Raw genomic sequence first — 57671 nt, forward strand, 5'->3', positions numbered from 1 at the left:
AAACGGGGCGCGCGTACGCGCGTAGCGTGCAATCAGTTCCCCCAGCGGATCAGCGCTGGGCGTGCGGAAGGCCTCCGGCACATCGGCGGGCAAGACACTGCCCAACGCATCGCGCAGCTTCCCTGCATCTTCCACTGCGGCCCAGTACGCCGTGCCCGCGATGCGTACCGGCAGCGCGCGGCGCTCGTCATGCAGCAGTTGTATGAAGGCTTCGGCGCTGCCATCGCCATCCTGCAGGCGCGCACCGATCTCTTCCGTGGTCAGCGGACCCAGCTCACGCAGCAGATCGGCGACGCCCTCCTTGCCCTTGGCCAGGCGATCGGCAGCGAGCCGTTGCAGTTCATCGCCGACGCGCTGCACGACGGCGGTGTCCAGCAGTTCGCCGACATCCACCTGGCCCAGCAGGTCGCCCAGCAGCCCACTGTCCAGCGACAGGATGGACGCGCGGCGCTCCGCCAGTGGCACATCGGTGCCGTACATGAACTCGGCTACGTAGCCGAACAGCAGGTTGGCCGCGAACGGCGACGGCACCTCGGTGGTGACCTCGGCGATCTGTACTGCGCCGTCCACCAGGCGCTGCATGAGCGCACCAAGCGCCTGCAGATCATAGACATCCTGCAGACACTCGCGGGCGGTTTCGATCAGGATCGGGAAATCCGGATAGGCACGCGCCACGTCCAGGAGCTGCCCCGCACGGAGGCGTTGCTGCCACAGGGGTGAACGCCGACCGGGGGTCCGCCGCGGGAGCAGCAAGGCACGCGATGCACACTCGCGGAACCGCGCGGCAAACAGGGCCGAGCCACCCACTGCCGCCGTGACGCTGCGCTGCAGGGCATCGGGATCGAACAGGAACAGCTCCGCCCCCGGCACACGCCCCGTACTGTCCGGGATACGCGCCATGATGCCGTCTTCGCTCGCCACCACCGACGGATCCACGTGCCAGCGCTCACGGATACGTTCGGCAATGGCCAATGCCCACGGATCGTGCACGCGGCGTCCATAGGGCGAGTGCAGCATCACCCGCCAATCGCCCAGCTCATCGCGGCAGCGCTCCACCACCAGCTGCCGGTCGGTTGGCAGCACGCCGGTCGCCTCGCGCTGTTCTTTCAGCAGGCTGAGCATGTTCTTGATCGCACGCGCATCCAGACCGCATGCCTGCAGCCGCGAGGCGAGCGCTTCCGGCAACGCGCCGTCGGCACGTGCAGCCGGTTCGAGCGCTGCGAAAAAGGCACCGATGGCCAGGCCGAGCTCGGCCGGCCGTCCCGCGTTCTCGCCGCGCCAGAAAGGCAGGCGTGCAGAGCGGCCTGGGGCCGGGGTCACGATCACCTGGTCGTGGGTGATCTGCTCCACCCGCCACGAGGTGGCGCCGAGCGTGATCACATCGTTGACCCGCGACTCGTGCACCATTTCCTCGTCAAGCTCACCCACACGGCGCGAGCCCGCGCGCTCCTCGCCTTCCGGGAGCACCACGCTGAACATGCCGCGATCCGGAATCGTGCCGCCGCTGGTGATCGCCAGTTGCTTCGCACCGGGCCGCGCGGTCAGCTGGCCGCTGTCCCGGTTCCACACCACCTTCGGACGAAACCCGGCGAAGTCGTCCGACGGATAGCGGCCTGCCAGCATGTCCAGCACCGCATCAAAGGCACTGCGTGGCAGTTCGCGATACGGCGCTGCGCGACGCACGCAGGCATACCACGCATCCACATCGAGCGGATCCATCGCGACTGCGGCCACCGTCTGCTGGGCCAGCACATCCAACGGATTGCGCGGCGGATCCACTGCCTCGATGCGACCGGCCAGCATGCTGTCCACGATCACCGCCGCATCGATCAGATCGCGACGTGTGCGTGGGTAGACGAAGCCGGTGGACACGCCCCCGACCTGATGACCGGCACGGCCCACCCGCTGCAAGGCGCTGGCCACCGACGGCGGCGCGGCCACCTGGATCACCAGGTCCACCAGCCCCATGTCGATACCCAGTTCCAGACTGGACGTCGCCACCACGCAGCGCAGTTCACCGGACTTGAGCGCGACCTCGATCTCACGACGCTGTTCTTTGCTCACCGACCCGTGGTGGGAACGCGCGATCAACGGCTCCGCACCGTCCGAACGCCCGGACGTGCCGCCATTGAAGGAACCGTAGGCTGTAGCCTGCAGGCCGCGTGCCGGTTGTTCACCTGCGGCCTGCGCAAGGCGCTCCGCGTACAGGGCGTTGAGGCGCGCCGTGAGCTTTTCCGCCACACCGCGCGAGTTGGCGAAGACGATCGTCGAGCGCCAGCGCAGCACCTCATCCAGGATGCTGGCCTCCACGTGCGGCCAGATCGAGCCCACCCGTGACGACTGCTCGCGGCCACCCGCCGCGGGCCCGTGCGTGGGCAGGTCGGCCATGTCGTCCACCGGCACCACGATGCGCATCGCCAGATGCCGCGGAGACGGTGGCTGCACGACGCGTACCGGCCGGTCGCCGCCGAGGAAGCGTGCGACTTCGTCGACAGGGCGAACCGTTGCCGACAGGCCGATACGCTGCGCAGGTGACGGCAGCAGCGCCTCCAGCCGCTCCAGGCTCAGCGCGAGATGTGTACCGCGCTTGGTGCCGGCGACCGCATGGATCTCGTCGATGATGACCGTATGCACATTGCGCAAGGTGTCCCGTGCCTTCGACGTGAGCATCAGGAACAGCGATTCGGGCGTGGTGATCAGGATGTCCGGGGGGCGGCGCAGCAGGCGGGCGCGCTCGGCCGGGGTAGTGTCGCCACTTCGGATCGCGACGCTGAGGTCCACTTCCGGATCACCGCGGCGTGCACGCTCGGCACGCACGCCCTGCAGCGGGATCTGCAGGTTCCGCTGCACGTCCGAGCCCAATGCCTTGATCGGCGAGATGTACAGCACGCGGGTAGCGGCGCGGTCAGGGGCGGGCACGGTTTCGGCCGAACGTGCCTGCTGGTCGCGCTCGGTGAACAGCTGGTCGATGGCGTGCAGGAAGGCGGCCAGTGTCTTGCCCGATCCCGTCGGCGCGATCACCAACGTGTGCTGGCCCTCGCTGATGGCTTGCCACGCCTGTACCTGTGCGGGGGTGGCGGCCGGAAAGGCGTGAGCAAACCACGCGCGCGTGGCGGGACCAAAGACTTCAGGAAGTGCGTCGAGGGGGCTGGACATGTCCCCATTATGCGAGCGGCCGCGTGCAGGCCGGCATGACGGGGCTGCTGCGTCGGGTGCCGGTGGACCCGACCGCTGCTCGCGTTACCTTGGACACTGGGGCGGCGGTTATATAGCAACTAGGCTGCGCTGCATGCACCGCCCGGTGCCTTGCGGACGCCCTGCCATGACGATTGCCTGGAAACTGACTTCGCTGCTGCTCGCAGCCGCACCGCTTGATGCATTCGCCGCCGAGCAATGGATCATCGGCACCGACCTGTGGGGCAACACGAGCTACCAGACACTGCAGTTGGACACCCACGGGGAACGCCTGCAGGGCACGCTGGATGGTGACGCGGTGGCAGGGTCGCGCACAGACGGCGGCTTTTCCTTCACTGTCACGGACAAGGAGGGTCAGGTCAGCCACTACCGCGGTCGCATCGACGACGCGCGGATGCGTGGGGAGAGCGATCAGCCGGACACCAATGATCGCGCAGCTCGCGCCGCCCACGCGTTCACCGGTTGGCGTGTCCCGGATCGCACGCAGTCCGCGCCGCAGGTGCATCGGTTCACGCCAACGGATTATTCCAATACCTTCAGTGCGGATCGTCCGCCGGTACTGGTCATCCATCCCGGCGATTCCGTGCAGACCCGCACGCTGGATTCGGGTGGCGTAGACGAGCGGGGCATCACCCGGGCGCTGTACGGCAATCCCCAGGTCGGCCCGTTCTTTGTTGTCGGCGCAGAAGCCGGCGACACCCTGGCAATCACCTTGGTGTCGTTGAAGCTCAACCGCGATTACGCCGACAGCCTAGACGGCCTCGTCGACCGTCTGAAGACTGCTCGCGTAGCCGGTGAAGCTTCTGCGCTGGGCAAGCCGGTACGCTGGCAGTTGGACCGTGCGCGTGGCATCGCCCGTCCACAGGGGGCCTCCGGCGCACTCAAGGCTTTCGAGGTGCCGGTGAAGCCGATGCTGGGTGGGCTGGCACTGGCCCCGGGGTTCGGCTATCCCCCGATCTCCACGGGCGACACCCATGTGTTCGGCGGCAACATGGACTTCAATGCGGTTGTCGAAGGCAACACGGTGTTCCTGCCCGTGCAGCAGCCCGGCGCCTTGTTGTACCTGGGCGATGGGCATGCGTTGCAGGGTGATGGCGAGACCACGCAGTGGGCGCTGGAGACCTCGCTGGATGTCATCGTGAAGGTGGACCTGGTGAAGCGACAGTCCATCGCGACCCCGCGCGTTGAATCCCCGACCCAGCTGATGGCGCTGGGGCAAGGCGGCTCCAGCGACGACGCCCTGCGTCTTGCTACGGCCGGCATGCTGCAATGGCTCCGACAGTCCTATGGATTGACGCTGTCTGAGGCGACGCAGGTGCTTGGCGTGGCCGTGCAGTACAACGTGGCCAACCTGGCCGGACGGAGCGTGGGCGTGGCCGCGAAGATCGACAAGACAGTGCTGCGGACACTGACGCCCGTGACTGCTCCGGCGAAGTAACGCATGGCCGTGCTCGGCGGCTTTCCGGTCCGGTGCAAGGGTGCCTGACCCAGGCCGCTGCGCTCGCCGAGCGTGGCTCGGCGCTACCACCGCGCTCCGCCGACACCTGGTAGCGCCGAGCCGTGCTCGGCGGCTTTCCGGTCCGGTGCACGGGTGCCTGACGCAGGCCGCTGCGCTCGCCGAGCGTGGCTCGGCGCTACCACCCAGCTCCGCCGTCACTTCGTAACGCCTGGCCGTGCGCGGCGGCTTTCCGGTCCGGTGCACGCACGCCTGATGCAGGCCGCTGCGCTCGCCGAGCGTGGCTCGGCGCTACCACCCCGCTCCGCCGCCACCTGGTAGCGCCGAGCCGTGCTCGGCGGCTTGCCGGTCCGGTGCACGGGCGCCTGATGCAGGCCGCTGCGCTCGCCGAGCGTGGCTCGGCGCTACCACCCCGCTCCGCCGTCACTTCGTAGCGCCGAGCCGTGCTCGGCGGCTTTCCGGTCCGGTGCACGCACGCCTGATACAGGCCGCTGCGCTCGCCGAGCGTGGCTCGGCGCTAACACCCCGCTCCGCCGCCACTTCGTAGCGCCGAGCCGTGCTCGGCGGCTTTCCGGTCCGGTGCACGGGCGCCTGACGCAGGCCGCTGCGCTCGCCGAGCGTGGCTCGGCGCTACCACCCCGCTCCGCCGTCACTTCGTAGCGCCGAGCCGTGCTCGGCGGCTTGCCGGTCCGGTGCGCGGGCGCCTGATGCAGGCCGCTGCGCTCGCCGAGCGTGGCTCGGCGCTACCACCCCGCTCCGCCGTCACTTCGTAGCGCCGAGCCGTGCTCGGCGGCTTTCCGGTCCGGTGCACGGGTGCCTGACGCAGGCCGCTGCGCTCGCCGAGCGTGGCTCGGCGCTACCCCCCCAACCGCCAGACTCAGCACACATTCGTTGCAGTACGGTTTAAGTTCTGTTAACTATTGCTGCAGCGCACCAGAACCTCTGGCACGCAAGGAGAACCAAGGAATGAAGACCTGACCTGACCCGAAATCCCACAATCCGACTGCAAGGTGCATGCATGAACTACCGCATTGGCAAGTGTGTTCACGCTCCGAAAGCCTTTTCGCCATTGGCATCTGCAGTACACGTGGCGCTGGCCACCGCCCTGTTGACCACCAGCTCCATCGCGGTGGCGCAGGACCGAAACACCTCACCTACCGCCGAAGCCGCCACCCTGGACACCGTGTCCGTGCTGGGCAGCCGTACCAAACCGCGCACCGTCTCATCGTCTGCCGTGCCGATCGACATCATCAGCGGTGACGAGTTCCGCAACCAGGGTGCCACCGACGCACTGGACCAGCTCAAGGTGCTGGTGCCGTCCTTCAACGTCAGCACGATCCCCATCGACGATGCCGCCAGCCTGGTGCGCCCGGCCAACCTGCGCGGCCTGCCGCCGGACAACACGCTGCTGCTGATCAACGGCAAACGCTTCCACCGCGCTGCGGTGATCACGTTCCTGGGGCATGGCTTGTCCGACGGTGCACAGGGTCCGGACCTGTCGGCGTTCCCGTCGCTGGCGCTGGAGCAGGTGGAGGTGCTGCGCGATGGTGCAGCGGCCCAGTACGGGTCGGATGCGATCGCGGGGGTGATCAACTTCGGCCTGAAGAAACTGCGCGAAGGCGGCAGCGCCGAGGTGTTCACCGGCAAGTACTACGAGGGCGATGGCCTGACCACGCAGTATTCGGCGCAGATCGGACTGCCACTGAGCGAGCGCGGCTTTGCCACGCTGACCGCTGAGTGGCGCAAGGCGGACGACACCTCGCGCAGTGTGCAGCGGGACGATGCCGGCGCCGCGGCGGCGGCCGGATACCCGGGCGTAGACGATCCCGCGCAGGTGTGGGGTTCACCGAAGGTCGACGATGACCTGAAGCTGGTCTACAACCTCGGTCTGTCCACCGATACGGTGGATTTCTATCTGTTCGGCAACTACGCCAAGCGCGATGTCGACGGTGGGTTCTACTACCGTGATCCAACGGCGCGCTCCGGGGTGTACTCCAACGATGGCGGCGATACCCTGCTGGTCGGCAACCTGACCGGTGCAGGCGCGTGCCCGACCATTGCACTGCGCGACGGTGCCGGCAACCTGCTGCCGTACAGCGGGGTCAGCGGCGCGGTCGCCGCCTTGCCCGCCAACTGCTACACCTTCCTGTCCAGCCTGCCTGGTGGCTTTACGCCGCGCTTCGGCGGCTCGCTGGAAGATACCTCGGTGGTTGCCGGGGCAAAGGGCACCTGGGACGAGTGGTACTGGGACGTCAGCGGGTCGTGGGGCCGCAACGACATCGACTTCGTCATCTACAACACGGTCAATGCATCGCTGGGCCCGAACCAGCCGGCCGGTCTCTCTTTCCGCCCCGGCGGCAATACCCAGACAGAAAAGAACCTCAACGTCGATGTCAGCCGCGATATTGCCACGACCTTCAGCAGCCAGCCGCTGCGGTTGGCCATGGGCGCGGAATGGCGCGAAGAAAGCTTCACGATCAGCCCGGGCGACGGACCGTCGACGGCCATCGGTCCACTGACCGACCAAGGCTTCGCCTTGGGTTCCAACGGCTTCAACGGGTTCAGTGCGCGAACGGCCGGCACCTTCGACCGACGCAACTGGGCGGCCTACGCCGATCTGGAAGCGCAGCTCACCGAACGCTTCCTGCTGGCCGGCGCACTGCGTTACGAGGACTACGATTCCTTCGGCAGTACCACCATCGGCAAGCTCACCGCGCGCTTCGACTTCACCCCGACGTTTGCCCTGCGTGGTGCAGTCAACACCGGCTTCCGTGCACCGACGCCAGGCCAGGCCAACATCAGCCAGATCAGCACGGTGTTCGGGGGGACGGCCCTGGAAGACATCGCCACGCTGCCGCCGACCGATCCGATCGCGCAGCTCAAAGGTGCACGACCGCTCACGCCGGAGGAGTCAACGAACATCTCGCTGGGCGCGGTGTGGACCGAGGGCGACTGGCTGGTCACCGTGGATGGTTACCAGATCAAGGTGGAGGACCGCATCGCCCTGAGCACCAGCTTCGCGGTAACGCCGGAAGAACGCGCAGCGCTGGTGGCCGGCGGCAACCCGGAAGCCGCGTCGATCTCGCAGGTGACCTACTTCGGCAACGCATTCGACACCACCACCACCGGCGTGGATCTGGTCACCAGCTATCGCAGCGACCATTTCGGTGGCACCACCACGTACTCGCTCGCCGCCAATTGGAACCGCACCGAGGTCGACCGCTACGACACCGACTTCATCGATGCGGCGCGCGTCTACAAGCTGGAGGAATCCCTGCCGAAGACAAAGGGCTACTTCAGCATCAACCACCAGCGTCAGATCTTCCATGCCAACCTGCGCTTGAACTATTACGGGTCGTGGTACGAAGACCATCTGGACAGTGGCGTGATCTCCGCAGCGGACGGCGGCCTGCCCATCCATGCCGGCAGCGCGCTGCTGGTGGATGCAGACGTGGGCTGGAACTTCGACTCTGGACTTTACTTCAGCGTCGGCGCGCAGAACCTGTTCGACCGCGTGCCCTCAAAGAATCCCTGGGCGGGCGTTGCCGGCGCCGAGTACCCGGTCCATTCACCGTATGGCTTCAACGGCGGGTTCTATTACGCGCGGGTGGGCTGGAAGTTCTAGGCCGTTCTTCCGGGAGGCAGGCGGCGGGCCAGGGAAGTGCCTGCCGCCTGTCTTATCCGCACGCCGCTCATCCGCATAGAGCCTGACTGGCAAGACGGCCGCACATGCCTCCTGCGTCCACCAAGCGCGATATCGAGCGAACGGCATGTCGCGGGCTGCACTCCGCCACCGTCTTTCACAGATTTCCTGATGGACGCGGGAGTGTGGGCTTACGCACGATGATGACGCTGGCGCCATCACGACGTCGGCCGGGATTGGCATCCTGTTTGTGCAACACGATTTGGCTCTGTTCTGCCCTCGGGGCACGGCGGAGAATGCACTGCATCGTCTTCCGGTCATACGGCGGGCGGTGTGTGGGGATCCCTGATCCGCCGGCCCTTTTTCGTGTTGTACACCGGTATGCCAACCCGCATCGCCCGCCACCCCGTGCTTCTGCGCGGGTGGCTTCAACGCACTGTGAGGTCGCTTGCATGAGCTCTTCCGATCTTCCCCCTACCCCGCCGCTGCGCCTGATCGCGTCGGCGGAAAACGCCGATCGTTCTACAGACGGCGTCAGCTCAGACCTGCAGCGGACCGGGCGCGTCGTTGTGTCCGTTCGCGTGCTGCGCGCCCTGGATGCCACCTTGGAAATTCTGCAGGCCGAGCATATCGCCCGATGCGATGGCGATATCGCTTCGCTATTGGGTGAGCATCTGACCGATGGCTTGCTGGTGGCCGCCCGCGAGCTGGTCAGGGCGTCGGCGAGTCCGCATCTGGATCGGCCGTGACGTTGTTCCCCAGCTGCCTGGACCGAAGCCCACCCGGCGGTCCAGCACGACCCTGCCGACCGCCGTCATCGGCTCTGCTCGTCCCTGACGCGGGCAAGTGCACCGTGATCGGAATCCCGTACACCGCGTGGACAACGCCGGGCCAATAGCCCACCAGCGGCAGCAGCGCCGCATCCCATGGAGGGCGCTGGGAGCGGGTGTCGCCCCATCGGACGCCCACGCAGGCCAACGCGGTGAACAGAAGCGCAAGGACGATACAGATCCCTCGCCGCCACTGAAGCCGCTGTGCCATCAGCGTGCCCATTGCCATTGTCGCCACGGGCACGGCGGCCCATAACAGCGTCACGCCCGCCTGGTGGGCCAATGGCTGCGCGTCGCCCCGTATCGCCGCCAACGCTGCAGCAAACAATGCACTCACGCACAACTGGAGGTAGAGCTCCAGCAATGGCCACCCGATGACACGGGGCGTCGCCCGCAGCCACAGCCGCTGCCCGACCAACCCTGCGACCATGCCCGCCATGTAGAACATTCCACCGTTGGGCGAGCGGGTGGTCATCAGTGCCAGGCAGGCGGTGCTGATCGCGAATGCGACGTACGTGCTTATCCGATAGCCCGGCAGTGACATGACGTTACCTTCCTTGGAGTACCTACCGCCGGGCTGGGCGCGCTGAAGCGGCGGCATCCAGCATCTGCAACCTGGTGGTTCTTGCTCTCAGCCTACCTGCCGAGTGCCGCATTGCTCAACGTCTGTACCGTCGCGCAGTTCTCGCATTTGACGACCAGTCCACCAAACAGCTGTTGGATGTCCCGCTCCTCGATGCACGTGATATGGCCACAGCGCTTGCATTCGGCATGGATGGTCTGCACAAACGCAATGGCGCCATCCGGTCCCTTTGCGGCTTGGAAATCTCTGATTCGGAATACGCCGGTGTCAATCATCAGGTCAGTCTCGAATGATCTGACCGCCAACGTAGCCAACCGCGCGTAAGGGGAGTTCCATGCCAGCGTGATCCCGGCATCAAGACGCGCCCGCCCTTCGACCGGGCAGAGATAAATCATTCAGGTTATTTCTATCGGTTATGAACGCGTTAAGTGTTAGCGTTCCCAGTCCAGAGTGTGTTGCGTCATGAGGTGCCGGTAATGCCTGTAAGGGCGTTGGTGTATGTAAGTAAGGTTTCTCCAAAGATCAGCCCTCCTGAGCTGGAAGTGCTTGTAAACAATGCGCAGACGTTCAACCGCACGGCGGGAGTGAGCGGTGTCCTGCTGTTCGACGGTGCGCGCTATCTGCAGTACCTGGAGGGGCCAGAGGATGGCGTAACTGCCGTCTATGGTCGGATCCATCAGGCGACGCGGCACACGCAGATCGAGGTCATTGCCCAGGGGCATGCCGGATCGCGCTATTTCCCGTATTGGCCCATGAAGAAGTTCGACGTGGACCCGGAGACGTTCGATGCGGTCGCGCAGGCCAGCTGGGCAGGTTTCGCCCCCAGCGCGGCGGAAGGTAGCGCCACCGCAGTGGGCCGCCTGATCGACGTCGTGGGCGTACATCCAGTCCGCGACTGACCCGTCACATCGGTAGCGCCGAGCCACGCTCGGCGGAATCTGTCAGCGACTGATGCCCTCATGCCGCTGCGCTCGCCGCACCCCGGCTTGGCTCAGCGTTACGTTGATCGCAGCCGCATGCCCGCATTTGCTATCTTGCCCCGGCCCTTCCACTGCCTCACCGGAATCCCATGCCGCGCGTGTCCCCAGGCGTTCGATCCGCCTCCACTGCAAAAGCCGCACTTGAACAGGAAATCGCACGCTCAGGCCTGAACGACCAGGCGCTGCTGCGTGCCGCCACCAAGGAAGCCTTCGAGCGGGTGAACCTGCTGCTCAAGGCGTACTACGCCGATTTCAGCCCGAAACAACAGGCGCTTATCCTGGCGACCATTGGTGCCAAGGCGACCTCGAGCGTGGCGTCCCGCGAGAAGCCTGCCAAGGCAGCGCGCCCGGCCAAGCGGCCGACAGAGGAGCTTCCGCCGCGTTTCTGGCTGCCGTTCAGTGGCGAGACGTGGTCAGGCCGTGGCCGCCCGCCCAACGCATTCCTCGCCTGGGAAGGCACGGTGGCGCACACCGAATGGAAGAAGCGCCACCCTGATGAGCGGTTTCCGCTTTATCCGGGTTGATGCGGGGAGATTATCGAGAGCAGGCGACTGAGGGCTGCCGATCGACGGCAGCCGACTGAAGTCGGCTCTACCCGGCGTAGGCGACCCACCCGCGGAAGGAAAGCGCCGCGTAGAACAGGCGGGGTTCAACGAACCCGGCCTCTTCCAGCAGCGCCACTTCGCGCTCGGGTGAAAGCGTAGGCAACCTGCTCGCCAGCGCCTCGGCGCGGGCGGCGAGGTCGTCGTCGGTACCTCCGCGCGCCATGGCGAATGCGGCCCAGCGCTGCAGCCATACCCTTTTTTCGGTGGGTTCGTCAGGCACGCTGTGATGGGCAATGACCAGGGGAGCACCCGGTTTGAGCCGACGTTTCAGCTCGCGAAGCGTATGCAACCGCTCGTCCGGCGACAGAAAGTGCAGCGTCAGCAGGCACGTCGCGCCATCGAAGAGCACGTCAGGTGCATCGTCGATATAGCCCTGGATCAACTCGCCGTGCAGCGACAGGTCGCCAAGCGTGTGGTGCGCAAGCGCCAGCATTTCGGCCGACGGGTCAACGCCCACCAAGCGCCACGTCGGGCTCGCCTCGGCAAATGCCCGCATTTCGACCCCACCCCCGGCACCGAGCACGAGCACCTGCCCGTGCGCAGGCACCCGCTCGGCCAGCAGCACCTGCGCCATCTGATGCAGGGCATGCACACCTGGCACGTTGCGCACCAGGTTATCGATGTACTGCGATACCGCAGCGGGATCAGAAAACGACATGGCGGCCATCTCTTCGAGGTTGACCGCAAATGTAACACTTACGATTACATTAAGCCTCAGGGCTGCCTGCGCATGCGCGTCAGCGACTGCACGGTGCCGTCGTCGTTGGCCATGCAGAGATAACGGCCGTCCGGATAATCGATGATCAGCTCGGTCACTTGTTCATTGACCGGTACGCGGGTGACCACGCGGCCCTCCGCATTGGCCCGGTCGTCGCACGCGGCGGACGCCCCTCGCCCATCAGCCCGCGATTCGGTGGGTCGCCCCCGCGAGGACGTATTGCGGAATACCGCGCGGCACCCGTCCTTGACCCAGATCGAGTGGCGGTTGAGGTCCCAGTTCTCACCCTTTACGCAGCGCGTGCTGCTCAGCTGACGAACGACCCGTACGTCGCCGCGGGTGTCCATGTCGCACTCGGTCTGCTTGCGGTCACGCGATTCGCAGGTCACCTCAGCCGGCAACGCCCCCTCGCCACGGTCGGTGGCAGGACGATCATGACGCGGCCGTTCGCCGTCACCCGACTGACCCGCGCTGCCCACCTGGCAGACCCCGTTGGCGCCGCCCCTGCCGGTATAGCTCATCTGCACGCCGCCATCGGGCGAACGGTTGATGGACAAGGTAACGCCGCTGCTCGCGTCACGCGCCTCATAGTAATTGTCGTTGAAGCGTTTCAACTGCGTCTGGCGGCCGTTGATGTAGACCGGGCCGCCCTCATCGGCATGCACCTCGATGGCGCCCGGGCAGGTGCCGTTGAAGAGCGGGATGGCCGCGTTGGCCGCGGGAGAAACGCCCGCCAAGGGGGTCAGCAGAACGACTGCGGCAAGGTGCGAGAACCTGAACATGGTGAGCATCCGTGAGACCTGTCGAGGAAAGCGGACGATAGCAGTCGCACGTGGCAGTCGGTGTGCACGGACTAAAGGGCGCGCTGGTCACGTTGCAATGAGATAGGCATACCGGAGGGCGTCGCTGCGCTGAATCAGTCTGCACTTATTGCCCCGCTCGGAAGCGGGGCAAGCGGCACCCGGACCGGCACGTTATCCTGCGATGCCGGACGTGATTCCGATGCGCGAGGTGTACCCCGTGCTGGCCAGCTCACTGCGATGCAAACGATCCTGGTGCGAAATGAATGACGTGATGAAACTACTTTTCATAAGCGCACTGAGTGTCGACCCAGGCATTGCGTTTGCCTCCCCTCCCAGCTCCGCCATACCGACCGAGCCCGCATCACGCGCAGATCAACTGAGCGCATTGATGCGGCTGCGGATGCTCGCCTCTGAGGTTACACACGAGCGCAGCACGCTGCTCGCAGCGCACGGCCAACGTGCAGGAACGACAAGCGCGGAAACAGAATTCAACCTCGAGGGTCGCGTCGACCTGAGCACAGAAACTGTCGGCCGTCTTTCAATAGCCACATCTGTCGATCCCGGCCTGACGAGCAATGCAGACCTGGTCATGAGGGTATCGGGAGGCTGTATTGAACGGCAGATCGCAAAGGACCACTTCGCGCCGACGAAAATGTACTGGGCGTCGCCGGCCGGCTCTCCGCAACCCCTCATCGGATTCAAGCATGTGGCCGCCGACCATGATGTGATCCTCTTCTTCGACGCATTCGGACGCGGCTGTCTCAACGCCGTCCGCTCCGAGGCACATAGGCGGAAGTGACGGTGCCTAGGGAGTATGGGGCCGACGTCCTGACGGCCCTCCAGGCATGACAAGGGCAATGCAAAGGCACTGGTCCCGCAGCAGCAACTGAGCCCCTCGCTGCGCGACGCCCACCGCGCCCGGGGCGAACCGGGTTTCTGGCTGCCGTTGTTGTGCAATCAGCCCCCCGCGGCTGCCTCACGCACGAACGCTTCATAGGTGCGCAACGGGTGCCCCAGGATCGCCTGCAGCCGTTCGACAGATCCCTCTGCGGCGCGCATGCCGTGCAGTTGGATGCCCCCCAACATCAGGCGCATGTCATAGGCCAGCCAGGACGGCGCATAGGAGGCCATCTGCGCTTCGAACGCCGCCACGTCATCACCGGCGTAAGCCACCTCACGGCCCAGGGCGGTGCCCCACGCGGCCGCCACCGATGCGCCCGTCATGGCCTGCGGGCCCACCAGTTCCAGGGTGAGCGCCTCCAGCGCCGCCGGTGCACGGTCACGTCGCAGCAGCTCCGCCACAGCGATCTCTGCGATGTCGCGCGCATCGATCATGCACACGCCGGCCGAGCCGATCGGCATCGGGTACACGCCATGGTCCTGGATGGTCTGCTGGACCATCAGCTCGTTCTGCATGAAGTACGCCGGACGCAGCACGGTGGCCGCAATGCCGAGGCTCTCGATCATGCGCTCGACCGTGTGCTTGCCGGTGAAGTGCGGCACGTTGGTGAAGGTGTCCGCATGGATCACGGACAGATAAACGATGCGTTCGACGCCCGCTTCCTGCGCAAGGTTCAACGTGATCAGCGCCTGCGTTACCTCGTCGGGGGTGACCGCGTTCAACAGGAACAAGGTGCGGACCGAAGACAGCGCGGCGCGGATCGACGGGACGTCGGTCAGGTCGCCCACCACTTCGGTGACGCCGGCAGGAAAGGCGCGCTTGCCGCGTGTGCGGACCAGCGCCTTGACGTCGGCACCGGCACCGGCCAGGCCCTCGACAACCAATGCACCGACAGTGCCCGTGGCACCAGTAACGAGAATGCTCATGTGAAACTCCTTCAGCGGATGGATGGGGATCGGACGAGCAAACGATAGTCCGTTGCACTATCAAAACGCAGACCACATTATGTAGACCCGCCGTCTCATCTATGAAACACCATGGACCTCAATGATCTGGGCGACTTCCTGCTGGTCGCGGCCAGCGGCGGATTGGGCAAGGCCAGTCGGGCCAGCGGCAGATCCAAGGCGACACTGTCCCGCCGGATCTCGGATCTGGAGGACCAGCTGGGCGTGCGGCTGGTGGAGCGCAGCGCGCGCGGCCTGATCCTGACCGAGGCCGGCCAGATGCTGGTCAATCGCATCGAATCCCCACTGGGAGAGGTGGCCGAGGCCATGGCTGCCGCGCGGGATGGCGTTTCCTCTCCACGAGGCGTGCTGCGCATCGCCGCCCCCGTACTGTTTTCGCAGCTGGCCATGGGGCGCATCGGTGCAGACTTCTGCGCCGCCTATCCGGAGGTGACCGTCGAGGTCGTGGCCGAGGACCGCATGGTCGACCTCATTGAAGAACACTTCGATGTGGTGATCCGGACCAATCCGCGGCCAGACAGCGCTCTGGTCGGCCGCTGTTTCGCCAAGGACCGGCTGGTGGTGGTTGCCGCGCCCGGCGTGGCGATGCCAGAGCGCGGCAGCGTCCGCGCGGTGCCTGCGATTGTCGCCGCCACCTTCCAGCCCGGGCACTGGAATCTCGACGACGGACGCCTGATTCTGGAGCCCATTCCGCGGCTGCGATTCTCCTCGTTCCTGATGATCCGCGATGCCGCGCTGGCCGGTGGCGGCGCCGCACTGATTCCCGCGTCCATCGCGCAGCAGCACATCGCCAGTGGCGCGCTCATCCAGTGGGGCGTGATCACCGGTGCCGAGCCCGCGCTATGGGTATTGCACACCTCGCGCCGGTTGGCCACGCCGAAGGTGCGCGCCTTCGTGGACTTCATCTGTGCGCGCTACCCGGATATGGCCCTGACATTGCAGGGATAGGGAATGATCGACGGTAGCCGCTGGTTGCCAGCGCACCGCGCAACCAAGCGATCACCTTGCCGCATCGTAGACTTGGCGCGTCCGTGTCACGGCCATTCGGGCCGGCGCCATTCGAGACACTGCAATGCAACCCGGAGTGACCTGTGATGACCCTGACGCAATGGATGGCGTGTGTGCGTGGCGTTCCCATGAAAAGCCTGGCACCCCTGCTTGTTGGCGTACTGGCGGCCCCGGCAGCGCATGCGCTGGACACCGCGCAGTGGCAGGCCGTCGCGCCGACGCTTCAAGCGGCGCTGGAATGCCGCACGAAACCTGACACCACCGGTGCAGCGTGGATGTCACTGCCCCGCGATGCGGAGGGCGGAACCGCCGCCATCAAGCCGCCGGTGCCGTTCCTGGTGTTCGGCCTGCCGGTACGCGAGGTGGCCATCTTCATCGACGCCAGTGGCGAACTGGGCGAAAGCTACACAGCCGACCTGGGTGCGAGCCTGGCCGCTGTCCGCAAGGCGGCGAAACTCAACGCCGAGGACGGGCGCACCACCCCGATGGGCGAGCTGACGCTGGGCGGAGACACCTCGCCGAAGCTGACATGCACGGTGGCAGGCGCGTACGACGAAAGCGATTATCAGGAAAACTGATTTGGTTCTTGCTGGTGCAGGGTATCGGACCCATGGAGCCAAGGCTGTCTTCCACAGCCTTGGCTGACCAACGGCGCGCTCATGATTGGCGCGGAGTCGATGGGGCTTACCAAATTCCTGTAACCATTGGGTGTCCGCTTTCGGCCAGAAGCGGACGTTTTCGGTCAAGCCAAGGTTCGAGCGCGCGGCCTCGACGTTGCCTTTCGATGCGTAGCCTGCGCCGTTCCTCTCGCAATCACACAAACAATCTGGACCAGCGGTCTCCGAACAGAGAGATGGCGAGACCCGTCACCATGACCAGCGCACCTCCAAGCTTGATGATGGAAACAGGACGATGGGCAGAACCCAGCAAGGCAAAGTGATCGATGGCGAGTGAGGACAGCAGCTGTCCAGCGATGACCAGCCCCACCAGGGCGGCCATGCCAATGCGGGGTACCAGGATTACGTTGCTGAGCAGCGCGAAGGCGCCCATCACGCCTCCCAGCAGCACGCATGCGGGCTGCGCGGGGATGCCCGCGAGCAGGCTCAAGGTGTTACCCCGCACGAGACCAATGATGGTGAGCGACAATAGCCCGACCATGAAGGAGAAGATGGCGGCTGCAACAGGATCACCGCCCAGGCCCTTTGCCAACTGACCATTGAACTTGGTCTGCAACGTGACGGCGATTCCCGCAACCATTGCCAACGGAAAGGCCCAGGCACCGAAGCTGTTCATTTTTTTCCTGAGTGATTGGCCAGAGCGGGGAAGGACGTGGCGAACACGTCCGGCGTGTAGCCGGCTGCCGAGAACAGGTGCTCGCAGGATTCGTCCACCGCAGCGCGCAACTTGGGCAGATCCAGGCCGCACATTTCACCGCCCCGCTTCAGCACCCGGCCACCGACCATCACGGTGTCGATGTTGCTGCGTTCTGCCGCATGCACGACCGTTCCGAACGCATTGTTGGACGGGTATAGGTTGATGTCGCCGGTGCGGAAGAGCACGATGTCGGCCTGCTTGCCCGGCGTCAGGCTGCCAATCTTGTCCTGCAGCCCTGCGCACGCCGCGCCGTCAAGCGTGGCAGCCTCAAGCAGACGGTGGGAATTGAGCGGATCTTGCTTGGTGCCGGCACTAAGTGGTGGACGTGCATTGACGCGCAGCACGCGCTCCAGATAATAAGCCACGCGCATCTCCATGAACATGTCGCCGCTGTACGACGTCTCGTTGTCGACGCTGAAGCCGGGGCGCAGCCCGTGCCGGATCGCCGCATCCCAGGCGAACATGCCATCTTCGATGCCATAGTGGGCGTCGGAGCGCGGGCAGACATTGATGTGCACCCCGGCATCGCGAAGAATCTCCCAGCCCTCATCCTTCAGGCAGGTGCAGTGGTTGAAGATGTTGTCCGGGCCCAGCAGTCCCCTCGCATGCAACTGAGGGAGCTGGGCGCCCATCTGTTCACCGAAGAACTCGGTGACGATCGGGATGCCCAGGCGACGTGCCTCGGCCCAGAGCTCCGGCTCGAGATCGGCCATGGTGGCCAGCGTGACTAGGTCGTTGGCGGGGTCCTTGAAGTACTTTTCCTGCAGGCGGGCGAGGTTTCCCGGCCAGTGCGCGCGGTCCCAGTTGCCGGACACCGGGGCGCCCGATGCATGCAGCGCACGGATACCGGCATCGAGCAGGGCTTCAACCGATGCATCGGAGTGCGCGGCTGTGCGGCTGTTGTGGGAGTTGTCGATGACAGTGGTGATACCTGCATCAATCGCGCCCAGCGCGGACAGCAGGGTGCCGACATACATGTCCTGCGGCCGGTAATGCTTGGCAAACGACAAATGCGTGGCGTTGGAGTAGTGCTCCAAGGTTTCGGCGTTGGAGTTGATCCGACGCAGCTGACCCTCCCAGGCGTGGCGGTGGGAGTCCACCATGCCCGGGATGGCGATCATGTCGTTGGCATCGATGACGATCGCGTCTTCGTCGCTCAGGTTCTCGCCGACGGCAGTGATGGCGCGCCCCGTGACCAGGATGTCGCCCTTCACGAGGTTGCCCACAGCCGGGTCCATGCTGATGATGGTTGCTCCGCGGATGAGCGTCTTTTCGACAGCGGCGGCCGTGGGTTGCTGAAGAATGTCTCGCGGGAGGGTGCTCATTGGGGCAAGCTCGGTTTCTGGGATGGAATGCACTCTATGCCTCGCGAACCCTGCGAAAAAGTCGCACTCCTCGTTTTTATTATTCGTAAGATGCGAATAATTATTGAGCGAACTGTGACCATAGGGTGGAAGCGAAATGGATCGGATCCTTGCGATGCAGGTGTACGTGCACGTGGTAGAAGCCAAGAGCTTCGTGCGTGCCGCCGAGGCCCTCTCCATGCCCCCGTCCACCGTCACCGGCTTGATCAAGGGCTTGGAGAAGCACTTGCGCGTCCGCCTGCTCAATCGGACTACGCGCAGCGTCAGCCCCACCTCGGACGGCGAGCGCTACTACGTACAGTGCCGCGAGATTCTCAACCAGATTGAACAGGCGGAAAGCGGCCTGAAGTCGTCGCCACAGGACTTGCGGGGGCGGTTGAGGATCGACATGCCAGGCGGCCTCGCGCACTCGATACTCCTCCCGAACCTGGACAGCTTCCGCCGCCAGTATCCCGGGGTCCATCTGATGATCGGCGTGGGTGACCGGCCGGTCGACCTCGTCCAGGAGGGTGTGGACTGCGTGATCCGGACCGGGCCGCTGGAAGACTCCACCCTCGTAGCCCGGCCGCTGGGCAACTTCCGCTGGATCACCTGCGCCGCGCCAAGCTATCTGGAGGTATATGGCGTCCCGGAATCACTTGAAGACCTCGTCGGGCACCGCGCGGTCCACCATTTTTCCTCTGGTTTGAGGGGCGGTGCCAGCCTGCTCTTCTCGGTCGATGGGAAGAGACAGGTAGTACCTATGGAGGGCTCGGTCGCCGTCAATGAGACCGAGCTCTACATCAAGCTGTGCATGAAGGGATACGGCCTGGCACAGTTGCAAGGCGTACTGGTCGAGAAGCAGTTGCAGGATGGCAGCCTGCTTGAGGTGCTTCAGCAGTGGCGTCCGCCGTCGGTGCCGGTTTCGATCCTGTATCCGCACCACCGTTATGGATCGCCCATCGTCCAAGCATTCATAGCTTGGGCTACAGAGCTTTTCTCCGCGAAGAGCGAGAAGGCATAGATCGCGAAGTCAGCCGTGGCGTCCAGAGATTCCGAGGCGGTGTCGAGCATCTATCTCTCGTGTGGACTGCTAGAGATAGCGTATCCCTCAGACAGATGCCTCCCGAAAGCCGCCGCCGGGCAAGGTGTCCGCTTTCGGCCAGGAGCAGTCGTCGCGAAGCGTAAGCCGAAGGTGGGCCTAGTCGAGCTTTGTCGAGGAAGCCAGATCACCCTTTGTTGACACTTCAGTAAAGGCAGTCTCGGCTCCAGCCGGTAATGGCACTCGCATCCCGAACCTAAGTTGCCTCTAGTTCGCTAAATATCTGGAGCGGAATCCGCACCAGTAGCAAATTGCAAAGCGAGCACCCGCTGCTTCCGGATGAGCTTGCACGTACGCCCTGCGCGCCGCCGAAATCTCGGGGGCGGCGCGCGATGAGTGGAGCGATCTGGCGCGTCCGCGGCAGACGCAAGGCCCTCTCGATTAGCGAGGGCCCGGCCTCGGGTCGATCGATACCGAGAAGCCCCGTAACGGAGCGTCGAGCGGCCCACCGAGCGCTAGCAGACGCTCCATTGCTTGGTCGTCGCCGGTACGGCGTGAACCGGCATCCGATCGTCAAGGGCGCGGACGGGGCGATGCCGCCCGCGCAATGGCGTTACCTGCTGGTCGGCGAGAAGTTCTGAGCTCCGCGCGTCTTTCGCCACTGGATCCACGCGATCGCGGCGACGAAGAAGACGCTGCACAGGTAACTGCCTTCCGGCCCTTGGGCGCCACCGGTCAGGGTGTCGAGGCCTTGCGGGCGCAGCGCCACCAGCAGCGCCGGCAAGTGCGCATCGATGCCGGTGACGGGCAGTTCGAAGCCGGTCGCGAGCAACCAGTTCCATCCCGCGTGCCAGCCCATCACGCCCCAGATATTGCCGGTCCGCAGCGCCCAGGCGCAGGCGAACAGCGAGAGCAGGAACGTGCCGAGCATGACCCGAGGCGGCTGGTGCGGACTGAAATGCAGGAAGCAGAAAACGAGCGACACCAGCAGCACTGCCACCGCGACATTGGTCTTGCGCGCCACCACCGACAGCATCCAGCCGCGGAAGATGACTTCCTCCACGCTCGCCTGGAACATGAAACTCAATAGGAGCAGACCGATGTGCAGCAGACTGACGGGCGACCGCCAGGCCTGCCCCAAGCCCGCCGCCTGCATGCTGCCAGCCATCCAGATCGCGACTACGACCAGCGCGGTCGTGCCGATTCCAAAGGCCAGTCCGCGCAGGAACGTTTTCAGCGGCGCCGGACCGGTCAGCCCGATACTCGCCAGCGAGCGCCCTTCGACGAAGCGTACCCAGGCGAGCACGGCCGCCAGCGTCGGCGCGACGCCGATCCACAGCAGCGCATACAAGCCAGCGAGGCCGATCGGATCGCCGCGCGGCGTCGACCAATGCTGCGACTGCATCCACCCGTCCAGCGCGATCACCGGTACCGCGTTGAACAGGATCATCAGGATCGGCGTCAGCCAGGCCCAGGGCAGCCAGCCGCGCGCCGGATCGGGCGAATACAGGGCAACGGGGGTCATGCGGGGCTCCATGTCGAGGTGATCGCCGCTGCAAGTTGCCGTCCGCACGGGGGCGTAGCAACCCGTTTGCGACCAAGCCACAGAAGCCGCCGATGAATCACCCGGATCGCCGACGAAATGACGCTGAGTCGTCGCCCGTGGTGTCCGCTTTGGGTGGCGGTTTCATATGTTCGATGAAACACAGACAGCTGCCCAAGCAACAGGAGTGTTGCGAATGAAGCGAACGACAAGGATTCAGTACACCGACAGCCACAAAGCCCTGATGTGGGACCGCTGGCGGCAGGGCGAGTCGTTGCACCAGATTGCGAGGCTGTTCGATCGGCATCACTCATCCGTGCTACGGGTTCTCGCCGAGACTGGCGGGATCCGGCCGCCGGTCCGTCGACGATCCCCGCGGGCGCTTAGTCTGGTTGAGCGCGAAGACGTATCCCGGGCGCTGGTTGCCGGCCATACGATCCGCTCGATCGCATCCCTGTTCCAACTGACTGACGGCGAGCGCCACCGTGGACGTAGCGATGGCGCGCTGGCGCGCGACAGCGGAGAAGCTGCCGGCATCAGGGACATCCAGCAGCAGGTGCAGCGCGTCGATCCTGTCAAGGTCTGTCCTCTCAAGGCCTTCATGGCCCGCCACGCCCAGGTGGGCGGCTGCGCGCAGCGTGTCATCGGTGATCCCCCGTTACTGCGGGCCCTGCTCTGCCGCCGGGCGCAGTAGACGCACAACACTACGAGTGTGCGGCTCAGCATGAGAATCGAGCGCATCGCCCTGCGTGTACAAACTCACTTGGAATGAGTCACTGGCGCGAATGGCCTCTGCAGGAAAGTTGGCGCCCGCTTCAGTCCTCAATCGTTACGCCTTCCAACACACCGAATCTACCCGAATCAATAGGATCCACGCGGGAGTTTCGAACCCCGTCCTCTATTCGATAAAAGAAGCCGGTGACCCGAACAAATCTAGCACTCCCAGACAAACCCGAGAGCGAACGATCCTCAGACCGCACATTCTTCTCCGGGTAGATGACCATCGAGCTAGCCGTATCCCTCAAACCCATCGCATCCTCCGACGGGAAGACAAGTACAACATCGTTTATCTGGTCCACCCACGCTCCAAACGATACCTTCATCCCTTCATATCGCTCTGGCGCCGCAAGAACGCTTGAAATTGAAGTCATGCAGGTTGGAGGCGCATCGCCGTTGCCGCGCATCTTGCAGGCTCCAGGCACTCGACCCTGCGCCTGAGATTCCGAGGGGCGCTCACAGCCGGAAAGCACCGACAGGGCCAACGCCACTACCACCGTGATTGCACCCAAATGAGCATTCATCATTTCAGCTCGAGAAAATAGTTCTCAGCGGGTAGGTATGCACTTTCATCCGAACCCGCGGCTCTCACCGCCTTGCTCATCCCATTGAAGTCAAACCCCATGACAGAACCACTCGGCGTGGCCACGTAGCTGTTTACACCCGCAGATTTCGCCAGCTCAAGGTCGCCTCGGTAAAGGCTACCCTCCCATCGCTTCCCACCGTAGCAGTATCCCCGCTGATCCAGCGCAGGACGCGAGACCTCAAGGGGGTCCAACTGTTGCTGTGGGCATGCGGAGCTAGAAAGCACCGTGCGTACCTAGGCATCAAGGCAGAGGGTGCTCTAGGGAAGGCCTGAGCAGATCACCCGCACTGCTGGATTCATGAGCCGAGTGACCTCCGCCCCCTGTCTGAGCAGCGGATATTGTTTAAAAAAAACGGGGTTTTGAAGGTACCGTCGGGCGTCCCCAGACGCAATTATCCTGTCGCCGGCAGAAACTGCCGGCGTGTCATCCACAGATGGGACAGCGCAAACAGGGTCAACACCTGTGCGCTGTTCTTGGCCAGGCCTCGGTAGCGCACCTTGGTGTAGCCAAACAGGCGCTTGATGACGCGGAAGGGATGTGATCCAGCCCCTGTTTCATGGACACCCGGTTAAGTGATTTGATATCACAACTTGAAGGTGCCCAGATGATCAAGAAGACGACCAAGAAGAGTGCTCAGAAGCCCGCGCCGCCGACGACCCGTAAACGCTATGGCGAGGAGTTCAAGGTGCAGGCGCTGGAGCGTGCTCGGCGCGATGGTGTAGCCCAGGCTGCGCAGGACCTCGGCCTGCAGGCTCAGCAGCTCTACACGTGGCGAGCCCGCGCACAGGAGAGGGATTCGCTCAGCGAGGAGCAACGCACGGCCCAGGCGGACCTGGCCAAGCTCAAGCGCGAAGTGGCGCGGTTGTCCGAAGAGAACGACTTCCTAAAAAAAGTGGCGGCGCACTTCGCCAAGGGTTCCAAGTGAAGTGCGCCGTGATCGCTGAGCACGTTGGTGAGCACACGGTATCTCTGATGTGTCGTGTGCTTGCGATTTCCCGAACCGGCTTCCACGCATGGCATCGCCGCAAGCCCTCGGCCAGAGCACAGCGGCAGTCAGAACTGGATGTCCAAGTGCAGGGTGCATTCGTGACAGCCAGACGCCGCGAAGGCGCGCAGCGGTTGAGTCGAAGGCTCCGCCGCGGGCGCCGTCAGGTCGCCGAAAGTCTGCACCGGCAAGGTCTGCGCGCCAAGGCAGCACGTCGATACAAGGCAACGACCAACTCTCGGCACAATCTTCCGGTGGCTGAAAACCTGCTCAATCAGAACTTCCGCACCGAGCGGCCAAACCAGGCCTGGGTCAGCGACATCACCTATATTCAGACCGAGGAGGGCTGGATGTACTTGGCTGTGGTGCTGGACCTTTACTCCCGCAAAGTCGTAGGTTGGGCGATGGACAGTCGCATGACCGCGACGCTGGTGTGCGACGCCCTGCTGATGGCTCTTTTCCGGCGCAAGTTCCCACGTGGTGTGATCGTACATAGCGACCGCGGCTCGCAGTACTGCTCAAAAGAGCATCGGAGCTTGCTGGAGAACTACGGGTTGGTGCCCAGCATGAGCGCCAAGGGAAATTGCTATGACAACGCCGCGATGGAGAGTTGGAACCACAGCCTGAAAGTGGAGGCCATCCACGGCGAGCGCTTCGCCACACGCGAGCAAGCCAAAGCCGAGGTGTTTGACTACATCGAGGTCTACTACAATCGATCACGCCTGCACTCGACCTTGGGCTACGTCAGCCCGGATCAGTTCGAGCTTGAAAATATAGCTTAACCCCGTGTCCATGATTCGGGGGCTAGATCAATGCTCCACCTTCGCCCGCATGCTGGCCTTGCAACGCTCCCAGCGCTCGTGCTGTTGGCGATCGCGCGCGTCCTTGATCCCCTTCACCTTGCCGCGCTTCTTCGCAATCAGGAAGGCTTCCTTGGAGTCCTGAAGCTCGGGCCGCGACTCCGCCCCGGTATAGCCACTATCGCCCAGCACGCAGCCCTCCTTCCCGTGCAGAAGCTCGTGCGTGACCGTGACGTCGCCGACATTGGCAGCCGTGCATGTCACATGGTGCACAAGGCCTAGGCTCGCTCAGCGCCAGCAGACGCTTCGAGGGCACTACGTGATCCATTTCATTGAGGAACAACTCGCGGCGCGTCTTCTTGCGCTGGCCCGCCCATCACCTGCTTGGCGGCTGCATGAACTCGATTGTGATGTGATCGGGGCCGGAGACGTAGGCCGCTAGTGTCCCCTTGCGTGGACCGCCTGGAATGGGTTGTGGACTGCCCTTCGCCTTCCATCCCGCAGCCTCTACACGGGCGATGGCGGAGTGAATATCCTCCACGGTCAAAGCCAGGTGTGCAGCTCCGATCGCACCGGCACTCTCCGGCGCGGCTCCATGCTGGCGACCTCCAGAGTACTGCAGCAGCTCAACCATGAAACCATTCGGCGCCAAGACGATTGCCGTGCGCACGTTCGGATCATCAACGCCTGTAACCTGATACAGGAAATCGCCTCCCATCTCCGATTGGCGTTGCAGCTCGAAACCCAGCGCCTGGGTCCAAAAGTGGATGGATTCGTCCAAGGAGGAAACCGTAAAGCCGGCGTGATCAACGCCAACGCGGTGCGTCGTCTTAGTCATGGCTGCATGATCATAGGGGCCGACTCGGCATGTAGGCCGTCTTTGGGGATAGTGGTTTCATCAGGAAATCTAGGTGGCGCGGCTTGTTCGGTCAAGCGAATGCGCAATGGCGGCCTCGGCACCTTCTCCATCATCACCGGCGACAGCAGCGGCGTGTCAGCCGATATCCACGACCGGATGCCGGTTTGGCTGCAGCCTGGCCAGGTCGACGACTGGATGGCCGCCGAGCCCGACGGCGCCATGGCGATGCTGCTGGTCAGTAAGCGTTCAGCAAACTCACATTGAATTGGATGTGATTTCGAGCATTTCAGCCCCACTCACCTTAAAATCTTCCACAGTCCGTAAGAAAACTTCGAGAGATCGAGAAATAAATTTTTCGCGGTGATGCACGATGTGGAGCTGTCGCTTATGAGGCGGCAGATCATGGTTCAACAACCTCAGCTTACCTTCCGCGATTGCATCGCTCACTACCCAGTAAGACAAACAGCTGATTCCGATTCCGGAAACGACCATTCGCTTGATGGCTTCGGAGCTACCGATCCGGCGAGCGTCGCTCCAGTCGCCAAGGTAGGGAAGTAGCCATTGAAGCACCTCATCAGCAGTTCCTGAGCCGTCCTCGCGAATCAGCCAAGTAGCGGCATTGAGATCGCCTGAAGTCAGCTTTTCCTGAGCGGCAAGGGGATGATTTGAGGCTGCGATGATCACCAGTTCGTCCTCAAACCATGGACGAATCGTCAGATCGGGTTGGCGGCACGGCCCCTCAATCAGGCCGATATCAATCGAAAGCTGTGCGGCTTGCTTGGCGATATCTGCACTGTTGCCCATGATGACATCGACTTGAATGCCCGGCGCTCGCGCAGCCAAACGTTCGATCAGCAGGGGCATGATGTAATTGCCAATTGTAGTGCTGCAACCGATCCTCATCCGAGCCGTCGTGTCCGTTTGAAAACCTTCTTCAATTTGAGCCGCCGCTTCAAGCAGCCGGATGGCCTGAGGTAGAAGCGTTTGACCATTGTCATTCAGCACGAGGCGTCTGCCGACCCGATCAAATAACTGGATGCACAGTGCGCCTTCCAATTCCTGGAGGGCTGCGCTCGTAGCTGACTGGGACAAAGCCAGTGACAGACTCGCCCGGGTCGTCGAGCCGAGTTGAGCGATGCTTCGAAAAATGTCGAGCTGGCGGAGAGTCAGCTTCACGAACTTACCTATTAAGTGGGTATGACATAGAGAAATTACCCGTTTTCCTAGATGAATTCACCCCGCTATTCTGTAGGCACTGCTCCGATGAAGTACGCCGTGGAGGCACCATGCGAGACATCAGCTTGTCAAAAGTTATGCAAGGAGGGCAGCCGCTGTCGGCGCTCTCAAATCCAAGGGAAGCTATCCGGCAGTTCACCCCGAACTGGTTCGCCGCCACGATGGGTACGGGCATCCTGGCCCTGGCGTTAGGACAGCTTCCAGGAGATATCGCGCTGCTGTCATACGCGGGAAAAGCTCTTTGGCTGTTCAACATTGTGCTTTTCAGTGCCTTTACGCTTATGTACGCGGCACGTTGGGTTTTCTTTTTCAACGAAGCCAAGCAAATCTTCGGTCATTCAACCGTCTCTATGTTTTTCGGCACGATCCCGATGGGGCTGGCAACCATCATCAACGGCTTGATGCAGTATGGCGTACCGACCTGGGGTGATGCCCTAATACCATTAGCCCATGGCCTGTGGTGGTTAGATGTCGCCATGGCACTGGCTTGCGGTGTTCTCATTCCATTCATGATGTTCACGCGGCAAGAGCACAGCATCGACCAGATGACTGCTGTGTGGTTACTTCCCGTTGTCGCTGCGGAAGTCGCTGCCGCCAGTGGTGGGGTGATCGCTCCACATTTGGCCGACGCGAGCGCGCAGTTCAATATGCTGATTACCAGCTACGTGCTGTGGGCCTACTCCGTCCCTGTAGCCTTGAGCATTCTGGTAATCCTGGTGCTACGCCTGGCGCTTCATAAACTGCCTCACAAGAGCATGGCTGCATCATCGTGGTTATCGCTAGGGCCTATTGGAACCGGAGCGCTGGGCATGCTGGTCATCGGCGGCGACGCCCCTGCCATCTTTGCCGCTCACGGCATGGCTAATGTTGGAGCCGTGGCAGCAGGGATTGGCCTAATCGCGGGCATTTTGTTCTGGGGCCTTGGCTTGTGGTGGATGCTCTTGGCACTGCTTATCACTGCTCGATATGCGAAAGGTGGTATTCCATTCAACCTAGGCTGGTGGGGCTTCACATTCCCTTTAGGCGTCTACGCCGTGACCACCTTGAAATTGGGCGTGATCGTGGACTTGGCATTTTTCGACGTTCTGGGTGTGATTTTAGTGCTGGTGTTGGCGGTAATGTGGTTGGTGGTGGCGGCGAAGACCACCATAGGTGCTTACCGAGGGAATCTGTTCGTATCCCCCTGCATCGCTTCTCTCAAGGCAAAGCAGGCCCAGCGTTAAGTAAAATCATGTAGCCGCCTCGATGCCCGCGACAGCGTCGCAACGATAGCCTTGGCTGCGTTGGGATTTGTACACACTGAAAGCGAGCTCGGGTATGGCATTTCGAGCAGGCTCAGGTGACCGCCTGTTACTTCATGAATCGGGATCTGACTTGCTCAATTTGGTTCGTCCTCCTCGACTTTTTTCGGGGCGCTCACGGCATTGCGCTGAGAGTGGAATTTATTGATGTCCGAAAGACGGATATCAGTCGGTAGGGCATGGCGGTGCTTGCTGTGGCCCACGCGCTGGGCGTGATAGATCCCGGTATGGCCGGACACCAGATAACTGGCGATACAGGCAATCGCGGCAAGTGGGGCAATCTCTGGGCCGAACAGCTCCATGGCCATGACGATGGTCGCCAGTGGTGTGTTGGCGGCACCGGCGAAGACTGCGACGAAGCCGATACCGGCGAGCATCGAGAATGGGAGGTGTAGCAGCGGCGCAAGCGCGTTGCCCAGCGTCGCGCCGATGTAGAACAGCGGCGTGACCTCGCCACCTTTGAAGCCTGTGCCGAGTGATGCGACGGTAAACGCGAGTTTGCCGAACCAGTCCCATGGCGCAACGGGGGCTGCAAGGGACTGGACGATGTTCGGAATACCTAGGCCGACGTACTGATAGGCATCCAGTGCCCACACCGCCGTGGCCACCACTATCCCACCAAGAACAGGGCGCAAAGGCGAATAGGGAATCAGCTTTTTTATCCACGCCCCGAGGGTATGGGTGGCGGTAGCGAACAGCAGCCCCGCGAGTCCGAACACGATGCCTGCTACAACCATTGCCACTACTGTCCAGAACTGCACGGGCGCGATCTCGCCGATGACGTAGTGGGTGTGCACGACGCCCCAGAGCAGCCCGACTTGATCGGCGACGATGGCGGCGACCATGCATGGGAACAACGCGTCGTAGCGCATGCGGCCAATGGCGAGCACTTCAAGGCCGAACAATGCTCCCGCCAGCGGGGTGCCGAAGACCGAAGCGAAGCCTGCGCTGATGCCTGCCATGAGCATGATTCGGCGATCTTCGGGGTGCAGTCGGAACAGGTGGGTTATCTGATCGGCCAGAGCACCGCCCATTTGCACGGCAGTGCCTTCGCGTCCGACCGATGCGCCAAACAGATGCGAGATTAGCGTACCCGCAAGCACCAGTGGCACCATGCGCAGCGGTACGGTTTGCTTCGGGTCGTGAATCTCGTCGATCAGCAGGTTGTTGCCCGCGTCTACCGGCTTGCCAATCAGGTGGTAAACCAGCCCTACAGCAAAGCCTGCCAGCGGCAGCAGCCAGATGGCCCAGCGGTGGGTCTCGCGCCATTGAGTGGCGTGATCGAGGGAGAACAGAAATAGCGCGGATGCCGATCCCGCCAAAAGTGCCACGGCGCTGGCAAGTACCAGCCATTTCCCGATGTAGGGAAGCAGGACGAGTTGTTCAGGTTTTCTGAGTTTTGACATGGGGTCGGCCACACAAAGGAAAGTGAGCCTGACCAAGAAGGGATTTTTCGCGCGAACGCCTACAGTCCTGTCTTGATCAGGTATCTGTAGGCATCATCAGCTGCTACGGGCGCAGCGGTTGGTAAGTGGAGGAATGCCATCTCCAGGGCCCGAATATAGCGATCTCTCCCGGAGATGTAAACTTGGTCATCAGGTAGAAGGACGAATAGCTTTCCTAAAAGCTTGTCATGAGTAACAGGAGCATCGACTCGCATCTCACTCGTAAATTCAAGTGTCTGCTTCAGCCGATTTCTACTGGTCAAGGCGAGTCCCTTGCCCTGGTTAAGTCCATGCAATGTAAGCGGCAAGCAACACACCTTACACATATCAGGCAGGCATCCACTGATGCGGCAGCAGCTGCTCGATCTCGCTGGCCCGCTGCGTCGGCAGCCGCGTCAGCACATCCTTGAGATAAGCATACGGATCATGCCCATTGATGCGCGCCGACTGGATCAGGCTCATGATCGCCGCCGCCCGCTTGCCGCTGCGCAGCGACCCTGCAAATAACCAGTTCGAGCGCCCAAGCGCCCAAGGCCGGATCAAGTTCTCGATCTGGTTGTTGTCGATGGGCACAGCACCATCTGCCAGGTAGCGCGTCAGCGCTACCCAGCGTTTGAGGCTGTAATCCAGGGCCTTGGCCGTGGCTGAGCCATCGGGCACAAGTTCACGTTGGGCCAGCATCCACTCATGCAGTTTTCCAGCGATGGGCACCGCTGTTTCCTGGCGTAATCGCCAACGGTCTTCGTCGTTCATTTCCTTGGCGTGTCGCTCGACTTCGTAAAGCCCGCCAATCGAGTGAAGCGCCTGCTCTGCCAATTGGCTTTTGTTGGCTACATGCAAGTCAAAGAACTTACGGCGTGCATGGGCCATGCAGCCGATTTCGGTGATGCCCAGCTCGAAGCTAGCCTTGTAGCCTGCGAAGTCGTCACAGACCAGCTTGCCGTGCCAGGTGCCCAGGAAGTTGCGTGCGTTTTCACCGGCACGGCTGGGGCTGAAGTCGTAGACCACGGCCTTGAGGGCCGAGAATGGCGTAGTGCTGTAGGCCCAGACATAAGCGCGGTGGGTTTTCTTCTCGCCGGGCGCCAGCATTTGTACCGGCGTTTCATCGGCGTGAACCACGCGCTGGGCCAGCACCACTTCGCGCAACGCATCGACCAGCGGCTGAAGCTGTACGCCGGTTTGGCCCACCCACTGCGCCAGGGTCGAACGTGGTATAGCCAGGCCGGCACGGCCGAAGATCTTTTCCTGTCGATACAGCGGCAGGTGGTCGGCGAACTTGGCTACCATCACGTGCGCCAGCAGGCCGGCGGTGGGAATGCCCTTGTCGATCACCTGTGGGGGTACCGGGGCCTGGATCAGTGTTTCGCACTGCCGGCAGGCCCATTTCCCACGCACGTGCCGTTCGACGGTGAACACGCCCGGCGTGTAGTCCAGTTTTTCGCTGACGTCTTCACCGATGCGCTGAAGCTGGCAGCGGCAAGCGCACTGAGTGTTGTCCGGCTCGTGATGGATCACAGTGCGTGGAAACTGCGGCGGCAACGGCGCACGCTTGGGTTGCTGGCTTGGTTCTGTCTGTGCGGGAGCGGGATGGACGGCTTTTAACTCGGCCTCGATGGCTTCGAGGTCGGTATTGAGCAGGTCATCGAGCAAGCTGCCTTGCGCCGGGCTGATATGCTCGCTGCGCTTGGCAAACTTGTGGCGTTTAAGGATGGCGATTTCGTGAGTGAGCTGCTCGATGATCGTTTCATCACGATGGATCTTTCGGCTCTGGGTATCGACCTTGGACATCAACTGCGCAGCCAGTATGCGCAGTTGTTCGGGGGTCATTTGGTCGAGATCGGGCAAGGAAGTCATAGTGGTGGATTTTACCAAAGCAGCCCGACTGCTTCAGCTAAAAGGCAGCATTTAAAGCAATGTAATTGCGCCGCCCGCACCGACTCGTTGCCAGGGTAATCCCAGTACCAGGGCCTGGAGTTGTTCGGGGTCGAGTTCGACTTCCGTTCCACGATGGAGGCCTGGCCAATGAAACTTACCTTGGTTCAAGCGCCGTGCCGCCAGCCAGATACCGACGCCGTCGTGCACCAGGACTTTCATCCGATTGGCCCGACGGTTGGCAAAGAGGTAAGCGCAGTGCGGCTTCGCCGCACCGAACACCGCGACCACTCGGGCCAACGCAGTCTCAGTGCCGGCGCGCATGTCCATAGGCTCGGTGGCGAGCCAGATTGCATCGACGCGAATCATTGAGCCAAGCCACGAATGAAACAGGCGCAGCCGTCCGGATCCGAGGCTGGCCATTTTACGGTGATGGATTTATCACCCAGAGGCAGCGAGATGATCACCATCTCTTCTGATGCTCGCCTTGGTACCGTTTTTACCGAAACGAAAGCCGGCAAGGTTGCAGGCGATTGATCCCGGTAAGTCGGTAGCCACTTGCGGATCACGTTGGCATTGATGCCGTGATGGATGGCTACGCTGGAAATTGTCGCTCCGGGTTGCAGGCATTCCTGGATAACCTGGGCTTTGAATGGTTTGGGGTAAGAGCTTCGTTGGCGCATGGAAATCCTGGCGATAAGGGTGATCGCGTCCGCTTAAAAATACGCGGACACCATCGCCCTTAATGCTGGATTTCGGTAGGTGACATCACCGGACGGTTACGCTGGTCAGCGAGCCTCCCCACTTCCATGGAGGTGTGCCGAGTCAGCCGGGCGGTGGACAGCCCTCACAACAACGACGAGCAGCCTTCGCAGTTTCTCAGTTGATCAGATCTTCCCTAACGCTTGAATACCTCGCATCAATACAAAGTTTGCGGGATCGATTCTTTGGTAGCAGGGCTCGAAGCGATCCATTTCGATGTCTTCGTCCAGAAGATCATACGGCTCACTCAACATGCTGACAGGAACACGGGCAATTCTCTGTTGCAAGTGCTTCATCTTTACCGATAGCAGAAGCCGCTCTTTGATCAATAGGAACGTGCTTAGCTCAGCAAGATCAAGCTCGTTCGTAGCAAGCACCAATTCTGGTCCGACCACAGGGTAAAGCCTAATCCAAGCACCGTCGAAGGTCTGGCAAAAAAAACAGCGCGCCCAGGACTCTTACTTGAGCAGGCGAAGCCCAAGCGAACTCGGAAAATGACACAGCCTCGTCAAAGGACCGCCAGCCCGAGCAACGCACTACGCTGAAGACGAGATCCGCATCGGCATGGAAGAAGCCGTCATCGCAGAAGAACGTCCCCCGTGGGTAGCTTCCACCTCTCGGGTGGAACATCATCACGCGCAGACGAGGTGTCTGATCATAACCAGAGAATGAAAATCCCAACTCAAGTTCTTCCGGAGAGAGCCTCTGCCGAACCCTGTTCTCGCTAGTTCATTCTCGTGACAACCCACTGCACTTCTCAAAGATCTCATCCAGTGCGAGCACAAGCTTGCTCGTATCGTAAACTGAATCGCCTAGAATTTCCCAAACGATGGGTAGCCACTATCTGGATTCCGCATTTGGCCAGAAGCAGTCCTTGAAAGCATCTCCGCGAGAGACCAATGCAGACTGAAGGCGGAAGTCCACCAACGGCAGCTATGCGGCTCAAGCGGCGTATTAAGCACCGCACGGAAACAGAGCTTGCACGGCAAGCGGACTTTGGGTCGCAAGCAGCTCATTGCACATGAGATACTGACGATGAGCCCTCACAATGACCTGGCACTCGCTACAGTGTCATTTGTGCTTCTTATTAACCCTCAGGCAGTCCTTTTCCTTAGCATAGGTATTGACTGCTCCATTAGTTTTTAGAAACTCTAGCAATTGAACTACGGGTGGCGTATTCGGCACCTTGGGGCGATCCTTACCCACATCGGTGAGAGCTGCGTAACCACCGCCCAGAATCCTGAGAATGGAAGAGACTTGCGGCTCAGTGAGCCCACTTAGCACAGCTACAAGCAATACCACTATAGTGCCGGAGTCTGCACCTGCCTTGGCGAGACGCTCAATCAGTCCATACTCCAGTCTCATACCTCGCTCTGCGGCGTACCTGCCAAGTCGCTTAAGACCTCCAGCGTCGCTAGCGTCCGCATACGCCAACGCATTCGCGACGATTGCTTCCTTGATAGTCACCGACACGGACTTGCTACCTAGAAGCGCCTCTAGGTCGTGGCCTATAGCGGCCGGCGTCATGAAATTAGCGAACTTCCTGGAGAAAGCGATGAGGCTCTCTTTGGTGCTCCAGCTCATTGCGCTAACACGGAGATACGACTGAATTGTGTCGTTGATGACGTTCTGCCGCAACAAGTCTGCGAAAAGGGCGCCCTCCTCAGGCTCAATCGCCGTGGGGTCAAGGAAATACTGCAAGCGCAAGGAAGCGCAAAGCTTGGCACGCGCGCTCGCGGATAGAAGGGCTCGAGCTTGCAGTACAGCAAATGCGATCATCTTCTTATCCTCCTCTGCATCGCCCTGCTCTGCCACATCGGTGATGACACCGCTCTGGCGTAGGACCGTCACAAGGCTGCCGTCCACCTCTCCACATTCTTGCAAATAAAGATGCACGTTGCGCTGGCTGGCCTTGAATCGACACTGACTAGCCAACAGTGTCCACACGCCAGATGGAACCTCAGATATGTCATCAAGAACACAGTCCTCAGCCGCCGTCCGAATCAACTGTTCCAACAACGCTCTATCAGCGGAGGCAGAGTCCGCCAGGACACGGGCGAAGTGCCGGCCTTCCGCTACTGAGGGAGATATCCCCTCCAAGCTAGAGAGGTACGCTGACAAATGGTTGATTGCGTGTGAGTAGACCGCTCCGCTGACCTGCTCAATTCGATCTAGAGCTAAGCTGCACTGATCACCAACGGCAATCTGAAGGTTCTCTGCCGTGACCTGGTAAAGATGCCTGCTGATGAATATCTTCCGTGCTTCGGCGCCAAGTGGCTGAAGCGAACTCAACTCTATGCCCAGCCGCTCAAGGAGGCTCGCAACCAACTCTAGCTGCTCTTCCGTGGTCTCATCGGATGAGAGAAGCTCAAGCTCCCCGTAATTGTCAGATACAAACGCAGAGATCTCTCCACTGGCCACGTATTTAACTTCAGAGGATAGCGTTGATAAGGCAGAGTTGAAGAGCATGAGGCGATCCGAAAACTCAAGCTCAACCTCAGAAGCCAGGTACGCGAGGATCCTTGGCGTGATGGGCGTGATTCGCTCAACCAAATCATTACGCTTGGTTCCTCGCCTTAGATAGTTGCCGATAAAGGATTTTTGCTCCCTTCCGAGCTTCGAAAGAGAACTGACCATTTTCGCTGCAGCGTGGTCATGCGCTGTCGATGCTAAAAGGTAATTCAGGATATCAATGTTGTATAGAGCAGGCTCCCCAAGCAGGGAACGGCGCTCGCGCAGGATTGCCTCCACGTCACCACCGGCGAGTGCGAAGTCCTCATCTATCTCATCTCTATCGACGTGATGGATGATGTAGTTTGTGGCAGCTGAGCTAACTCTGTCACCGTGAAAAGTTGCAGTGTAGAGAGTGAAATTGCGGTTGATATAACCTGATTTAAGCAGGTGATAGGCAAGCCCCTCCCGAAAAATCCCCTTAGCCACTTGATCAAGCCCGTCTCCCTCTACTTTTCCATCGACTTTCAAGTCGTCGCGCGCCATGAGATGGTGGATGTCTGCAATCTTCACAAATCGCATCAGCTCCCGCCGCTCTTCTTGAGACTCGATATTTTCCTTCCGATCCAAATCCCTCCAGGCCACTCGATCGAAAGTACCAAGAACACTCTGAAGATCCGTCCTAGCAAATGTCATACTTATCGAAGTATCGTTGTAATGCCGCGTGGGAAGATCCACTACGAGTGCAGGATCTCCGTCAGCCTCTATGAAATCCTTCCAGAACTTTTTAGTCAGAAGATCGTCGCGAGATATGACACTCCCATTCAGCACGAACGAAGCGTGATCATACTCTTTCCCGCAAGCCTTAATTACGACCATCAAATGAGTACGAAGCCGCTTACCGAGGTCATCGCTGCGACTAGCGATGGTCAGATCGAGTCTCGCCCTACGGCGCAGCTGAAGCACCTCGTCTTCAAGCCGCAGCAAGTTGGCAGTAATAGCCCGTCGACTTTTCAGGTACAGCTCATCCAGCCTACTCTTTCCTATCCGAATCGCCTCAAAGTCTGAGAGATGAGTGTTTTTATAGAGCATCATGGCAAACAGCTCAGTTTCACTCAGCTTCAAACCTCCAACGCCAGGCGCCAAGATCTTTTCACGAAATATTAGGAATTCGTTTCGAACATTCTTGAGAAGCCTCATGTCAGGCACGTAACGACTGGCTAGATCGACTAGATCAGTATCTATCGAGTGGGTCAGACCTTGAAGGAGCTGGGCCGTTAGGTTCCTCGCGCTCTGATGAGTGATGAATGGCACGACGGGGATGACGAGGTCGAAGAACTTTGTCCTGTTCGCACGTACGATCTCGACTTGGGCTGGGTCATCGCCAGCTTGTAGGTCATAAGCAAACTTCCGCCTATCCTGAGCGATTGACAGGCGATCGAAGATGCTGTCCTTGATCGCGTAGATAAAGCATATCCTTCCTTTGATCTGCGGAGACCCGTTAAGAAGTGCGTTGAGTGACCTAAGCGTCTCGAAGATGTGGGAATCATTGAACCTGTCGATATCTTCGAAAACAACGATCTTGTACTTCGACACCTCAAAGAAGTAGACGATCTCGTCTAAGTACTGATCAAAATAGGAAACTGATTTAGAGTCGAGCGTTACCGTTGCGGCGCCTGCCTTCAGCTCCTTAATATCAAGCCTTCCATAGAATGTGTGCCTGAGCAGTAAGGAAACGAGCGTCCCTACGCACAGAACTACCAAATGGGACCATGGCGCCGATAGATGCAAGTCAGCTAGCGCAACGACAATCTTGCTAGTCCAGCCGGTCAAGATGAACACAGTCGCCAGGATTACTCCCACCAACAGCGCGAGAAGAGCTTCCCTCAGCCAGTGAAATCTCTCGATGCGCCTAAAGCGAGACCCGGGTGTCCTACCCGGTGTTTCTCTGTAAAGCAGTTGCTTAACGATCTCCTGCTGAATCGTGTTTGTCGGAGTCGTAGCCTGTTTCGGAGGCCCCTCCTCCCCCTCAAGCTGCTCAATAGGAGCCAAAGTAGAAAGTGATAATTCCAGCACCGCTTTTTTATGAGTTTCTGCTACACGCTTCAGGATGCTGCTCTTTCCAACGCCATAGCTACCAGACAGGGCAATGTTATGAATCCCGGGGTTCGCTAAGGCAGCATTGAGTTTCTCGACATACAGTCCATGCTCAGCCTCGATGAAGCGGGGCGTAAGCGGATTCAATATCGGGCCCTTTTCGGGCTCCTTCTTACGCAAAAATTTGAACATCCCTTTTCTCTCCCCTGTTCCACATCGAGTTCACCGAACTATCGCATCGGCCAATTTGAGCTTTCTGCGATTGTTTGGCAAGTAGCTTCTGGCTGGACCTAACAGCAGGTCGATCTGTCCAGACGGTGCCGAGCGTTATGTCGCTTCCCGGATCAGCACGCTTCTAGCGTCGGTGGCATCCCGCGCGCGCCAGGGATGCCGGCAGTCCGAACGAATTCTTCAATAGCGTACCTGTGCATCGCCAAGGTGACCATTGGGTGTCGCCGTGCAAGAGCGGGAGCTGCCACGACTCAGTGCTGGCAGCGGGCTCTGCCTCAGTGTTCTTCAATAGCAAGGCTATCGGCAGGGTCGGCGATCCCGTGGCATGTGGATCGCACCTCGCGGACGCCCAGGCAACGTGTTCGCTGGTTAGGCGGTTTGTAGGCGTAAGACCGGGCGCGCATCTGGTTACCTAGCATATTGCGGGCTCTACGCCATCCAGTGTATTTTGTATGTGTGAATAAATATCTGGATCCCCAAGTGCCGATTGAAGTAATACGGGTCAATAGTCTGACTCAGTATCTGGAGGCGATTGTGAGCATCAACGATAAGACACAATCTATCGCTGGTGCAGTTTATAGAGGGCAGGCTGATAGTAGCTGGCCCGTTACCTCCGGGCTGAGCCGATTCTTGCGTAGTAGTCAGAGCCCATCTGCCGAGAAGCAGGCTAGAGACGCTTTTAAGATTTTTGACAAGCAGCGACACGCTTACCACCCCATGAGCTCCAACAACCCTTGGGATGTGCTCGCGCTCGCTCAGCACTTTGGGTTGCCGACCCGTCTCTTGGATTGGACGTTGTCACCCCACGTGGCGCTTTTCTTCGCTATTGATGGGATGCGCTACAACAGAGTCAAGATGTCCGAACTCTCTCAGGAGCAGGTGGCTGAGTTCGGCGAGGCGAGTCCCATTGACGACGAACACTGTTGCTTGGCAGAGAGTGATGCAGTTGTCTACATGGTACCGGGGACCCACAATGGGGCCTCTGCTCGTTGGGTCGAAGTAGATGACCTTCCAAAGGACGTGTTTGGAGAGGTTAAACATACGGGTGACATGGGTTTCTGTTTCGTCAGTCCAGCCGTAACTAATACTCGAATTAGGTGTCAAAGCGGGGTGTTTTCTATCGCTGCAAAATGCGGAGATGGATTTCCGATTAAGCATGCTTTTAAGATTATCGTTAACAGGGCTGCGGTTGCTACGATCAGATCGAACTTGGTAACGCTTGATATCGGGGCGAAAGCTATATTTGGTGATCTCGAAGGCGTTTGCCGAGAGCTGCTTTTCACGAAGTTTGGGGGATTCGCCAATCGCTACAAGACCTGAGATCTAGCCAGTCGCCGAGGCGCGCTCAAGTTCTGCAGATTGTTCTGGCTGTAGCTGGTCGCATTGCAGCTTCTGAGGCAGCGAATCGGCTCGCCGGCGATGAAGAATCATGGTCGGTCCTTGAGAAACCGAGCAACGGAGGACTGGAGGTGTCAGCCTTGGCCACTGGATTCTTTTTCGCTGGAGTGGATCAACGCATTCCCCGGGGGAGGTATTGTTTGGGCAGATTTGCTGTTGCCCAATTATCAGGCGGTGGTCTGTGTGCTATTCAGCTCAGATCGATGCCGCCCACAAGAAGCTCTTGCGGGCTTTCGGCCGGTCATGTCTCTAGCCAAGTTCGCAGCTCAGACTAAAGAACAACGGGGGCAAACGCCGTCGGGTTCCGAAGGGTCTAATCCAGACGGTCGATGCGATGCTCCCGGAGGGTGCCCGGCGCTCGTTCCAAGATGGCTTCGCCGCGGACGTATTGGGGTGGCAGACAGAACTGTTCAAGCAGTCGAAGCGCCTAGCTGACGACGAGCGAAAGCTCGCCCAGAAGTTCACAAAGACAGCTGAGAAGGAAGTCGGAGCATCGCTGGCCGCAAGATCGACCAGCTGAAGCGATGGTTGGGAGACCTACACCGGACAGAGCTGAAGGCGAGCGACTGGAGTGTCTTCCCTCAATGGTACGCCCCTGTGCTCGTGCGGGGGGCGATAGGTACGCCATCAAGCCGATGCGGCACCGATTGCGGAAGCCAGGCCTGCCAGCGTCGAGCGATTGGGTCAGGGAGGGGGCCAAGCGCCGCATGTCGGGTAACTACAACGCCCGCCGGGACGATCTAGGGCGCTACTGGAAGAAGCAGTTTGGGTACACCCACAGACTGATCGTGGTGGACTCTTTCCTGGACAACGTAGAGCTACCTGATGGCCAGAATCAGAGGCTCCAGTTCAACCCAAGTAGCGGCGAACCAATGCTCGTGGTCCGTCTATGGGCGAACTGGCAGGACCCAGAAGGCATCGAACCGGACATAATGTGCTTTGCCGCAATGACAGATGAGCCAGAGCCCGAAGTCGCGGCTGCCGGCCACGACCGCACCGTGATCAACATCAAGCCCGACCATATCGAGACCTGGCTCAACCCGGATCCGGCGAACCTGCTGGCTCTTTACGCGATCTTTGATGACAAGCGCCCCGCCCCTTTCTACGAGTACAAAATAGCCGCGCAGCTCGTACGGATTGTTTGATCAGGGCAGGGCAATCTATTACTCTGGGGCGGAAATGGGTGTCGACGTATTCGATGCACCATAGAAGGGATTCGCATCGCTCTCCTAGCCCGCCGCCGTCCGGCGGCAACACCTTGAGTACATATGGCGGCCAACATCACTTTTTATTGAGCAGAATGCCCCCGTTGATGAACATGGCTGGGCACTTTACGCGATTGCACGTTCCGTCGTTAGCGCGCTTGTCGATTCCATCAGTGACGAAGACTTGAGGGAGCTCAATATGCCGCTTGATTCGGTCCGCATGAGGCAGTTGGCCAAGATTGCACGCCTCGAGCGCGATAAGGTTATGCGGGGAGACGGATTCGAGTGGGCAGTCCACGAAGCATTGCCTGGAAAAGAGCCGAGCGTGCAGGACCCAATTTCGATGACACTTCGACGGGACCGCTTCTGCAGTTGGCGCAATTAGCAGTAGCCAAGACTTAAAATTATCCAGGGGTATTGCATGTTCAATCTTTTGATCTCGTCGAGAGAGGATAGTTGGAAGTCGGGTTCTTTTGAGATGGACAAGTCTCGGGTGATAAACGGGTACACGGCGGAGGAAATCAAACAGCGATTCAAGTCGCTCAGCCCCAAAGTGATTGAGGAGATCAAGTCCTTTCCATGCCTCTTTGTGGTTGAACACGAAGTAATCGAATCACGAGTCGGCCGGATCACGGGCATTCGAGTCCGGGAGGCCTCCGTAGTAATCAAATTTGAGCTCGATCCGATATTTCCACCCCTCGCTCCAGGGGCCATCGACGCGCTTCGGTCAGAGATTGATCTAGGGCGTTGGGAGCTTGGGAACACCCACTGGGCCATCAAGGATGAGCCGATCTTCGAGATCCTAGAAAGGCGCGGCTTTGTAACCCCTCAACAGGTGGATGCATCGCTTAAACTCGCAGCTCCGAGCTCACCAGATCCGGCCCCGACTCCAACACCCGCGGGTGAGTTTGATACCAGGCAGGTTTTTGTGGTGCACGGGCATGATGAGATTGCCAAGCTTGAAATGGCAGAGTTCGTGCGTAGCGTCGGGCTCGAGCCGATCATCCTGCACATGCAGGCAAGTTCGGGCCGAACCATTATCGAGAAGATCGAGAGCTATTCGAATGTTGGATTCGGTGTTGTGCTCTACACGCCCTGTGATACGGGCGCTCCAGCCGGGTGCCTGACAGCGCGATACCGCGCACGCCAGAACGTAGTATTTGAACACGGTTTTCTGATCGGGAAATTGGGGCGTTCTCGAGTGGCCGCCATGGTGAAGGGCCCTATCGAGACTCCTAACGATATCAGTGGAGTGGTGTACATCCAGCTGGACTCTGAAGAGCGCTGGAAGGACGAGCTGACCAAGGAGATGAGGGCAGCGGGCTATCAGGTTTAAGTCGGTCGAGCCCGGTGTGGTTGGCCCGCTGACTGGTGCCGGACAGCGCGTACTTGAGAAGCGCTGCGCGCCGTCCTCGCCAATGATCGAGCGCGCTTACATCGCATCGGTTGGGAGTCAGCTTTCGGCCACCAGCGCCCCTATTCCCACCAGCTATGCTGAGCCGCACAACCAAGAGCAACACGCCGCACCCCACAAGCACGCCCGCATTCAAACAATTGCTTGAAACGCGCATAACTTCGCCGAACTGGACATCAACTCCAGCTTCCGCCAGACTGCCGCCCTTTCCTGTTGTTCGGCTCCCATGGCGAAACTGCTGGTCCTGCACGGCCCCAACCTCAACCTGCTCGGTACGCGCGAGCCGGGGGTCTATGGCCACACCACCCTGCCCCAGATCGACCAGGCGCTGCATGCGCAGGGCGCGGCGGCAGGCCACACAGTAGAAAGCCTGCAGTCCAACGCCGAGCACGTGCTGGTGGACCGCATACAGGCCGCGCGTGCCGATGGCACCGCCTTCATCCTGATCAACCCGGCCGCGTTCACCCACACCTCCGTCGCCCTTCGCGATGCGCTGGCAGCCGTGGACGTGCCGTTCATCGAAATCCACCTGTCCAATCCGCATTCGCGTGAGCCCTTCCGCCAGCACAGCTATTTCAGTGACAAGGCGATCGGCGTCATCTGCGGTTTCGGTGCCGACAGCTACCGTTACGCGATGGATGCCGCCGTACAGCGGCTGTCCAGCGTCTGAAATCCGAACGGGCGCCTGCGCCCTTCCCACCCCAGATAATCAAAAACAAAGAGGCCCCCATGGATCTGCGCAAAATCAAGAAACTGATCGACCTGCTGGAAGAGTCCAACCTCGCCGAGATCGAGATCAAGGAAGGCGAAGAATCCGTGCGCCTGTCGCGCGCACCGGTCGGCACCTTCGCGCAGATGGCGGCCACGCCGCCGCAGATGATGATGGCCCCGGCAGCGGCCGCTGCCCCGGCGATGCCGATGCAGTCCCCGACCGAAGCCTCCACCGGCGGCACCGCCAAGCCGGGCAACGCACTGCCGGAAGGCCACGTGCTGCGCTCGCCGATGGTTGGCACGTTCTATACGTCGTCGTCGCCGGAAAAGCCGGCCTTCGTCAGCATCGGCCAGCAGGTCAAGGCAGGCGAGACCCTGGCGATCATCGAAGCGATGAAGATGTTCAACCCGATCGAAGCCGATGCGTCGGGCACGATCGTCGCCATCCTCGGCGAGAACGGCCAGCCGGTGGAATTCGACCAGCCCCTGTTCGTGATCGGCTGAGGGGCAGACCATGCTCGATAAAATCGTCATTGCCAACCGAGGGGAAATCGCGCTGCGCATCCTGCGCGCGTGCCATACCCTCGGCATCCGCACCGTGGCCGTGCACTCCACGGTCGACCGCAACCTCAAGCACGTGGCCATGGCCGATGAGTCGGTCTGCATCGGTCCCGCTGCATCGACGGACAGCTACCTCAACATCCCGGCGCTGATCGCCGCGGCGGAAGTCACCGACGCGCAGGCCATCCATCCGGGCTACGGCTTCCTGTCGGAGAACGCGAACTTCGCCGAACGTGTCGAAGAATCCGGTTTCATCTTCATCGGCCCCAAGGCAGACACCATCCGCCTGATGGGCGACAAGGTGGAAGCGATCCGTGCCATGAAGGCTGCCGGCGTGCCGTGCGTGCCGGGCTCGGGTGGTCCGCTCGGCGATGACATCGTCGCCAACACCAAGATCGCCCGCGAGATCGGTTACCCGGTCATCATCAAGGCGTCCGGCGGTGGCGGCGGTCGCGGCATGCGCGTGGTGCATGCCGAAGCGTCGCTGAAGACCTCCATCGAAACCACCAAGAGCGAAGCCAAGGCCGCGTTCGGCAACGGTGAGGTCTACATGGAGAAGTACCTGGAGAATCCGCGTCACGTGGAAATCCAGGTGCTCGCCGACGGCCAGGGCAACGCCATCCACCTGGGTGAGCGCGACTGCTCGATGCAGCGTCGCCACCAGAAGGTGGTGGAAGAAGCGCCCGCACCGGGCATCAGTGCCGAAGCCCGCGAACAGATCGGCAAGGTCTGCGTGGAAGCCTGCGTACGCATCGGCTACCGCGGCGCCGGCACCTTCGAGTTCCTGTACGAAGACGGCAACTTCTACTTCATCGAAATGAACACCCGCATCCAGGTGGAGCATCCGGTCACCGAGATGGTCACCGGCATCGACCTGGTGGTGGAGCAGCTGAAGATCGCCGCGGGCCAGAAGCTGTCGATCAAGCAGAGCGACATCGTGCTGACCGGCCATGCCATTGAATGCCGCATCAACGCGGAAGATTCGGAAACGTTCGTACCGAGTCCGGGCCAGATCACCGCCTTCCATGCACCGGGTGGCCCGGGTGTGCGCGTGGACACCCACATCTATGCGGGTTATCGCGTGCCGTCGAACTACGATTCGATGATCGGCAAGCTGATTGTGCACGGACCGGACCGCGAGACCGCCATCGCCCGCATGCGGGTGGCGCTGAGCGAGATGGTGGTAGATGGCATCAAGACCAACGTGGCCCTGCAGCAGCGCATCATGCGCGACAAGGGCTTCCAGGCCGGTGGGCAGAACATCCACTACCTGGAAAAGCGGTTGAACGAGCGCAAGACGAAGTCGATTGCGCTGACGTAAGCCGATGGCAGCGCCGAGCGGGGCTCGGCGCTGCGTATCACGCCCCCGTCTTACGGACGGGGGTCTGCGGCGATCTGGCTGCCCGGTACCGGACGCACGCCGTTGGGCGAGGTCGGGTCGACGATCATCATCGTCTCGGTCGAGCCATCGGGCCAGACCACCTGGAAGGTGCTGCCGGCCGGCAGCGAATTGAACGGCATGCCACTCTGCGCGCGATACACGGCGGCCACCTGGCTGGCACCGCTGCGGCGCGCATCCGGCGTGGACTGCACCTTGGTCAGTTCCACCGAGGACAATCGTCGGTAACGTTCCTCCTGGGTATCGATCATCAGCAGCCCCACCGCACCGGCGGAGTAGGCCACGAACAACGCCACCCAGAACCAGAACTTCGCACCGTGCAGGACTCGACGGTAGTTCATCGCCCTTTCCTCTTTCCAATCAGTTCTTCGACCCATTCGGTCATTTTCTCGGCACCCTGCCGCGATACCGCAGCGTCATAAACAAAATCAGTGAAATCCTGGTCGGTCTGCTGGCTGCAGATGCCGCCGTTGGCGCAGAAGCTGTTCATCAGCACGCTGTCGCTGCCGCAGGCCATGCCCAGTTCGCAGGCGGCAACGCGCCACGCCAGTTCGCTCAACGCCTCGCCTGCCACCAGCCCGGTCATCGCGCGGTCGCCCGATGCGCGGATGCCCATCGCCGGCGCCAGCGCCATGTAGGCCTCTGGATCGTGTGAGTCGCGCACGCGCTGCACCAGCCCGCGGCGATAGTCTTCATCGGTCTGCAGCGGTTGCCCGTCAGCCAACAGCGATGCCTCGGCGGCAAGGTTGCCGGCCTGGGCGGCCTGACGGCGCTGGGCGAACACCAACGGGTAGCCCAGGCCGTCGCTGGCCACGAAACCACCACACCGCGCGGCCACGCGCTGGCGGGCCGATGCCATGGCCGTCGACGCGCGCTCGCCCATGCCGTTCAGCACCGTGTTGTCCAACTGGTAGCCGCCCGGATCATTGGCGTACTGGCTGCAGTAGTCGTACACGCGGCTGAGCATCCAGCGCGCTTCGACGTTGCCACTGTCGGCCTGCCAGCGCAGCCGCTGCGCATACGCAAACAGATCCGTATCGCCTTCGATGTCCGCGCGGATGTCCAGCGGCAGCCCCGACGGCACGCTGTTGAGCGTGGATTCGCTGGCGAGGCGCCGCGCCAATGCGGCGGGAAGCGACGGCGTCGCCTGTGCGGTGTCCTGCTGCGGTGCCGTGCCCTGTTCCATTGCCATGCGCCCCGATCCGTCAACCTGCTTCAGGTGATCGCCCATGCGCACGCCTGCCGCACCGAGCAATACCACGGCAGGCAGAACGAACAACCAGGTTTTGAGGGCAGGCACGGACGCCATCGGGTTACAAGCCATTGACTCGCAAGGCAAGGTCGCGAGTCTAGCAAGGGGATGCGTGCTTGTCCGGGCACCGCGATTCAGTCTCAGGATCGCAGGAGATTTCGGTGCGCGGGCCGGATCGACTAGCATTCCCTTCTTTGCCGGACTACGCCTGCCACCATGCCGTTCCTGGAACTGACCCTGCGCTGCACCGAAGCCACCCAGCCCCGCTACGAGAACGCGCTGGAGGATGTCGGCGCGCTGGCGGTGACCCTGCTCGATGCGCAGGCCGACACCAGCAACGAGCGGGCCATCCTGGAACCGGGCGTCGGCGAGACCCCGATGTGGGACGCGCTGGTGCTCAGCGCGCTGTTCCCGCACGACGCCGACGGCCTGCTGCTGCTGGCCGCACTGGAAGCCTTCGATGATGGCCTGGACTGGTCGACCGTCAGCTTCGCAGCGGTGGAAGACCAGGACTGGGAGCGCGTCTGGCTGGACCAGTTCGCGCCGATGCCGTTCGGCCAGCGCGCATGGATCGTGCCGTGGAACCACGAGCTGCCCGAGGCCGCGCAGGCCGCCGATGCAGCCGTGGTGCGGCTGGATCCTGGCCTGGCCTTCGGCTCCGGCACCCACCCCACCACCGCGCTGTGCCTGCGCTGGCTGGATGGCCTGGCGGGCGAAGGCCTGCTGCAGGGCCAGCGGGTGCTCGACTTCGGCTGCGGCTCGGGCATCCTGGCGCTGGCTGCGCTGAAGCTGGGCGCGGCCGAAGCGATCGGCGTGGACAACGACCCGCAGGCCCTGATCGCCACGGCGGACAACGCCGAACGCAACGGCGAGCTGCCGCGCATGCACGTATACCTGCCGCAGGACGAACCGGTGGCCACCTATCCCATCGTGGTCGCCAACATCCTGGCCTCTGCTTTGGATGCGCTGGCCGACCTGCTGGCGGCGCGTGTTGCCAGCGGCGGTCGCATCGCCCTGTCGGGCATCCTGCATGGCCAGGAGGATGATCTTCTGAAGCGGTACGCCACGTGGTTCGACGACCTGCAGGCGACCCAGGACGGCGATTGGATGCGCATCACCGGCGTACGGCGCGCCTGAGCGCGTCTGGACGTGATTGAATAGCCCTTCGATCCGAGCCGGCACCTCGCATGCCCGAACCGCCCCTGCCCCGCCGCCCGTTGGCCACTTTCCTGCGTCCTGCTGCTGAGCCGCAGCAGGAAGGACCGCCGCTGACCGATGCTGACCCGGCTGTGCGCCACGCGACCGATGAATCGGCGGACAGCGTGCCGGTGACGGACGCTTCGGTGGAAGCGGTCGAGGCGGTCGTTGCGACGGCCGCAGACGACGCAGACGAGGCAGACGACAGCGTCGCGATGCACGCTGACGCAACTGACACGGTGGCAGCGGCGGCGTCGCCCGTCGAACCGGTTTTCCTGCGCGGCACGTCACCGCTGCACACGCCCCGATGGCAATGGCTGATCGTGGCCGCACTGACCGTGGTGCTGCTGTTGCAGGTGGCCGTGGCAGACCGGGGCCGGCTTGCCAGCGATGCCAGCACCCGCCCGATGATCAGCCTGGTGTGCAGCGTGCTGCGCTGCAGCCTGCCGACCTGGCGCGAGCCGACGGCGTTCACCATGCTGAGCCGCGACGTGCGTCCGGTGCCCGGCCAGGCCGGTGCGCTGCAGGTACAGGCCAGTGTCCGCAACGACGCACGCTGGGCACAGGATTGGCCGTCGCTGCGTCTGTCACTGTCCGATGCGGATGGACGCGTGATCGGCACCGGCGTGTTCACGCCGGTCGATTACCTGGCCGCCGACGGCGCGGCCGCTCCCCCGCTGGAGCCCGGACAAAGCACGCAGATCAGCTTCAGGGTCAGGGAGCCTGCGGCGTCCACGGTCGCATTCAACTTCGACTTCCTGTGAGGGTCGTACGAGCGGCCACCCGTGCAGGGGGCTGCCGCTCGCGCTAGACTGGTCGCCACCACCTTCTTCGCCAGCGCCAGCATCCGCTCCGGCGCGGCCACCAGATCGGGATTCCCATTGAACGCTGTACTCTCTCGTCCTGACACTAGTCGTGGCGCTGCGCGTCCTCCGCTCCGCGAACACGTCGCCCAGTCCGTGCGCCGCTACCTGCGCGACCTGGATGGCTGCGATGCCGACGATGTGTACGAGATCGTGCTGCGTGAGATGGAAATACCGCTGTTCGTGGAAGTACTGAACCATTGCGAAGGCAACCAGAGCCGTGCGGCGTCGATGCTGGGCATCCACCGCGCCACCCTGCGCAAGAAGCTGAAGGAATACGGCATCTCGGCCTGAGGCCGGCCGTGATCGCGTGTTTTTCCGCAGGAACAGGCGCCTGACCCCACCCTGGGGTGCACACGGCCTACAATATCGGCCCCGCCTGCTGCCGTTGCCCTGTTCCCATGAGTGCTGACCTGCTGCCCGTCCGTCGGGCCCTGCTTTCCGTTTCCGACAAGACCGGTTTGATCGAACTGGCGACTGCCCTGGCCGCGCGCGGCGTGGAATTGCTGTCCACCGGCGGTACCGCCAAGGCGATCCGCGATGCGGGCCTGCCGGTGAAGGACGTCGCCGATGTCACCGGCTTCCCGGAGATGATGGACGGCCGGGTCAAGACCCTGCATCCGACAGTGCACGGCGGCCTGCTGGGCCGTGCGGGTATCGACGATGCAGTGATGGCCGAGCATGGCATCGGAGCGATCGACCTGCTGGTGCTGAACCTGTACCCGTTCGAATCGGTCACCGCCAAGGCCGACTGCGCCTTGGACGATGCGGTGGAGAACATCGACATCGGCGGCCCGGCGATGCTGCGCTCGGCAGCGAAGAACTTCGCCCGCGTTGCCGTGGCAACGGACCCGTCGCAGTACGACGAGCTGCTGGCCGAACTGGCGGCGCAGGATGGCCAGCTGTCGGCAGCCAAGCGTTTTGCTTTCTCGGTCGCGGCCTTCAACCGCGTCGCGCAGTACGACGCCGCCATCAGCAACTACCTGTCCGCCGTGGCATCGCGCGATGCGGCCGTGCCGGTGCGCAGTGAATACCCGGCGCAGATGAACTCCTCCTTCGTGAAGGTGATGGATCTGCGTTACGGCGAGAACCCGCACCAGAGCGGCGCGTTCTACCGCGACCTGTACCCGGTGCCGGGCACGCTGGCCACGTTCCAGCAGCTGCAGGGCAAGGAACTGAGCTTCAACAACCTCGCCGATGCCGATGCGGCGTGGGAATGCGTGCGCCAGTTCGACGCGCCGGCCTGCGTGATCGTCAAGCATGCTAACCCCTGCGGCGTGGCCGTAGGCGCCGGCAACGGCGATGCCTATGAGCTTGCGTACGCGACCGACCCGACCAGTGCCTTCGGCGGCATCATCGCCTTCAACAAGCCGCTGGACCTGGCCACCGCGCAGGTGATCCTGGACCGCCAGTTCGTCGAGGTGCTGATCGCCCCGGATTACGAACCGGCTGCACTGGAGTACGCGACGAAAAAGGCCAACGTGCGCGTGCTGCGTATTCCGCATGGCGATGGCATCAACAATTTCGACAGCAAGCGCGTGGGCTCGGGTCTGCTGCTGCAGTCGTCGGACAACCGCGGCATGACGCGCGACGAGCTGAAAGTGGTGAGCAAGGTGGCGCCGACCGAGGCACAGTTCGCCGACCTGCTGTTCGCGTGGAAGGTGGCCAAGTTCGTGAAGTCCAACGCCATCGTGTATGCCAAGGACAACCGCACCATCGGCGTCGGTGCCGGACAGATGAGCCGCGTGTACTCGGCGCGCATCGCCGGCATCAAGGCCGCTGATGCGAACCTGGTGGTGGACGGATCGGTGATGGCGTCCGATGCGTTTTTCCCGTTCCGCGACGGCATCGATGCCGCCGCGACGGCAGGGATCAAGGCGGTGATCCAGCCGGGTGGCTCGATGCGCGACAGCGAGGTCATTGCCGCAGCCGACGAGGCCGGCCTGGCGATGGTGTTCACCGGCGTGCGGCACTTCCGTCACTGACAGGAATCACGCCTTTGGTGCGTGACGACCGTTTGGTCGTCACACCGTCCTCTGTAGTACTTTTGAACCGTCGTATCGCCGCACGCAGAAGGTGATCACATGAACGCCAACAACGGCGAACTGATCCTCTATCGCACCGAGGACGGTCGCACGGATATCCACCTCCGCGCCGCCGATGGCTCTGCCTGGCTGACGCAGGCCGAGATGGCTGACCTGTTTGATTCCACCAAACAGAACATCAGCCTGCATATCCGTCATATCTTCGCCGAGGGTGAGGTGGTTGAAGAAGCAGTAGTCAAGTATTACTTGACGACTGCCTCGGATGGAAAACGTTATAAAACAAAAGCATATCGCCTGGAGCTGATTCTGGCTGTGGGGTTTCGAGTTCGCTCCCCACGCGGTTCCCAGTTCAGACACTGGGCGGCGACGGGCTTGGCGGAGTATCTGGTCAAGGGCTACCTGATCAACGATGAGCGACTCAAAGATGCAGAGCGCGTTGACTACTTCAACGAGCTGCTGGAGCGCATCCGCGACATCCGGAGTTCCGAGAAGCGGTTCTACCAAGCACTGCGTGAGCTGTTCAGAACAAGCAGCAGCGACTACGACGGCACGACGCAGACGGCCAAGATCTTCTTCGCAACTATCCAGAACAAGCTGGTGTACGCCGTCACCGGGCGCACCGCTGCCCAATTGATTGTGGAGCGCGCCGATCCCGAGGTCGCTCACATGGGTTTGACCAACTGGAGCGGAAGCCGTATACGCAAGGCGGATGCTGTTGTGTCCAAGAACTATCTGCAGGATCAGGAGCTGAGTCAGCTGAACCGGCTGGTGACCATGTTCCTCGATTTTGCCGAGGATCGCGCCATGCGGCGTATTGAAACGCGCATGGCGGACTGGATCGTGCAGACCGACCGATTCCTCGACTTCAACGACCGTGACGTTCTGACTGGCCCGGGCCGCATATCGCGCGAGCAGATGGAAGCGATTGTCAACGAGCGCTACGCTGTCTTTGAGGATCAGCGCCGCGCGTCAGAGACGTTGATGGATGAGGAGCAGGCGATTGACGACCTTGAACAACTGCGAGTTGAAGCCAAGCGCTTGACCCCTACTTCCAGCAAGGAAACGCGGTAGCAGGGAGGCATAGCGCGGCACTCCTTCACGCCTCAAACTTCTTTCTCAAGCTTCCCGACCCGGAAACATCCCAACATGCATAAGATCCTTGTCATCGGCTCCGGCGGCCGCGAACACGCCCTGGCCTGGAAGCTCGCGCAGTCCGTGCAGGTCACCGAAGTGCTGGTTGCCCCCGGTAACGCCGGCACCGCGATCGAGGCGAAGTGTCGCAACGTGGACATCAAGGTCACCGACCTGGATGGCCTGTTGGCGCTGGCGCAGTCCGAGAGCGTGGCGGTCACCGTCGTTGGCCCGGAAGTCCCGTTGGTGGCCGGCGTGGTGGATCGCTTCCGCGATGCCGGGCTGCGTATCTTCGGGCCGACCGCCGCCGCCGCCCAGCTGGAAGGCAGCAAGGCCTACGCGAAGGATTTCCTCGCCCGCCACAACATCCCGACCGCGTTCTACGCCGTGCACACCGATGTGGACGCGGCGCTGGCGTACCTCCGCGAAAAGGGCGCACCGATCGTGGTCAAGGCCGACGGCCTGGCGGCCGGCAAGGGCGTCATCGTGGCGATGACGCTGGACGAAGCCGAATCCGCCGTGCGCGACATGCTGTCCGGCAATGCGTTCGGTGATGCGGGCGCGCGGGTGGTGATTGAAGAGTTCCTGGACGGCGAAGAGGCCAGCTTCATTTCCATGGTCGACGGCGTAACGGCGCTGCCGATGGCGACCTCGCAGGATCACAAGCGGGTGGGTGACGGGGATACCGGTCCGAATACCGGTGGCATGGGCGCCTACTCGCCCGCCCCAGTGGTGACCGATGAGGTGCATGCCCGGGTGATGCGCGAGGTGGTCAATCCGACCGTGCAGGGCATGATCGCCGATGGCATCCCGTTCACCGGCTTCCTCTACGCAGGGCTGATGATCGACGCGACGGGCGCGCCAAAGGTGATCGAGTTCAACGTGCGGTTTGGCGATCCCGAAACCCAGCCGGTCATGCTGCGCCTGCAGTCGGACCTGCTGGACCTGGTGCAGGCAGCCATCGACGGCACGCTGGACCAGGTGCAGGCGCAGTGGGATCCGCGTCCGTCGCTGGGCGTGGTGCTGGCTGCTGCGCCGTACCCGGAGGCCCCCATCACCGGCGATGTGATCTCGGGTCTGGATGCTGTGCCGGACACCGCCAAGGTGTTCCATGCAGGCACCGCACTGGATGCGCAAGGCAACGTGGTCAGCGCCGGTGGCCGCGTGCTGTGCGTGGCTGCGTTGGGCGACAGCGTGCGCGACGCGCAGGCCAATGCCTATGCGGGCGTGGCCAAGGTGACGTGGGCGAACGAGTTCCACCGCAATGACATCGGCTGGCGCGCGATTGCCCGCGAAAGCTGAGGCGGGTGCATGGTGGGCCTGCGCGACGTGTGGGGACCGGGTGCGGCGCTGATCTGCCGCTGCGCTCGCCGAGCATGGCTCGGCGCTACCGGTAAACGCGTCATCGTGCGGTAGACGTGTCGCACGGTGGGCGCGTTGCAATGAAAAACGCCGGGCAGTGCCCGGCGTTTCTGTATGCAGCGACTGTCTCCGCTTAGGCGGTGAACAGCGCTTTCATCTTCTTCAGCGCGTTCGCTTCGACCTGGCGGATCCGCTCTGCGGACACGCCGTACTCGTCGGCCAGTTCCTGCAGCGTGACCTTGCTGTCGGCATCCAGCCAGCGGCGGGCGATGATGTCGCGTGAGCGGGCATCCAGTTCGGCCATGCCTTCGCGCAGCAGCTGCAGCTGGTTGTCTTCGCTGTCCGCACGCTCGTAGGCCATCGAAGGATCTTCTTCGTTGGCACGCAGGTACGCGGCCGGCGACGGCGGTGCATGGTCGTCGTCCTCATCGCTGGGCGCATCGAAACCGATATCGCGTCCGGACAGACGGGACTCCATCTCCAGCACTTCGCGCTCGGACACGTTGAGGTCCTTGGCGACCGCCGTGACTTCGGCTGCGTTCATCCAGCCCAGGCGCTTCTTCGACTTGCGCAGGTTGAAGAACAGCTTGCGCTGCGCCTTGGTCGTGGCGACCTTCACGATGCGCCAGTTCTTCAGGATGAACTCGTGCATTTCGGCACGGATCCAATGCACGGCGAAGGACACCAGGCGCACGCCCATGTCCGGGTCGAAGCGCTTGACGGCCTTCATCAGGCCGATGTTGCCTTCCTGGATGAGGTCGCCCAAGGCGAGCCCGTAGCCGTTGTAACCGCGGGCCACGTGCACCACGAAGCGCAGGTGCGAATGCACCAGCTCGCGGGCCGCGTCCAGATCGGTCTGATCACGGAAACGACGCGCCAGGTCCTGCTCATCATCGACCGACAGCACCGGGATCTGGTGCACGGCACCGATGTAGGCGTCCAGCGAACCGAGCGCACTGGGAATCGGGAGATTATTTGCCACAAGGGCAGTAGAGGTGTTCTGGCTCATGGGTTCCATCTTAGCAGTCCGATACTTCGACTGCTAAAGGTTGAAAAAGTTCCAGTGTTCCGTTGGCAGAACAATGGCGCTGACTACCCGTCTACCCTACCGCGATTTGGTGACAGTGGCGATAGCCTTATCGATCACGGTAAACACCTTTTAAATCAGCGGGTTGAATGAAAAATACGGGCGAAAAGACGTGCAAACTGGCTGAACGAGCCGCCGTAGCGGCCCATTCAGCCACAAAGGGTTGTCGGGCATTCAGACGACGACGGTGGGCTGCGCCGGATGCCTCAGTAATACCCGGCCAGATTCAGGAAAAATCCTTTCTGGTCGTAGCGCAGCTCAGTCATGTCGTCGCTGAACTCGGTGAAGTTGTAGCCGCCGCCGATCTTGAAGTTCTCGCCCACGCGGCGGTCCACGCCCAGCAGCCAGCCCTTGCGGACGCCGCCGTCGCGCACTTTCAGCCAGCGATGCTCGGCCAGCCCCTCCCACTTCTCGAACAGGCGATAGCGCAGTTGCAGGGCAGCGAAGTCGGCGCGGCTGTCCAGCCAGGCCCCTTCACCACGGCCCGTGCGGTAGTCGCCCCAGCGCGAGGCCAGCTTGACGGCGACTTCCCAGCGCGCGCCCAGCTGGCGGATGCCCTCCAGGGAAACGATCTGCGAGCGCTGGTCGTACAGGTTGCCGCCTTCCTGCCCCAGCGACGCCACGTCATAGAGATAGGTGAACTTGCCAAAGGCAGCCCAGCGGGTGTCGTCATGCGGCCGCCAGGCAAAGCCCATGTTGGTTTCCACCAGCTTGGCGTCCGCTACCGGATTGATACGGTCCTGGGTGTCGGCATAGTTGGCGCGCAGCGCCAGCCGCCAGTCTTCGTTGAGCTTGTACAACAGGCGGTTGGTCGTGACCCATTGCTCGCGCTGCTCGGCACCGGAGTCATGCCGGTATTCCAGCTTGCTGTTCCACTGCGCCACCGCGTCGGTGCGGCCGCCACTGACACTGTAGGCGCGGCGGTCGATCCGCCCCAGGGTGGATTCCAGTTCACCGTCCATCAGGGTGAAGCCCAGGTTCCAGCCCTGTGCCGGATAGAAGTCCATGCCAAAGGTGTGGACCAGGCCGGCGTTGTCCTGGCGACGGTCCTTGAGGTACTGGCTTTCGTTGTACACATTGACCTGGTTGCTCAGGCGCCAGCGCTGGCCTAAGGTCCAGCCGGACTGCAGACCGGTATCGAACAGCGGATCAGTGCCGGTACGGTCGCTGCTGTAGCTGTAGCTGCCATACAGGCTGTGGTCCGGCGCCATGCGGTACTCGGCATCCACTTTCGCACCGTGGCCGCGGCTGCCGCCGCTGACTTCGGCCCCCACGCTGCTGCGGTCGCCAAACAGATACCGCGCCCCCAACGTCAGCAGGTCGTTCTTCTCGTAGGCGCCGCCATCATCGTCCACCGTGGCCTGGCCGGTGCCGTACAGCTCCCACGATGCACCGAACCGCTGCCGATAGCCGATGGCCGCCAGCAGTGCATCCACGGTCTGCAGGCTCTGCTCTTCGCGTACGCGACGCAGTTCGCCGGTCACCTGGCCGTCGTTGCCCAGCCGCCACTCGGCTGTCAGCTGGCTCTGCTCAAGCGCCAGCTCGCCCTGCTCCGTGCGCGTGTGGCGGCCGTACAGGCTGAAGTCGTCGGTGAGGTAGCCGAGGAACTCGGCACCGTATTCCTGCACCGCCAACCCGGTGTCCTGGCGAGCGACAGAGAAGCCCGCGTCCACATCGCGCCACCAGGCGCCCATGCTCCAATCCTGCGTGGTCCAGCCCAGCTCGCGCAGGTTGGCGCGCGCTTCTACCGCCGTGGCGCTGCCGGATCGCTGCACTTCGTAAGGATTGCGGCGGATGAAACTGAGGCCGCCGTTGTCCGAGTAGAACACCGGTGCCGCCGTGGCATCGGTCTCGGTGTGCTCCACCTTTACATAGGTGCCACGACCCGCCTGCAAGGTGAGATCCGCCCCTTTCAAGGTGTAGTTCTCACCGCTGCGGTTTTCCTCCACCCAAGTGCCACCCACTGCCACGTGGTCGCCGATCCATTGCCGTCCGCGCGCGCCCATCGTCACGTCATCGCTGCTGAACCCCAGCGGCACGTATTCGTAGTCCACCAGCAGCAGCTGGTCGTAGCCATCCAGCGGCATGTCGCGGGTGATGCTGCGAACGTTCTCGCGGGTCAACATCGCCAGCGGCCGGGTCAGGATCAATCGCCCCTGCAGGTCGTCTATTTCATAATCCACGCCTTCCTGCAGGGTGGCGCGGGTTTCAGTGCGGCCGGTGGTGCGGTCACGCACTTCCAGCACCACCTGTTCCGATCCCGGCAGCACATCGGTGTGGCGCAGGTAGTACAGGCTGCCGCCGGTGCCGAGGAACTCGCTGTGGCCGGGCGCGGACTGCGCTTCGGAGCCGAACACCTTCAACTGCGAGCGCGCCTCGCCCAACGGGGTTGCTTCCAGCGACCGCCAGTTCAAGGCACCGCCGTACAACGAACGCACATACTGCCCATATTCCGTGCCGGTGATCCCGGTTGCGTAGTTGCCCCAGATCGCCTGGCTCTGGTCCCAGTCCAGGCGCAGGTACAGCCGCCCCTGCGTGTCGACATCACGCCAGGTGGTGGAATCATCGCCATACACCGGGTAGTACAGATCCGGATCCAGGCGGCGGAACACATCGCTCGGATCTGCGTCCCAGAAATCCCGGAACAGGTGTTTCAGTTCGCGGTCCTGGGTGTCGGCTTGCGCCGTCAGCAGATACTTCCCGCGCATCTTCCCCTTCAGGTAGAACGCCAAGCGCCCTTCGCTGAGGAAACTGTCGTCATCGCGGTCATCGGCGGCGAGTGGCTGCAGGTTGCCGCTGGCGCTGTTCTTCGACACGGTGACATCGGCGATGGCGACCGCGAACAGGTAACGGCCGGTCACCTCCACGTCCAGCTGCCGCTCGGCACTGGGCATGTCCTTGGCCTCCACCTGCACGTCGTAACGGTGGGCGCCCACCGGTTCGAGGAACTCTGCCGCGAACTTCTGCTCCAGGTCCACCGGGAAGCTCTGCCCGTTGATGGTCACCCGGCTGTTCGGCTCCAGTCCACGCCCGTACACGCGTACGCGCGATCCGTGGATGGGAATGTTCTGCAGGCGCAGCTGGCTCTGTCCGTAGATGCTGTTGCTCACCTGCAGCGCCTGCGCGTTCTCACCGTCCAGTGCCTGGCCGAGTGTCTTCTGCACGTTGTCCCGGGTGACCTGCAGGCCCCGATCGAAGTCGGCCGGGGTGACCAGTTGGATGCGCTGGATCTGCGTTTCATCGAACGCATCGCCGGCACCGTAGGCACGCGCCACGTAGATCAGGTCATCGCCGGTGCGCAGCGTGATCTGCTCGGGCAGTTGCGCATCCCACTCGGCTTCGGACACGTAGCCCGCCGGCAGGTCGATGCGCGCAAGCGGGGTGACCAGATCGGTGTCGGTGCCGCGGTACAGCGTGACCTCCAGCCTTTCGATGAACGAGGCGTAGTTGTTGTAGCTGTGGAAGCGCAGCGGGCGCACCAGGCGTCCGTTCTCGAACGGCACCGTCGCCGCCGACTGCACGCTCAGGCTGGGCGGCACCATGCTCGGATCTTCCGTGGCCCATACCACGCCCCCGTTGGGCAGCTCGGACATGAAGCTGCCATCACGTGCAGCCACTGGTGAGGGTGCCAGCGGCACGCTATCGGCTGCTGGCGGTGATGGCGCGTCGCCGCGGATCCGCAGCAACAGCCCTTCGTCGTTGCGGCAGTTGTCGGCGTCACAGCGGATGGCCGGCGGATCAACCGCAGGCAGTACCTGCTGCGCGAGCACCGGCGCAGTGGGGAGCAGCATCGCCAGCAGCAGCAACGAGGTCATGCGGCGTTCGGCTTTCAGGGTCTTCTCCATGGGTCAGCGCCCCTCCCCGCGGGTGCCTGCAGCGGCAGGCGGGTCATCCAGGCGCAGGCTGTGCAGCACCCTCTCGTCACCAGGGCTCACCACGTCGATGCGTGCGGCGGCGGCCACGTCGGTCGCCAGGCGACCGCTGATCGCAGCGCCCAGTATCTGGGCACGTTGCCGTGCCAGTGCCTGCTGGTCCGGTGCAGCCACGATCAGCAGGCGGCCACCGCCGCGTGCCGTGAGCGCCTGCGCGGCTTTGTCCAGCACGGTGGCGGTGCCCGCAGCAAGGCGGGCCGTGCCGCGTTCGAACAGCCCGTCACCCAGTTCAATCACCGCACCGCTGGCGTGCGCCGGTTGCACCGCGATTTCACCGGCAGGCATCACCACGCCGAAGTCGAAGCGCACCGGTACCCCGGGCGTGATACGGCGAACCAGCGGATTGGGCGAGGTGAAGCGTGCACCGGCCGGCACTGTGGACGGGTCCACCTTCAGGATGAAGTTGCGACCGCGTGCGCCGCCGCCCTGGATGCCGACCAGGTGATAGCGGCCGAACGCATCGGTCTCCATCAGCAGGCCTTCCACCGCCGCGACACGCACGCCGGGAATGCCGCGCTCGCCAGGCTCCTGGATGCCGTTGCCATTGCGGTCATCGAACACAGTGCCGACGATCAGGCTTTCATCCAGCAATGGATCCGCCGTGATGTCCACGTCCGCCGATGCGATGTTGCCGATGCTGCGGTTCTGCCCGTCGATCGCGGTGATGCGGTTGGTGTGGAGCCCGGTGCCGGTGCCTGCACCCACGCGCAGGTAATACACCACCGTGGCACTTTCGCCCACCGCGATGTCGATGCCATCGATGCGCAGCGGCTGCACGCCACTGGTGCGCGCGGCATTGTCCGCATCACGCACCGAGAAGCCGCCACTGACGAAGCTGAAGCCCGGTGGCAGCGTATCCAGCAGCGTTGCGCCGTTGGCATCCACGTCGCCCACGTTGTCGATGGTGACCGTGTAGCGCACCAGGTCGCCGATCTGCGCACTGCGCTTGGCTGCCGTCTTGGTCAGCCGCAGGGTGGCCTGTTGGCCGGCGACAGTGACCGCCACGTTGGCCTCGGCACACATCGGCGTGGGGATGGACACATCACACAGGCGATAGCGGAAGCTGTCGGTGCCGAAGAAACCGGCCGTTGGCGTATACGTGCAGTTGCCATTGCCGCACCACGCCGTGCCTGCGTTCGGCGCGACCACCATCTGCAGCGACGCCGGATCCAGCACGGCCATGCGTGCGCTGTCATTGGCCATGACATCGATCGCCATCGGATCGCTGGCTTCAGTGGTGACCACGTCGTCAGCCAGCGCCAGCACGTTCTGTTCGACCATGACGTTCACCGTGGCATCCGCACACTGGCTCGCATCCGTCGCTTCGCAGACGCTGTAATCGAAGCTCTGCTGGCCGGCGAAGTTGGCCAGCACCGCGAAGCGGATGCGGGCCCGCGCCATCACCTCGGCGGTGCCGTACGGCGGCGGTGAGGTGATGCTCAGCACGACCGCGTCGGGGTCGATCGGCGTGCCGTCCATCCGATCGTTGCCCAGCACGTCGATCTCCACCACACCGTTCTGTGGCATCTCGATCAGATCATCCAGTGCAACCACGCGGTCGGTGCTGACAACCACGGTGACACTGACCGTGCCGGTGTCGCAGACCGTGGGCTGGTCGACCAGGCAGATCGTGTAGGTGGTGCTGTAGCTGCCGGGCGACAGCCCCGCCGCCACGTTCAGGCCGCCGTCCGCGGTGAAGCTCAGCGCCGCCGTGGCCACCGG

Annotated in this window: 45 protein-coding genes, 4 pseudogenes and 1 riboswitch (2 of these 50 cut by a window edge); of the genes and pseudogenes, 25 read left to right on the forward strand and 24 right to left on the reverse strand. The window is 62.2% G+C overall.

The features are described from left to right. Positions 1-3156 carry the 5' portion of an ATP-dependent helicase gene (locus tag ICJ04_RS16055; protein ID WP_188325171.1) on the reverse strand. The gene continues 1638 nt to the left of window position 1, outside the view, so 3156 of the gene's 4794 nt are visible here — the first part of the coding sequence; it begins with the start codon at positions 3154-3156; its stop codon lies beyond the left edge, outside the window. A 166-nt stretch (positions 3157-3322) separates the two neighbouring features. Here ICJ04_RS16055 and ICJ04_RS16060 point away from each other — a divergent pair, with 166 nt between their 5' ends. The 3 genes from ICJ04_RS16060 to ICJ04_RS16070 all read left to right on the forward strand — a co-directional run bounded on the left by ICJ04_RS16060 (position 3323) and on the right by ICJ04_RS16070 (position 9043). Continuing rightward, positions 3323-4633: an acetamidase/formamidase family protein gene (locus ICJ04_RS16060; RefSeq protein WP_188325172.1), complete on the forward strand. Its 1311-nt coding sequence runs from the start codon at positions 3323-3325 to the stop codon at positions 4631-4633. Between the two features lie 1036 nt (positions 4634-5669). Continuing rightward, the gene (locus ICJ04_RS16065) at positions 5670-8276 is read left to right on the forward strand and encodes a TonB-dependent receptor (RefSeq protein ID WP_188325173.1); all 2607 of its coding nucleotides are present in this window, start codon (positions 5670-5672) and stop codon (positions 8274-8276) included. Positions 8277-8746: 470 nt separating this feature from the next. Further along, on the forward strand, positions 8747-9043 hold the full coding sequence (locus ICJ04_RS16070; RefSeq protein ID WP_188325174.1) for a hypothetical protein: 297 nt from the start codon (positions 8747-8749) through the stop codon (positions 9041-9043). Here the strand turns inward: ICJ04_RS16070 and ICJ04_RS16075 are convergent. After that, positions 9006-9668, reverse strand: a complete 663-nt coding sequence (locus ICJ04_RS16075; RefSeq protein WP_188325175.1) for a hypothetical protein — start codon at positions 9666-9668, stop codon at positions 9006-9008. The genes ICJ04_RS16070 and ICJ04_RS16075 overlap by 38 nt on opposite strands. Positions 9669-9760: 92 nt before the next feature. After that, entirely contained in the window at positions 9761-10102 is a 342-nt protein-coding gene (locus tag ICJ04_RS16080) for a hypothetical protein (protein ID WP_188325176.1), read from the reverse strand. A gap of 81 nt (positions 10103-10183) precedes the next feature. Between ICJ04_RS16080 and ICJ04_RS16085 the strand changes: the two genes are divergently transcribed. Beyond that, positions 10184-10606: a BLUF domain-containing protein gene (locus ICJ04_RS16085; RefSeq protein WP_188325177.1), complete on the forward strand. Its 423-nt coding sequence runs from the start codon at positions 10184-10186 to the stop codon at positions 10604-10606. Positions 10607-10776: 170 nt separating this feature from the next. Further along, the gene (locus tag ICJ04_RS16090; RefSeq protein WP_188325178.1) at positions 10777-11211 is read left to right on the forward strand and encodes an H-NS family nucleoid-associated regulatory protein; all 435 of its coding nucleotides are present in this window, start codon (positions 10777-10779) and stop codon (positions 11209-11211) included. 67 nt (positions 11212-11278) lie between these two features. Here the strand turns inward: ICJ04_RS16090 and ICJ04_RS16095 are convergent, their stop codons facing one another. Then, complete coding sequence (locus ICJ04_RS16095; protein ID WP_188325179.1) at positions 11279-11950, reverse strand: class I SAM-dependent methyltransferase; 672 nt, start codon at positions 11948-11950, stop codon at positions 11279-11281. 56 nt (positions 11951-12006) lie between these two features. Continuing rightward, a complete protein-coding gene (locus ICJ04_RS16100) occupies positions 12007-12792 on the reverse strand; it encodes a DUF3011 domain-containing protein (protein WP_188325180.1) in 786 nt (261 codons plus the stop codon). 280 nt (positions 12793-13072) lie between these two features. On the opposite strand from ICJ04_RS16100, the gene ICJ04_RS16105 reads away from it, so the two are divergent. After that, positions 13073-13612: a hypothetical protein gene (locus tag ICJ04_RS16105; RefSeq protein WP_188325181.1), complete on the forward strand. Its 540-nt coding sequence runs from the start codon at positions 13073-13075 to the stop codon at positions 13610-13612. 158 nt (positions 13613-13770) lie between these two features. On the opposite strand, the gene ICJ04_RS16110 is transcribed toward ICJ04_RS16105, so the two are convergent. Then, positions 13771-14640 (reverse strand): NmrA family NAD(P)-binding protein, encoded by an 870-nt coding sequence (locus ICJ04_RS16110; protein WP_188325182.1) that lies wholly within the window; start codon positions 14638-14640, stop codon positions 13771-13773. 111 nt (positions 14641-14751) lie between these two features. On the opposite strand from ICJ04_RS16110, the gene ICJ04_RS16115 reads away from it, so the two are divergent. Both ICJ04_RS16115 and ICJ04_RS16120 read left to right on the forward strand, forming a co-directional pair. Further along, complete coding sequence (locus ICJ04_RS16115; RefSeq protein ID WP_188325183.1) at positions 14752-15627, forward strand: LysR substrate-binding domain-containing protein; 876 nt, start codon at positions 14752-14754, stop codon at positions 15625-15627. A gap of 188 nt (positions 15628-15815) precedes the next feature. Next, the gene (locus tag ICJ04_RS16120; RefSeq protein WP_188325184.1) at positions 15816-16265 is read left to right on the forward strand and encodes a hypothetical protein; all 450 of its coding nucleotides are present in this window, start codon (positions 15816-15818) and stop codon (positions 16263-16265) included. Between the two features lie 235 nt (positions 16266-16500). Here ICJ04_RS16120 and ICJ04_RS16125 read toward each other — a convergent pair whose 3' ends face one another. Together ICJ04_RS16125 and ICJ04_RS16130 are read right to left on the reverse strand one after the other, a co-directional pair. Then, a complete protein-coding gene (locus tag ICJ04_RS16125) occupies positions 16501-16980 on the reverse strand; it encodes a DMT family transporter (protein ID WP_188325185.1) in 480 nt (159 codons plus the stop codon). Further along, positions 16977-18386 (reverse strand): amidohydrolase family protein, encoded by a 1410-nt coding sequence (locus tag ICJ04_RS16130; protein ID WP_188325186.1) that lies wholly within the window; start codon positions 18384-18386, stop codon positions 16977-16979. The genes ICJ04_RS16125 and ICJ04_RS16130 overlap by 4 nt, the downstream gene beginning before the upstream one ends. 136 nt (positions 18387-18522) lie before the next feature. On the opposite strand from ICJ04_RS16130, the gene ICJ04_RS16135 reads away from it, so the two are divergent. Then, positions 18523-19428, forward strand: coding sequence for a LysR family transcriptional regulator (locus ICJ04_RS16135; protein WP_188325187.1), 906 nt, complete (start codon positions 18523-18525; stop codon positions 19426-19428). Between the two features lie 631 nt (positions 19429-20059). Here the strand turns inward: ICJ04_RS16135 and ICJ04_RS16140 are convergent. After that, the gene (locus ICJ04_RS16140) at positions 20060-20971 is read right to left on the reverse strand and encodes a type II CAAX endopeptidase family protein (protein WP_188325188.1); all 912 of its coding nucleotides are present in this window, start codon (positions 20969-20971) and stop codon (positions 20060-20062) included. Positions 20972-21185: 214 nt separating this feature from the next. Here ICJ04_RS16140 and ICJ04_RS18415 point away from each other — a divergent pair. After that, positions 21186-21440, forward strand: a pseudogene (locus ICJ04_RS18415) (IS30 family transposase); the annotation flags it as partial. A 364-nt stretch (positions 21441-21804) separates the two neighbouring features. Here the strand turns inward: ICJ04_RS18415 and ICJ04_RS16150 are convergent. Both ICJ04_RS16150 and ICJ04_RS16155 read right to left on the reverse strand, forming a co-directional pair. Further along, the gene (locus ICJ04_RS16150) at positions 21805-22293 is read right to left on the reverse strand and encodes a hypothetical protein (RefSeq protein ID WP_188325190.1); all 489 of its coding nucleotides are present in this window, start codon (positions 22291-22293) and stop codon (positions 21805-21807) included. 451 nt (positions 22294-22744) lie between these two features. Next, positions 22745-22891 (reverse strand): annotated as a pseudogene (locus tag ICJ04_RS16155) (IS5 family transposase); the annotation flags it as partial. Between the two features lie 66 nt (positions 22892-22957). On the opposite strand from ICJ04_RS16155, the gene ICJ04_RS16160 reads away from it, so the two are divergent. After that, positions 22958-24120 (forward strand): IS3 family transposase gene (locus tag ICJ04_RS16160; RefSeq protein ID WP_188325191.1). Its coding sequence is split into 2 segments (ribosomal slippage): positions 22958-23228 and positions 23228-24120, totalling 1164 coding nucleotides; the frame shifts between segments, so codons are not numbered across the junction. 30 nt (positions 24121-24150) lie between these two features. On the opposite strand, the pseudogene ICJ04_RS16165 reads toward ICJ04_RS16160, so the two are convergent. Next, positions 24151-24423 (reverse strand): annotated as a pseudogene (locus ICJ04_RS16165) (transposase); the annotation flags it as partial. A 91-nt stretch (positions 24424-24514) separates the two neighbouring features. Next, positions 24515-24976: a VOC family protein gene (locus ICJ04_RS16170; RefSeq protein WP_188325193.1), complete on the reverse strand. Its 462-nt coding sequence runs from the start codon at positions 24974-24976 to the stop codon at positions 24515-24517. Between the two features lie 105 nt (positions 24977-25081). On the opposite strand from ICJ04_RS16170, the pseudogene ICJ04_RS16175 reads away from it, so the two are divergent. Beyond that, a pseudogene (locus tag ICJ04_RS16175) lies at positions 25082-25261 on the forward strand (SOS response-associated peptidase family protein); the annotation flags it as partial. Here ICJ04_RS16175 and ICJ04_RS16180 read toward each other — a convergent pair. Further along, positions 25253-26173: a LysR family transcriptional regulator gene (locus ICJ04_RS16180; protein ID WP_188325194.1), complete on the reverse strand. Its 921-nt coding sequence runs from the start codon at positions 26171-26173 to the stop codon at positions 25253-25255. The pseudogene ICJ04_RS16175 and the gene ICJ04_RS16180 overlap by 9 nt on opposite strands. Positions 26174-26283: 110 nt before the next feature. Between ICJ04_RS16180 and ICJ04_RS16185 the strand changes: the two genes are divergently transcribed. Beyond that, positions 26284-27456, forward strand: a complete 1173-nt coding sequence (locus tag ICJ04_RS16185) for a TDT family transporter (RefSeq protein WP_188325195.1) — start codon at positions 26284-26286, stop codon at positions 27454-27456. A 155-nt stretch (positions 27457-27611) separates the two neighbouring features. On the opposite strand, the gene ICJ04_RS16190 is transcribed toward ICJ04_RS16185, so the two are convergent. From ICJ04_RS16190 to ICJ04_RS16210, 5 genes are all read right to left on the reverse strand, one after another. Next, entirely contained in the window at positions 27612-28940 is a 1329-nt protein-coding gene (locus tag ICJ04_RS16190) for a voltage-gated chloride channel family protein (RefSeq protein ID WP_188325196.1), read from the reverse strand. A gap of 80 nt (positions 28941-29020) precedes the next feature. Beyond that, positions 29021-29093: riboswitch (Fluoride riboswitch) on the reverse strand. 213 nt (positions 29094-29306) lie between these two features. Continuing rightward, positions 29307-30833 carry an IS66 family transposase gene (locus ICJ04_RS16195; RefSeq protein ID WP_188325197.1) on the reverse strand — a complete coding sequence of 509 codons (1527 nt, stop codon included), beginning with the start codon at positions 30831-30833 and terminating at the stop codon, positions 29307-29309. A 51-nt stretch (positions 30834-30884) separates the two neighbouring features. Continuing rightward, entirely contained in the window at positions 30885-31220 is a 336-nt protein-coding gene (tnpB, locus tag ICJ04_RS16200; protein ID WP_040266828.1) for an IS66 family insertion sequence element accessory protein TnpB, read from the reverse strand. Then, positions 31217-31534, reverse strand: coding sequence for a transposase (locus ICJ04_RS16205; protein WP_086974366.1), 318 nt, complete (start codon positions 31532-31534; stop codon positions 31217-31219). Before ICJ04_RS16205 ends, tnpB begins: the two co-directional genes overlap by 4 nt. Before the next feature lie 1150 nt (positions 31535-32684). Further along, complete coding sequence (locus ICJ04_RS16210) at positions 32685-36353, reverse strand: DNA-binding protein (RefSeq protein ID WP_188325198.1); 3669 nt, start codon at positions 36351-36353, stop codon at positions 32685-32687. 519 nt (positions 36354-36872) lie between these two features. Between ICJ04_RS16210 and ICJ04_RS16220 the strand changes: the two genes are divergently transcribed. From ICJ04_RS16220 to accC, 6 genes are all read left to right on the forward strand, one after another. Further along, entirely contained in the window at positions 36873-37712 is an 840-nt protein-coding gene (locus tag ICJ04_RS16220) for an FRG domain-containing protein (RefSeq protein WP_188325200.1), read from the forward strand. Positions 37713-38497: 785 nt separating this feature from the next. Then, positions 38498-38935, forward strand: coding sequence for an SOS response-associated peptidase family protein (locus ICJ04_RS18545; RefSeq protein WP_342589182.1), 438 nt, complete (start codon positions 38498-38500; stop codon positions 38933-38935). A 481-nt stretch (positions 38936-39416) separates the two neighbouring features. Then, positions 39417-40331, forward strand: coding sequence for a nucleotide-binding protein (locus tag ICJ04_RS16230; protein WP_188325201.1), 915 nt, complete (start codon positions 39417-39419; stop codon positions 40329-40331). A 304-nt stretch (positions 40332-40635) separates the two neighbouring features. Further along, positions 40636-41079, forward strand: a complete 444-nt coding sequence (gene aroQ, locus ICJ04_RS16235; RefSeq protein WP_188325202.1) for a type II 3-dehydroquinate dehydratase — start codon at positions 40636-40638, stop codon at positions 41077-41079. A gap of 59 nt (positions 41080-41138) precedes the next feature. Next, positions 41139-41624 (forward strand): acetyl-CoA carboxylase biotin carboxyl carrier protein, encoded by a 486-nt coding sequence (gene accB / locus ICJ04_RS16240; protein ID WP_188325203.1) that lies wholly within the window; start codon positions 41139-41141, stop codon positions 41622-41624. Positions 41625-41634: 10 nt separating this feature from the next. Next, a complete protein-coding gene (gene accC, locus ICJ04_RS16245; protein ID WP_188325204.1) occupies positions 41635-43002 on the forward strand; it encodes an acetyl-CoA carboxylase biotin carboxylase subunit in 1368 nt (455 codons plus the stop codon). A 50-nt stretch (positions 43003-43052) separates the two neighbouring features. On the opposite strand, the gene ICJ04_RS16250 is transcribed toward accC, so the two are convergent. Next, positions 43053-43421 (reverse strand): hypothetical protein, encoded by a 369-nt coding sequence (locus ICJ04_RS16250; RefSeq protein ID WP_188325205.1) that lies wholly within the window; start codon positions 43419-43421, stop codon positions 43053-43055. Further along, positions 43418-44389, reverse strand: a complete 972-nt coding sequence (locus tag ICJ04_RS16255) for a hypothetical protein (protein WP_188325206.1) — start codon at positions 44387-44389, stop codon at positions 43418-43420. Before ICJ04_RS16255 ends, ICJ04_RS16250 begins: the two co-directional genes overlap by 4 nt. 159 nt (positions 44390-44548) lie before the next feature. Between ICJ04_RS16255 and prmA the strand changes: the two genes are divergently transcribed. The 6 genes from prmA to purD all read left to right on the forward strand — a co-directional run bounded on the left by prmA (position 44549) and on the right by purD (position 50870). Continuing rightward, the gene (prmA, locus tag ICJ04_RS16260) at positions 44549-45469 is read left to right on the forward strand and encodes a 50S ribosomal protein L11 methyltransferase (protein ID WP_188325207.1); all 921 of its coding nucleotides are present in this window, start codon (positions 44549-44551) and stop codon (positions 45467-45469) included. Between the two features lie 50 nt (positions 45470-45519). After that, positions 45520-46293 carry a DUF3426 domain-containing protein gene (locus ICJ04_RS16265; RefSeq protein ID WP_188325208.1) on the forward strand — a complete coding sequence of 258 codons (774 nt, stop codon included), beginning with the start codon at positions 45520-45522 and terminating at the stop codon, positions 46291-46293. Between the two features lie 117 nt (positions 46294-46410). Further along, on the forward strand, positions 46411-46686 hold the full coding sequence (gene fis / locus ICJ04_RS16270; protein ID WP_188325209.1) for a DNA-binding transcriptional regulator Fis: 276 nt from the start codon (positions 46411-46413) through the stop codon (positions 46684-46686). Positions 46687-46793: 107 nt separating this feature from the next. Then, positions 46794-48377 (forward strand): bifunctional phosphoribosylaminoimidazolecarboxamide formyltransferase/IMP cyclohydrolase, encoded by a 1584-nt coding sequence (gene purH, locus ICJ04_RS16275; RefSeq protein WP_188325210.1) that lies wholly within the window; start codon positions 46794-46796, stop codon positions 48375-48377. A gap of 99 nt (positions 48378-48476) precedes the next feature. After that, the gene (gene rhuM, locus ICJ04_RS16280; protein WP_188325211.1) at positions 48477-49508 is read left to right on the forward strand and encodes a RhuM family protein; all 1032 of its coding nucleotides are present in this window, start codon (positions 48477-48479) and stop codon (positions 49506-49508) included. Between the two features lie 75 nt (positions 49509-49583). Further along, a complete protein-coding gene (gene purD / locus ICJ04_RS16285; RefSeq protein ID WP_188325212.1) occupies positions 49584-50870 on the forward strand; it encodes a phosphoribosylamine--glycine ligase in 1287 nt (428 codons plus the stop codon). A 193-nt stretch (positions 50871-51063) separates the two neighbouring features. Here the strand turns inward: purD and rpoH are convergent, their stop codons facing one another. The 3 genes from rpoH to ICJ04_RS16300 form a co-directional block, all read right to left on the reverse strand. Further along, positions 51064-51939 carry an RNA polymerase sigma factor RpoH gene (gene rpoH / locus ICJ04_RS16290; RefSeq protein ID WP_188325213.1) on the reverse strand — a complete coding sequence of 292 codons (876 nt, stop codon included), beginning with the start codon at positions 51937-51939 and terminating at the stop codon, positions 51064-51066. Positions 51940-52223: 284 nt separating this feature from the next. Continuing rightward, the gene (locus ICJ04_RS16295; RefSeq protein ID WP_188325214.1) at positions 52224-55862 is read right to left on the reverse strand and encodes a hypothetical protein; all 3639 of its coding nucleotides are present in this window, start codon (positions 55860-55862) and stop codon (positions 52224-52226) included. 3 nt (positions 55863-55865) lie between these two features. Next, a protein-coding gene (locus tag ICJ04_RS16300; protein ID WP_188325215.1) for an Ig-like domain-containing protein crosses the window boundary here: on the reverse strand, positions 55866-57671 show its 3' end. 11643 nt of this gene lie beyond the right edge of the window; the window shows 1806 of its 13449 coding nt (coding positions 11644-13449); its start codon lies beyond the right edge, outside the window — the gene reads right to left on this strand; its stop codon occupies positions 55866-55868.

Origin of the sequence: Stenotrophomonas sp. 169 (genome assembly GCF_014621775.1) — a bacterium.
Taxonomy (GTDB): Bacteria; Pseudomonadota; Gammaproteobacteria; order Xanthomonadales; family Xanthomonadaceae; genus Stenotrophomonas.

What these genes read in the sequence shown, in the direction of transcription:
- tnpB (WP_040266828.1), bottom strand. Translation starts at nt 31,220, where the DNA reads ATGATTCGCGTCGATGCAATCTGGCTCGCCACCGAGCCTATGGACATG.
- accB (WP_188325203.1), top strand. Translation starts at nt 41,139, where the DNA reads ATGGATCTGCGCAAAATCAAGAAACTGATCGACCTGCTGGAAGAGTCC.
- ICJ04_RS16120 (WP_188325184.1), top strand. Translation starts at nt 15,816, where the DNA reads ATGAAAAGCCTGGCACCCCTGCTTGTTGGCGTACTGGCGGCCCCGGCA.
- ICJ04_RS16295 (WP_188325214.1), bottom strand. Translation starts at nt 55,862, where the DNA reads ATGGAGAAGACCCTGAAAGCCGAACGCCGCATGACCTCGTTGCTGCTG.
- ICJ04_RS16070 (WP_188325174.1), top strand. Translation starts at nt 8,747, where the DNA reads ATGAGCTCTTCCGATCTTCCCCCTACCCCGCCGCTGCGCCTGATCGCG.
- ICJ04_RS16130 (WP_188325186.1), bottom strand. Translation starts at nt 18,386, where the DNA reads ATGAGCACCCTCCCGCGAGACATTCTTCAGCAACCCACGGCCGCCGCT.
- ICJ04_RS16100 (WP_188325180.1), bottom strand. Translation starts at nt 12,792, where the DNA reads ATGTTCAGGTTCTCGCACCTTGCCGCAGTCGTTCTGCTGACCCCCTTG.
- ICJ04_RS18545 (WP_342589182.1), top strand. Translation starts at nt 38,498, where the DNA reads ATGTCGGGTAACTACAACGCCCGCCGGGACGATCTAGGGCGCTACTGG.
- ICJ04_RS16095 (WP_188325179.1), bottom strand. Translation starts at nt 11,950, where the DNA reads ATGTCGTTTTCTGATCCCGCTGCGGTATCGCAGTACATCGATAACCTG.
- ICJ04_RS16170 (WP_188325193.1), bottom strand. Translation starts at nt 24,976, where the DNA reads ATGACTAAGACGACGCACCGCGTTGGCGTTGATCACGCCGGCTTTACG.
- ICJ04_RS16135 (WP_188325187.1), top strand. Translation starts at nt 18,523, where the DNA reads ATGGATCGGATCCTTGCGATGCAGGTGTACGTGCACGTGGTAGAAGCC.
- rpoH (WP_188325213.1), bottom strand. Translation starts at nt 51,939, where the DNA reads ATGAGCCAGAACACCTCTACTGCCCTTGTGGCAAATAATCTCCCGATT.
- ICJ04_RS16125 (WP_188325185.1), bottom strand. Translation starts at nt 16,980, where the DNA reads ATGAACAGCTTCGGTGCCTGGGCCTTTCCGTTGGCAATGGTTGCGGGA.
- aroQ (WP_188325202.1), top strand. Translation starts at nt 40,636, where the DNA reads ATGGCGAAACTGCTGGTCCTGCACGGCCCCAACCTCAACCTGCTCGGT.
- ICJ04_RS16060 (WP_188325172.1), top strand. Translation starts at nt 3,323, where the DNA reads ATGACGATTGCCTGGAAACTGACTTCGCTGCTGCTCGCAGCCGCACCG.
- ICJ04_RS16085 (WP_188325177.1), top strand. Translation starts at nt 10,184, where the DNA reads ATGCCTGTAAGGGCGTTGGTGTATGTAAGTAAGGTTTCTCCAAAGATC.
- ICJ04_RS16210 (WP_188325198.1), bottom strand. Translation starts at nt 36,353, where the DNA reads ATGTTCAAATTTTTGCGTAAGAAGGAGCCCGAAAAGGGCCCGATATTG.
- ICJ04_RS16185 (WP_188325195.1), top strand. Translation starts at nt 26,284, where the DNA reads ATGCGAGACATCAGCTTGTCAAAAGTTATGCAAGGAGGGCAGCCGCTG.
- purD (WP_188325212.1), top strand. Translation starts at nt 49,584, where the DNA reads ATGCATAAGATCCTTGTCATCGGCTCCGGCGGCCGCGAACACGCCCTG.
- ICJ04_RS16230 (WP_188325201.1), top strand. Translation starts at nt 39,417, where the DNA reads ATGTTCAATCTTTTGATCTCGTCGAGAGAGGATAGTTGGAAGTCGGGT.
- ICJ04_RS16250 (WP_188325205.1), bottom strand. Translation starts at nt 43,421, where the DNA reads ATGAACTACCGTCGAGTCCTGCACGGTGCGAAGTTCTGGTTCTGGGTG.
- ICJ04_RS16115 (WP_188325183.1), top strand. Translation starts at nt 14,752, where the DNA reads ATGGACCTCAATGATCTGGGCGACTTCCTGCTGGTCGCGGCCAGCGGC.
- ICJ04_RS16190 (WP_188325196.1), bottom strand. Translation starts at nt 28,940, where the DNA reads ATGTCAAAACTCAGAAAACCTGAACAACTCGTCCTGCTTCCCTACATC.
- ICJ04_RS16090 (WP_188325178.1), top strand. Translation starts at nt 10,777, where the DNA reads ATGCCGCGCGTGTCCCCAGGCGTTCGATCCGCCTCCACTGCAAAAGCC.
- accC (WP_188325204.1), top strand. Translation starts at nt 41,635, where the DNA reads ATGCTCGATAAAATCGTCATTGCCAACCGAGGGGAAATCGCGCTGCGC.
- ICJ04_RS16140 (WP_188325188.1), bottom strand. Translation starts at nt 20,971, where the DNA reads ATGACCCCCGTTGCCCTGTATTCGCCCGATCCGGCGCGCGGCTGGCTG.
- ICJ04_RS16265 (WP_188325208.1), top strand. Translation starts at nt 45,520, where the DNA reads ATGCCCGAACCGCCCCTGCCCCGCCGCCCGTTGGCCACTTTCCTGCGT.
- ICJ04_RS16080 (WP_188325176.1), bottom strand. Translation starts at nt 10,102, where the DNA reads ATGATTTATCTCTGCCCGGTCGAAGGGCGGGCGCGTCTTGATGCCGGG.
- rhuM (WP_188325211.1), top strand. Translation starts at nt 48,477, where the DNA reads ATGAACGCCAACAACGGCGAACTGATCCTCTATCGCACCGAGGACGGT.
- ICJ04_RS16105 (WP_188325181.1), top strand. Translation starts at nt 13,073, where the DNA reads ATGAATGACGTGATGAAACTACTTTTCATAAGCGCACTGAGTGTCGAC.
- purH (WP_188325210.1), top strand. Translation starts at nt 46,794, where the DNA reads ATGAGTGCTGACCTGCTGCCCGTCCGTCGGGCCCTGCTTTCCGTTTCC.
- ICJ04_RS16110 (WP_188325182.1), bottom strand. Translation starts at nt 14,640, where the DNA reads ATGAGCATTCTCGTTACTGGTGCCACGGGCACTGTCGGTGCATTGGTT.
- ICJ04_RS16075 (WP_188325175.1), bottom strand. Translation starts at nt 9,668, where the DNA reads ATGTCACTGCCGGGCTATCGGATAAGCACGTACGTCGCATTCGCGATC.
- ICJ04_RS16205 (WP_086974366.1), bottom strand. Translation starts at nt 31,534, where the DNA reads ATGCGCCAACGAAGCTCTTACCCCAAACCATTCAAAGCCCAGGTTATC.
- ICJ04_RS16065 (WP_188325173.1), top strand. Translation starts at nt 5,670, where the DNA reads ATGAACTACCGCATTGGCAAGTGTGTTCACGCTCCGAAAGCCTTTTCG.
- ICJ04_RS16150 (WP_188325190.1), bottom strand. Translation starts at nt 22,293, where the DNA reads ATGATGAATGCTCATTTGGGTGCAATCACGGTGGTAGTGGCGTTGGCC.
- ICJ04_RS16255 (WP_188325206.1), bottom strand. Translation starts at nt 44,389, where the DNA reads ATGGCGTCCGTGCCTGCCCTCAAAACCTGGTTGTTCGTTCTGCCTGCC.
- prmA (WP_188325207.1), top strand. Translation starts at nt 44,549, where the DNA reads ATGCCGTTCCTGGAACTGACCCTGCGCTGCACCGAAGCCACCCAGCCC.
- ICJ04_RS16195 (WP_188325197.1), bottom strand. Translation starts at nt 30,833, where the DNA reads ATGACTTCCTTGCCCGATCTCGACCAAATGACCCCCGAACAACTGCGC.